Genomic DNA, 57,671 nt, shown 5'->3' on the forward strand with positions numbered 1-57,671 from the left:
ATGTTTTTTTGTTAAACCTCTTATGGAGATAAAGGGGCACGTTAATGAAAAAGGGTATAGATGATGGATTATCGAATATTTATATTAAATACTAATCTTTCTTAGGGGTGCTATGTTTGAGCAAACAAGATAAAATAGGGGAAATATCCATTATTTTAAAGAGGAAAATAGTAACGGCCGTTGTTAGTAGTTTAATATTTTCCCTTATCTTTTCAATACCAGCGGGTTTTGAAGGAGATTTATTTTATAATTTATATTATATGAATTTTATGATTGTTATTTCCTACGGGGTTATGACATCCATATTTAGTGACTGGGTTAGCAGGAAGCTTTCTAAAAAAGGTTTAATTTGTGAAATTGCTTCCTTTTTATTTCATGTTATTTTCGGATCAATGTTACAGGTTTTTGGTCTTATTTCTGCCATCTCATTCTTTATTGTTGACCGTTTATTAATAAGAGTGAAGATTGGGTGGATGTCAGTTATTATTGCATTATCGATTGTAGTACTAGCTTTTATATATCTGATTAATCGGTAGCTAAAATAAGCGAACAATACTTAATGGCTATAGATTCTAATAATTTGCTAGTAGCTTATTTTTGATAAAATTAAGGGAACTGCGATCTGTACTGAACCCCAGTTAGAGTCCAAATCTAACTTCTTGGGTTCACATCAGATCGCAGTTTCTTTTGTTATGGTCTATTGGTTAGCATAGTGATCGTTATTTAAAATGATTAATAAGATTTTTCAAGATTGATTTATCAAAGGCAAATACTTCGGGATTTTTATGATAAAATATTTTAATATAATAACAATATTCAGAACTGTAATGATGGAGGCCTATTCTTTATGGAACAATATCAAATTGTATATAATACCTTAACTAAAATGAATATTCCATTTGAAGTAGTTGAACACCCTCCCGTTTGGACAACAGCTGAAGCAGACAAATATATTGATGGGAAAGAAGGGGTGCGCACTAAAACGCTCTTTCTTACCAACAAAAAAAAGAATGCGTTTTATTTAGTTATAATGGATGGAGCAAAGCGTCTTGATATGGATCATCTTGCTACTATTCTCAATGAAAAACGGATAAGCTTTGGTTCTTCCGAAAGGTTAATGGAAAAAATGGGGTTATCTCCTGGTTTTGTTTCTATTTTTGGATTGCTAAATAATGATGAACACGACATAAAAGTCTATTTAGATAAAGAGATGCTTTCAGAAAGATTAATAACGTTCCACCCAAATGACAACACTAAAACTCTATTTATGTCTACAGAAGATATGTATAAATTTATAAATACAATCGGGTATGAGTACACGATTGTTGAACTTTAATAAAATCAGCCAAGTTTAGTGAATGATTAAACTTAAATACCGAGTTTGTTTTTAAATGCAAAAGCACTAAATAAAAAATCAACATAAATTAAAACTAGAATTGGACTAGTAGGTAGAAGAGAAAATGAAATCATGCGGGTTAAACAGTAGTGCTAGTGAAGTTGGATCCTCAATCCTGCATATGAAGCTATAGAGAAAGCTAGCTTTCACAGTAGTTGGTTAGCATTCTGATTATACAAAATCATATAATTATCGCCATTACTTAAACTAAATCTTAATGTATCTCTTTTAGAGAGTTTAAAAGTGTAATAATCAGCATACTCATCATTATAATTGTACCAGGCCTTATAATTAGTATTAAATTTAATAGGGTTTGCAGTTAAGAAGCTATCGTTAGCTTCTTTTTCATAGTTATCTCCTTTTGTAAAGGATAGCCTTACATATAGTCTGCAGCCGGTTCTAAACCAAAACTCCAATTATCAACTTTAATATAAACAATATCACCCTTTTTAAATCCGACAGAACGTTTTGTCTCGCCTATGATATTGGTTGGAGTAGAAAAACAACTGTAATTATTTTGTGCCCCATCCATGATGCTAACGTTAACCGAATTTTGCGTATTGGTCATCGCCGCGGTGAGCGCGCCATTTTCAGGTATTGTTACTTTATAATACATATATTCGGTGCGTTCTAAATTTCCTTTTAGAGCACTAGGCAATGGAACTGGTATTGCCGTATGAATTGTTTGGCCATCATTCGTGGCAGCATGCGCCAATCCCCACTAATTGATGGGATAGCAACCGATAAAAGCAAAACCAATGATAAAAACACCAATCTAATCTTCTTCATAACATTCCTCCTACAATTTTTATAAACACCACCAAATTTACCATATAAATTCATTATTTTTATAAGAATTTAAGTATATTAACCTATAAATTTTTCGACAAACGTAAATATTAATACAGTTAAAACGACCATCACGTAGGTAAAAAGACTAAAAGATTACCACCTATTTCCCGCAGTTATGATTTAAATTGCAGCGGCAATGGGTGATAGGTTGAAGAAATTCAGGTATTAAACAGCAGCATCATCTGGGTGCCCGACTTTGCACTAAAGTTAATATCCATTGATAAATATTACTCCTTTATCCTTGAATCTTCGCGATTCTTGAGAAAGGGGTGGGTAAGTGTTCATAGTCAGTAACCCTCAATTATCTAAATCCATATCCGCAAACATTCTCTTAGCATCCCCTAATGTCCCTTTCTTTAAGAATATGTATCTTAGTGTGGGTAAATAGAGCTGTGTTTCTTGTTAACTATAATAATTTTTTAAGCAATAAATACTAAAACGTGGTAATATATTCCTGCTATACAAATAAAAAAGACCTGAAAGGATGAAAAGTTTTGAAATTGAAAAAAAGTATTGTTATTTTAATTGTATTTGCGTTCCTATTTGGATTCGCACCATTATTAGAATCAAAAGATGTCTATGCGGCTGAGGAGTTCGTTGGAAAAGCGAAGGCGATTGCGGTAAACACTACCCTTACAGGACAGTTAAAGGAATATGCAGACTACTACAAAGTGACAGCTCCTGCAAATGGACAACTAACTTTTACTGCACCAAATTCAAAAGAAGAATTTCAATTTTATTTTAGCGATGAGAATGGGTATGAATATGATTCTTTTACAACAAACTCTACTGTCAAAGGTAATTCACAAACCGCTCTTGGTGTTAAAAAGGGACAAACGATTTATCTTAGAATCATCCAGGAGAGCGGAGTGGAAAATAGTAAATTTTCGCTAAATGTTTCTTTTAAAGCCGGAGAAAATTATGAAAAAGAATTCAATGACACATTATGGGATGCTACTCCGATAAAACTGAATACTACAATTTATAGTTCTTACAGTAGAGAAGAAATTGATTATTACACATTCACTCTAACTAAAGCAGGATTAGTTGAATTATCCCTACCGAACGGAACTCTTCCTGAAAAAGAATTGGTACTCATGGATAGTAATGGAAAAAAATTGAACACGTTACATACATATACGGATAAGATAGGCAAGGAAACCTTATCAGTTGGGTTAGCAGCAGGTACTTATTATATTTATGTAGACAGATACATTGTATCTTACTCAGACATTACAACACCATATACTATTGATTTGAAATTTAAAGAGGGTAATTATTACGATAAAGAATACAATGACACACTAGCTCGTGCTAATAGTATAAACCTCAATACGAATTATACCGGTTTTTATTCATATGATGATGTTGATTACTTTACATTCAAGCTGGCAAAAAAAGAAACCATAAAAATGAACCTAACCACGACAAAGTATGAAAAAGAGATGTATTTGCTAAATTCAAAGGGTGATTATATTGGAGATTCTATTAAAGTCGAGGGGAAAAATGCAACTGTAAGAAAAAATGTGACATTGGCTGCAGGTACTTATTACGTTCGTGTAGATACTGGATATTTAGACTCTTTTAGCGATAAATACACTCTAAATATCCAAACTCATTCTCCGATTTTGTCATCTAAACAAGTGAAGGTAACCAATAACAAAGGTAAAAACGATACATTAACGGTTACTGGAATTAAAACTGGCGATACTGTAAAAGTGTATGACAAGAGTAGTGGTGGAAAGTTATTAATTAGTAAAAAAGCTACAGGATCATCTGTAAGCCTATCTTATAAACAATTTGGTGAGAAGAGCGGGAAAGTATATATATCTCTAACCAGGTCAAATTTAGCTGAAAGTAATAGATTAGCAATGTCTTATAAAGCAGAACCTACTAAGGCGTTAACTTCTAAACAAGTCAAGATTCAGAATAACTACAATAAATCGGACACCGTATCATTTACTGGTCTGAAGAAAAATGACACGATTAAAATCTATGATAAGAGTAGCGGGGGTAAAGTCTTAAGCACAACGAAATCTAAGGGAACAAGCATGACAGCAACTATTAAACAGCTGGGCAAAAAAGCTGGCAAAGTTTATGTTTCAGTCACTAATTCTGGATTAGGTGAAAGTACCCGTCTGTTGGTCTCTTTTAAAGCAGAACCATCAGCTACATTAAAGTCCAGCCAAGTAAAAGTAACAAATAACAAAAGCAAAGACGATAAGGTAGTTATAAAGAACACCAAAAAGGGCGATACAATTAAAATTTATAATTCAAAAAACAAATTGTTATCAAGTAAAAAAGCTAGTTCATCTAGTGTCACTTTTACTTTCAAACAATTAGGTAAAAGTTCTGGAAACATATTAGTTACCACTACCAATAGCGGTCAATTAGAGAGTTCCAAATTGAAAGTTTCCTACTCCAAAGAGAAGTAGGACTTATTCTTCAGCATTACAGAAACTATGAAGGTCTGGAGTTCCTGTTATTGATTGATAAAATTTAAGAGTTATTAAGTATCCTTTTATGATATTAATCAGACATTAAACGAAGAGAGCGGGGATTATAGCCCGCTTTTTTGCTTTTTTGATGCTGATAAGAACGATAATGTTTGCTGCAAAATTCATTATAGCTAAGACAGGAACCGCAAATAATAATATTAGACTAAAAGAGTTAAATAAAAGCCACTAATTTTAACTAATTACTTGGAATCGTGCTACCTTATATAAAAAAGGTGAATCCCTTGGAACGTGCAGGGGCATGTGAGCTTCTGTGCAGTCTTTGAGAAATAGAAAAAAGGCTCAAACCCTTGATACACTTAGGTTTAAGCCTTCTCGAAAAGTATGATCCCGACTGGGTTCGAACCAGCGAACCCCACCCTGTCAAGAAGAGGGCTAAATAAAGGCGTGTTTGTTATCCCTGTGATAACTCGTTTTTAACGGTCATGATTTCGTCCTCGGTTGCAGGCTGTGCTGGTTTATAATAGCCTCTTTGCTTAGCTAATAAATAGACTTCATATTGTCTTTGTTCATCTTGATTTCTCATATCTTGAACCTTTTGTCTTAATTCCTGATTCTCCGTCTGCGCAATAATGGACGCATAACCTGTGAGACTGCTGTTTAATCCTGATAAATAATCATTGACCATTTCTTTTTCCTGCATGACTAAACCTCCGCTTATAAAAATTTCATTAAATCTTCTTTATGTTTCCTTGCGTCTTGAGCGTCTTTTTGCAGCTGTTGTATGATTTCTGGGTCTGTACATTGCTGTGCATAATAATCTAGCTTAGTGGCCAGGGTGCCATGCGACCCGATCATATGACGAAGATTCTGAAGTTCTAATTCATTTAAGTTTGGCATATTATCACTCCTCAAATAAAATTCATTCCTACTATCTGCTAAAATGTCATAAACTATGCATTTCAAAAAGGCTATTGATCTTCTGAGTAAATTCCTTCATAAAATTACTTTTACCTTAATAAGTATTCCTACAAATATTGACACCATATTAAAATTGTGAATAATTAAAAATAGATAGCAATTAGCACTCGTTATCAATGAGTGCTAATTGCCGAATAATTTTTCTTTACAGAACACGATGGAGGGGTAAAGACGAAAATGGAAAAACAACAATTTAAAGCGGAATCCAAACGATTATTGGAAATGATGATTAACTCAATTTATTCTCAGCGCGAGGTATTTTTGCGTGAGCTCATTTCAAATGCCAGTGATGCGATTGATAAACTATACTACAAGGCATTAACAGATGAGTCCTTAACATTTAATAAAGAAAGTTATTACATAAAAGTAAGTGCAGACAAAGAAAAGAGAACCTTATCCATCCTGGATACCGGTATTGGGATGACCAAGGAAGAGCTAGAAAATAATCTTGGTACGATAGCTAAAAGTGGATCTTTAGCTTTTAAAAGCGAAAATGAATCCAAAGATGGCCATGATATTATCGGACAATTCGGCGTTGGTTTTTATGCAGCGTTTATGGTAGCTGATAAAGTGACCGTAATCAGTAAAGCGCTTGATTCTGATACTGCGTATAAATGGGAATCAGAAGGTACGGAAGGATATACGATTGTTCCATCCGAAAAGGAGACAATCGGTACTGAAATCATTCTTACGATTAAAGAAAATTCAGAGGAAGAAGATTTCGATCAGTATTTGGATGAATATAAACTAAAATCCATAATCAAGAAATATTCAGATTTCATTCGCTATCCAATCAAAATGGATACCGTGGAGAAGCAGCTAATTGAAGGCAGCGAAGATGAATATGAAAATATTATTGAGGAACAAACCATCAATAGCATGGTTCCAATTTGGAAAAAGAATAAAAGTGAATTAACAGATGAAGATTATGAAAGCTTCTATCATGAGAAGCATTATGGCTTTGATAAGCCGCTTAAACACTTGCACATCAATGTTGATGGAACAATCCGCTATAATGCGATTCTTTATATCCCTGAAAATATTCCGTTCGATTATTATTCCAAGGAGTTTGAAAAAGGGCTGGAGCTGTATTCAAACGGTGTTCTGATCATGGAGAAATGTGCTGATTTACTTCCTGACCATTTCAGTTTTGTGAAAGGGATGGTCGATTCAGAGGATCTTTCATTGAATATTTCAAGGGAAATGCTGCAGCATGACCGACAATTAAAGCTTATTGCAAAAAATATTTCGAAAAAAATTAAGAGTGAGCTTCAATCATTATTAAAAAATAAACGTGAGAAATACGATTCATTCTACAAATCCTTCGGCCGTCAAATTAAATTTGGTGTGTATAGTGATTTTGGAGCAAACAAAGAAGCCTTACAGGATCTGCTTATGTTCTACTCATCTAAAGAGAAAAAAATGGTCACACTTGATGAGTATGTATCAAGAATGCCAGAGGATCAAAAATACATTTATTATGCAACCGGTGATTCCTATGAAAGAATAGAAAAGCTTCCTCAAACAGAGCTTGTTCTTGATGAAGGGTATGAAATCCTATACTTCACTGAAGATATTGATGAGTTCGCCGTTAAAATGATTATGAACTATAAAGAGAAGGAATTTAAGTCTGTCTCCAGCGGAGATCTTGGTATTGATCGTAATTCTTCAGACAAGCAAACAGATGAAAAAGAAGATGAATATACTGAAATATTCAATTATATGAAGGAATTGCTTGCAAACAAGGTGAAGGATGTCAGAGCTTCCAAGCGTTTAAAAACGCATCCTGTTTGTCTATCTGCTGATGGAGAAATCACGATTGAAATGGAAAAAATCCTGAATGCTATGCCTGATAATCAAAATGTGAAGGCAGATAAAGTATTGGAAATCAACACAAATCATGAAGTCTTCCAATCTTTAAAAGCAGCTTATGAACAGGATAAAGCCAAACTGGATTTATATACTGAGTTATTGTATAACCAGGCATTATTAATAGAAGGACTGCCAATCAATGACCCAGTAGAGTTTACAAATAATATTTGTAAAGTAATGGTTTAATCATAACTATAAACGCATCTGTTAACTGTTAAAGTCAGTAAACAGATGCTTTTTTTAGTGTTTTTTTCCTATTTATAAGCCGAAAAGCAGAAAATCTTGTGTATAATAATACGTATCGACAAAATTCTCCAAGAGAAAATAGGTTATTTTTTGATATAATCCTATAAGTAAGTTGAAGCAAGAAGAAGGTGGCAGTTATTAATAAGGTTGAAGTGAGAGTTAGACAGTTTATAGAAGATATACAGCATCCTCAGCAAAAGAAAAAATTAAATGTAAATGTATTGGAGAGCCAATTAAGAATACATATAGAAGACTATTTTGATATGGATGGGTATACATTGTTTCACGATGTTATCGAAAGACTCGTTGAAGAGAATATTCTTATACCGATACTAAATAAACAAACAAATGGCCGGCATCCAGCCTTGCCATTATTTTATTGGGTTAATATCAAAAAAGAAATCACTAAATGGGATCGTCTTGAGATGCTTAAGCTGAATGATCGATTTGATTTTTCTTATTATGAAAACCATCCGGAATGGCAAACGGAAGATGAATGGTTCAGGGTGAAAAACCTTTATTCGTTTCTAAAATCAAGTCAGGATAGACAAATTGTTTCGCTGGAAGAGCGGAGTCTTGAGCTTTTCGGTCATGAAAAATTTCTGACGGACTCTGATTTATTCCCTGAGGGAAAGGGATTTCTACAAAGAATCGGCGTATCGATGGAAGAATTAAAAAGTATGAAATTTGGAGAACCATTTGTTTTTTGGTTGAAGCCAGGTGCTCAGATAGCCGACATTAAACGTGTTTTAATAGTAGAAAATCTATCATTCTTCCATACTTGCGTTCAATTGCTGGAAGAAGAAATATTAGATTACGAACCGGAACTGATTATTTATGGTGAAGGTAAAAAGATTGAAAGGAGCTTCTCCTTCTTCTTTAAACTTTTCCCGAAGGATTCCTCCTATTTATTTTATTATGTAGGTGACTTAGATGCAGAGGGCTACAGCATTTGTATGAGATTGATAGATAAATATCAAGAATGCACCATTCAGCCTGCTTTAAAAATCTACCGCAAAATGCTTGACTGCATGGTTCAGGCAAATTCGGAGACAGGACAGGTACGTAATGAAATACACAGGGAACGATTCTTTTCCTGGTTCACGGAAGAGGAGCAAAACAGCTTGAATGAATTATGGGCTGCCAAAACCCGAATTCCGCAGGAGGTTTTAACGATTGAAACGTGGAGGAGATGGATGTGAACGAATCGTGGGAAGGCTTTTCTCAAAGGATGAAACGATTGAATCCTTTGTTCGAATTGGGAAAAGGAATGGAAATCGGTGAACTCAAGCCTTATATACAGACTATATTAATGCAAGTTCTACTGACCATGTTTTATCGTGAATTAAATGATGATGATGGCCGTAGAAAAACCGACATTTTACATATGGTTGAGGACAGCATTAAACAAATGAAGCTGACGGCTGATGAAAAGCAAATAGAAAGAATTACGAATGGTCTCTTATTTCAGGGGAAGGAAGAATACAGCAAGCCATTTGAATCCTTATATTTTGATGAAACGAAACAGGTATGGGATACTCAAACCTATCGTTATGTGATGATGGATGAACTGTATACAAACCTGGAGATGGGTGGATCCATCGTTTATAAATTAACCGATGTTGCACAAGAAATGATTTTTATGAGTCGGGAAATGGCGGAAGAGTTCTCCATTACGATTGAACAGCTATATAGTATGCAGCTGATTAAAAATGGCAACTTCAAAAAAGCGACACGGAATTTAGATCACCTCATTTCGAGAGTGAATCGTTTAATGACAAAGGAATATTCCTTTCAGAAAGAGATGATGAACAACCCGAAAATTCTTCTCCTGGAGCAAGAACACCAAAGAGAGGAAAACCGGTGGGAGATTGAAGAGCAATTCGAGGAGGAGAAAAATCATTTTCGTACCATCTCGTCTATGATTGAAAAAGCGAAACGTACTGAAGAAAATGGGTTGGTTCAAAAGGAATTAATTCTTCTCCATGAAAAAATTGAACATACCAGACAGCTTCATGACCGGTTTGCAAAGCTGGTTATTCAAAATATTTCATATGAGATGAAATTAAAAGCAGAAAATCCTTCTCTATTTTGGGAAAACAGCCTTGTTTCATTCCGAGAGCATATTTATGAAAATTGGTTAATGAAAGAGGGAATTAAAGACTTCGGTTTGATTGATCAAATTATTGGACCGCTATTTTCACCCAAAAATGAATTTATTCTCCCACTGGACTGGATTTGGATGGAGCAGGAATCGGCACATACACTCCAAATAGAAGATACGAATCAAGATGAGGATGAAGAAGAAGAATTAATCAAGCGAGTAACAGATTGGTCCTCTGTTATTAAAGCATGGAAATATGTATTTGAGTATATACAGCAATATGGAGAATTTTCATTAGCGGATTTAGCAGATATGCCTATGGAAATACAGGATCAATGGTTTGAGGAAAGCGAAACGATTGATTTATGGATGTTGTTTGATAAGAAACCTCTCCAAATCATGTCTCCGACAAGGAAATTGGAAACATTGACGGATGAACGTGAAATCCTCCTTCATCGATTAATGAATGAATATCCACAATTTTTATCATTGGAAGGTCGTCATATTTATACGGAGTTTGATCATCGATCAGATCCGATTTATTGGTATAGGACCAAAATGACACCATTTAAAATTTGTGTCCGGGAGGAACTCGAATAAATGAATAATGAGATTATAAAAAAGGCTTCGCAAGTGTACTTTACTTTACTAAAAGAAAAAGTAATTGATGAAACGAGCGAACATTTTCAAACCTACTATGAGCCGGAAGTCAGACAAACTGTCCTATTACTGGCAGATGAATCCGGAACCTATATTATAGAATCGCCTAAGCGTATCCATTTAGTAGTACAGCCGGCAGGGTCGGTCTTTGCAACTAATTTTACCCATATGAAGGATAAGCACAAACAAATAGAAAATAAGAAGTATTTTAATTTAATGAGTGTCATCCTAATGGCTTTTTTGGCTATGGTGGATAAGAATCAGGCAGCCAAAATTCGGACAAAGCGTGAAGGGATAACCTATTATGCATTGGAACGCCAGGTTAATGAATTGATTACAAACTGGAATCGAATGTTAAAGGAGGACCCTTCCTTTGGCGAGGAACAAGCCATTGATATGCCGGATATCGTGACTACATGGGTCCATATGGTCATAGAAACGGATGATTTCGGCACAAAGAAAGGGAACAGGCGCACTCGTATCGGACTGATTACGAGTGCTATGAGACTGCTCGAAACTGAAGGGCTGATTGTGATTTTGGACAAGGATGATATACCAAAAGCTGTTCCGAAAATGGAGTTATTTGAACGGATTGAATTCCTTTACCATGATTATGACCGTTATGAACAAATGAAGGAACTTATGAGAACGGAGGAACAGGAGCATGCCGAAAATCCATCGCATTAGAATCGTCGGACTGAAGTATGACGGGATGCAAAAGCAATATAAGGACACAACCTTTGATTTTCACAATGAACAAACATCAACAAACGGATTAATCGCGATGATGAATGGTGGCGGAAAAGGGGTTTTTCTGCAATCCATCTTTCAGGTGCTCAAACCGGGTACAGCATGGGGCAAACAAAATAATCGTTTTTATCAGCAATTTTTCTTTAATAAAAAGGAACAATTTGCACCGTATACTTTCCATATATTAATCGAGTGGGAACTGGATGGTTCCGATGGGCGGCATTTAGTGACCGGTGGTATGTTCTCTGCTGAGCAAAAGAAATTGTTGGATGAGGATCTCAATGAAGAAACAGGTTCAGATGAGCGTGAAGCTAAGATTGTTCCGAATATCACTTTTTATGCCAGAGAATTTGATCGTAAAGAGGATGTAGCATTAGAGCATATTCCTCTATACGAGAATGGACAGGTTGCTGATCCGGAAGAACTGAAAGATTATTTTAAATGGAATGGATTCGATGTATATCGAGACATAAAAAAACATTACCGCATTCTTGATACATATGGCATTAATCGAAAAGATTGGGACATTATGAAAGAGATTAACAGGGATGAAGGCGGAGTTGGTAAATATTTCGAAGGGGCAGAGGATGATCATTCCCTTTTTCAAAAGAGAATTATCCCAACAGTCAGCCAGGTATTAAATAAAGCTGAAGCGCAAAAGAATGACCTAATCGAAATCTTTAAAAGCCAGGCCAGTATCGCAAAGGATTTGCCGGTTTTACTTAAAAGAGAACAAGCCCACAAGGAATTTTTAGAGGATATTGTTCCTTTTGAAGATCATGTCAGAATCGGTGTAGAGCATGAAGAAATTGTACAAGCAAGTACGAAGGAAGGCCAGCAGCTCCTCGGTGCTTTGGACCATGTCATTAAGCAAGAAAAAGAAGAGTTAATCTCACTAGAAACAGAGATTGAACAATTAACGAAGCAACTGTCTGTCCTACGCTTTGAAAAGGATAATTTGGAGTATGCCAAGGCCCATCAGGATGTACGTAAGTGGGAAGAGCAGCTTCAGAAAAACAAAGAGAAACATGAACAGCTGAAGGAAGTTGTCGCTGAAAAACAAGCAATAAGGGACGAATTCACCTTCTCCTTGTTATTAAAGGAATGGAGTGAATTTGAAAATACGATTCTTAATCTGACTGACCAAATGAGTAAACTTGAACAAAATAGTGGATTAGAACAAGTGAATCAACGAATGGAAGAAATTAAAGCAGAGGTTACAGAGGAATGGGAAAAGGCGAATCTAGATATTGCCAAATCAAATAACCAGTACCATGCTTACAAAAAATACCTGACTAAACGGATTAAAGAATCAAGTGGTCATGATAAACAAAAGACGATTGAGATCGCTAAATTAAGTGCAGAAATTCTTTCTATTCAGGATGAGCTTCAAACTTTTGAAGTGAAATCAAAGGAAATGTCCACCCAATTTGGTGACCGTGTCACATATGATTTATCTGGGTTAATCAGTCATTTTAAACAAAATCTAATCCAGCTTCAGGAAGAGTTAAAACAACTGCAGGAGAAGGATCAACAAACACAGGAGTTTCAAAATGAACTGTCCGGTTCCTTAGGAACATTGCGTGAATCACTGAAACATCTGAACACCAAACGAGATAATTGGAAAGAGGCTTACCAAAAGCAGGATTTAAAAGAATCCTCTATTTTAGAACGGATGAAATTAGTTTTGGATGATGTCTCACCATCCCTGACCCATGCTCTATTATCCAAATACGCTGCCGGAATTGAAGGTCAATTAACGCAGAATCAGGAAGAGAGTGAACAGGTTAAAAAAGAACTATGGGAGAGTCAGCTAGACCATTATTTGAACGATGAGAATTTTTGGATTGCTAATCAGGATCTAAAAGAGTTTAAAGAGTGGATTGATGAAAAAACAGGCATAGATGTGTTCTATGGGACACAGTACCTGCAATCATTGGATGAAGATGAACGTCTTCATCACCTGGAGGCCTATCCTCTTTTACCGTTCGGGTTAGTCGTCAGCCAGACTCAATGGGAAAAGATCAATCATCATCTATTACAGGGAAGGCTATTCAAAAGCCCGGTACCTGTTTATTTGAGAGAAGAGATGAATGGTAATCCGGTATCTTCTTTTGTTGTTTTGCACGGTGAAGAACATGAACTTATCACAAACCGTAATGAATTTATGAAATGGAAGGTATCAATTTCAAAGAAAATTGAAGAAAAAAAAGATGTTTTAGATGAGCTTGGAAAATCAGAACGATCTCTTCGCCGTTTATATAACGAATTAAACAGAATGACGGATACAGATCTTTGTGTAGATATTGCCAAATTCATTGAACAGGAAGAAAAGGAAATATCCAAGGTTGATACGGAATTAAAACGAACTGTTCAAATCCTCGATAAAGAAAAAGAATTACATGCTCAATTACGTGAACAAATCAATCAAAAGCTAGTGAGAATCGAGGAATGCGGAAAACACGTAGATGTATTGGAAGCATTTATTCTGGAAAAAGAAAAATATGACGAACATAAACAATTACTTGAAGCTAAAGAAACGCATAAATCTACTCTTATTGCACAGCAGGCTGAGATTGCCAAGGATTTAGATGAGCTGAATGATAGAAGTGCTCAATGGAATCAAACTTATTTGGAATGGAAATTGGCTATCGACCAGAGTATTAAGGAAATCGCGCAATTTGTAAATACAGCTTCATTTCCACCTGCAGAAAAAATGGAGGGTAACGATGAAGTACCAAGCTTGTCCCTGCATATATTAGATAAAATCATGGGGCAATTGAATGAATTAAAACTCTTGCAGCGCTCCAAGGAAGAACAGGCACAGGAATTACTTACATTAAAAGCACAGAAAGAAGCTGAAATGTCTCAGAAGTCTAAATTGGAGAAGAAGCTATCCAAGCAACATGAAGACTGGAGAGAAAGGCCTGTACCTGATGAACCTATCAGTATATTAGAGGGTTTGCAGCAAACTGCTCAAAAAGAAGCAAAAGAAGCAGATAAAGAGGAGCGTAAGCAGGATAAGGAAGTAACCGTTGCAGAAACCTCTCTTAATCTGGCAAATGAACAAGCGAAAAAAGCACAGAAAAAGCTAAGCAAGCATGAACAAGAGCCGGAAAAATGGGAAGATCAGGATCTGGATGTTAAAGAGGTAGAAATTAAAGACCGAACTAAATTAACCAAAAAACAATTGGATCAGACTGAGAAGAAGCTGAAAGAGACAAACGAACGTATTAATGGATATGAGGGAGACCAATTAACATTATCCGTAATCCTCAAGGAAAACCCAGTGCCTTATACAGATGAGGTCGTGGCGAGAATCAAAAATCAGGGGAAATCATGTATATTAGCCTGGTGTGAAGCCCACCAAAACTTCATTGAAGAAAAACAGGTTAAACATGCCAAGCTTGAACAATCGCTTCGTAAGCTAAAGCTGACCATTGAGGATAAAGATTGGGAGCTTCGATTTAAAAATGAAGTTTTGACCTCATTAGATCATATGGATACGCGCCATTATGCGCATATTGAAACGATTATTTCGAATATGAAACGATTTTCAAGAAGCGGCTTGGAGCAATTGGACCGTGATAAAGTACGAGCTGAAAAGGCGCAGGATTTCTGGGCAAGCCGTGCGAGTATGAAGGTTATGAGTATGTCCGATGCTATACGTTCCATGATTGTGAAAATGAAAATCAAAAATGAGCGTGGAACATTCCCACTGGTTCAATTAAAGGAAGATCTATTGCCTAAAAATGCGGAAGAAGTGGAACCACTTTTAAAGCAGCATTTCGTTATGGCAATTGATAAAATCACGAAGCAATTCGAGACAATTGATGATCACAATAAAGCTCTGGAGGTTGAAATCAAACAATTAATCAGTGATGAACAAATACTGTTTGTATCTCTTCGCAATCGTTTCCCTGAGCTGCTTGTTTATAACATGCGTACGGATAACGCATTCATGTATGGACGGCCTCAGAAGGAACATTACTCAACCTGGAAAACTATTAACCAAGGTTCTAAGACGAAGTCAGACGGAAGCGGCGGCCAAAAATTATCTGCCCGGATGGTCATGATGATGATGCTTCTATCCGTTAAGAGTGAAGCAGATAACAGCTGGGTATCATTAGTATGTGATAATCCATTTGGCCAGGCGGCATCAGCACACGTTCTTGATCCAATTTTTGCGGTGGCAGAAAAACTGAAATTCCAGTTAATCGTTGTTACACCGCCAGAATTAGTGAAAACAGAGATCAGCCAGCGCTTTGACTCTTATTACAAACTTGATTTTGTCCGTGAAAATGGTAAAGAGATTGTGACTGATACGGTGGTACCTGCCTACCGAATTTATCAAGGTGAGGAAGTTTTACAATAGAATTGAAGGTAAAAATAGAGAAAAGGAGACTGTTAGAATTTCTAAGCAGTCTCCTTTTTTCACCATAACGGCTCTTCTTTATCAGTCAATTGTAAAAATAAAGGCATTGATAATAAAACAACAAGCATTAATACTAATTCGATGATGATTACAGAGGGTAAGGATAAATTAAATAGTACCGTAAAAGGAATGGTTACTAGTGGAAATAATACAACAATAGAAGTGAGTTTTCGTGAATACGTGCTTTGGTACTGGTTAGCTCCACAATTATTACATTTCATATTTTTGCGGAATGACGCTAATTTTTTAAGCGAATCACTCCATGACCATTTGCTGCCGCAGTTTTGACAAGTTGGCACCGTAATTCCTCCTTTATTGAAGATCCTTAATACTCTAATTGAATTTGAAAATAGAGTGGTGGGATGGAAATAAAGACATCCACCAAGCATCCTATTTGTAAGTTCATATCTTTCATATAAATACAGAACCTGTATCTTTTTTGTCGAACACTTGTACAAATATATTATAGTATTTAATTCCATTTTATATAAAATCATTAGTAAGGTATACTTTAAGTAATCAGAATCATAAAGGAGGATACATAGATGGGAATTTTAGATGGGTTAATGGGTAATTCTTCAACTGTAAGTAAGGATGAAGTATCCAAATCTCTAAAAGAAGTATTGTTTCCAGGTGAAGAAGTTCAACAAGCGTACAAGTTAATCAGGGATATGATTGTATTTACGGGCAACAGACTTATTCTTGTAGACATACAAGGAATGACGGGGAAAAAAGTTGAGTATCATTCCATTCCTTATAAAAGTATCACTCATTTCAGTACGGAAACAGCTGGAACATTCGATTTGGATGCCGAGCTTAAAATTTGGTTATCTGGAGCAAATATACCAATAACTAAGACATTCAAAAAAGGCAGTAGCATTGAAGATGTTCAAAAATTGCTTGCATATTATGTTTGTGGGTAAATAAAAAAACAAATCAATTAATAATGGGAGAGCGTTTTAAAACGCCCTCCCTTTTTATTGTTCCTCTTACCTAATACCATCATAAGAAATATAATCCGTAGTCTTTTTGCTTCATATAATCATAAAAATCCCTACTAATAAATAAACATTTTTGTATAAATTGGAAATGATGAAGGACATTATAAATTTGTGACGAATATTATAATATGTGTCTAAATTGTGAACGATATGAATACGTTTTATCAAAACGAACTATTTATTTTATGTCTAATTCTACTTATAAAGCGCTTTCATTATTATGAGAGGGAGGAATTATAATGAATGATCAACAAATTGTAAAATGCGGAAAATGCCAAGGAAATCAAGTGAAAAAACTAATTACTGTCTCTGATATGATGTTTTTGGCTATTTTGATTGCATGCTGCATCCCAATGCCAGGTTGGTATTTAATCCCGATATTTATGTTCATAGGCTTTTTGGATGTAAAAAAAGGGGGCTTCCGCTATAGCTGTACTGGATGCAAATCCAAGTTCAGAGTAACGAAGGAAATTAATGCAGCATTTACTGAGTTTTTTAGGGCTCAGAAGACACTAATTAAATAAGAAACAAATGAACGGGGACCAGTTAAATAGAAACTGGTCTCTTTTATTTATCTAACGAATACAGGAGTACTTGCGACTTAAGTTGTAGATCATATCATCCTTTGTCAGGACGTAAAAATTCTTGGTAATTAATATACTTAACACATAAACAACTGAACCAAATTAAAGGGATGGTGATATAAAAATGAGTACACTTTACATTTGTACAACTTGCGGGACACAAACGGACTGCTTAAATGACCCACCGGTGAAATGTTTAATTTGCAGTGAGGAAAGACAGTATATTAATCCTAATGGGCAGCAGTGGACAACAATGGAAGAGATGCTATCTTCAAAACAATTTAAAAATGAAATAAAGTATGAAGAAAAAGATTTGTACAGTATGAAAACAGAACCAGATGTTGGTATCGGTCAAACAGCATACATCGTTCAAAGCGATAATTTTACATTATTATGGGACTGTATTACTTATATTGACCAATTAACCGTCGATAAAATAAAAAAAATGGGTGGCTTAAATGCACTTGCATTGTCACATCCTCATTACTATTCCAGTCAGATAGAATGGGCTGAAGCCTTTGATATCCCAATCTATATACACGAAGACGACCAGGAGTGGGTATTAAGAAAAAGTGAAAAAATTGTATTTTGGTCAGGAGAATCTTTAAAGTTGTCTGAAGGATTAATCCTTCACAGATTAGGTGGCCATTTTAAAGGTGGCACTGTCCTTGAATGGAATAAAGGAAATCATCATAAAGGAATTTTGTTGACTGGAGATATTATTCAGGTGGTGGCTGATCGGAAATGGGTTAGTTTTATGTATAGTTATCCCAATTTGATTCCTTTGCCTGCTAAAAAAGTAATGGATATAGCCGACAAAGTAGCCAAAATGAACTTTGACCGGATTTACAACGCTTTTCATCGTATCATTCAGAAGGATGCCAAACTAGCCGTTCAAAAATCTGCTGAGCGATATATACAAGCGTTAAATGGGACTTTATTTGAAATTTAAGTAGGACACAAAGAGAATTTTTTTTAGGAAAACTGTTATTAAATAAAAAAACGCCTTTTAGTTATAGAACCCAAAAGGCTTGTAACAAACGTATAACCACCCTTCTTTAAGAACTGATACATGTCTTGTTGCCTATATACATTTTAGTCGAGATAATTGCAAGTAATCTCAATTGGCGAACCTGACTTTAAGTTTAGTACTTAGCACTAAGATGTAATTTCATCTTGACTTATCTTAGAACTTTTAGCATCTGCTCCCATTTGTAAATTATCAATTAAGGTTACCGTATTATAATGAAATAAATACGTTAATTGTATGATTTCACATCAATTCGGTACTGATGACGTTGACTTTTCATTTTAGCATTGTGCTTCAGGTAGTATTCAAATACTTCTCTTGTTGTATAAGTTGGAGTATATCCAAAAATGTTTTTCAGTTTAGTGTTATCTAGAACAGGTCGATAGCGAAGGAAGTTAACCTGTTCCTCTCCATATTGAGTTAGGGATAATCGTTTTAAGATATAAAGAGCCCATCTTACGACTAATGCAGGGATCCGTATGACTGGCTTGTATAATATATAGGCAAGTTCATCGATTGTTAGCTTACCATCACCAGCAACATTAAAGATTCCTGTCACATCACCTGTAACGGCCCGTTCGAGACAGCAAGCGACATCATGATCCCAGATAAAGACGAATGGGCTATCAGATCGAGAGATGCCAATTAAGGCTTTCTTTTCAAACAGAGCGGTAATCTGATTGTTCACTGTCTCGCCAAGGATGGTACCTATTCGGAAGATGACCTGTTCCAGCTCTGGGTGAGTTTGACGATATTGAGCTAATAACTGTTCAACCAACCTTTTGTGATAGGAATATGCAAACTCCTTGTTGCCCCGAATCGGCACATCTTCTGTAATCCAATCAGGATTGTCTGGATGATAGCCATATGCAGCACCGCTTGAGGAGACGATAAGACGTTTCACGCCATTGCTGACGCAAGCCTTTAGAATATTTTCTGTACCGAGAACATCAACGGAATATTCCAGTTCACGGTTGCTCTTTTTTCCTGGTGTAACGATAGAAGCCAGGTGGACGACCGTATCGATATGATATGTGGCCATAACCTTATGTACATCCTCTGAGCGGATATCGATCTGTACATATTCTATGGTAGTGTCGGAATAAAATATAGGCTTTTCTTGAATATCAGTAGCGATAATGTGAATAGGTTTCCCGTTTTTTTCTGCCACAGATAGTCGTTGGACAAGAAGGCTTCCTAAATAACCTGCCGCGCCTGTTATGAGTACATTCATGTTTTCACACTCCTGGCTGATTCTTGGACGGTTTCTTTATGAGGTGGCCGCTTTGACCAATAAGTAGCAATGGTAAGCCCAGATATAATATGCCAGATTGCCCACCAGGCAGCTACTATGGCCATACCACCTAGTCCGTCAAAGAAATTAAAGATCAAAACAAGTCCTAGTCCTGAGTTTTGGATCCCGACCTCAATCGAGATGGCCCGACGATCAGCAATCGGAAGCCTTAACAGCGAGGAAGTGGTGTAACCAATGACTATGGCAAGTAAATTATGAATAAATACAATGATCGCAACCATCCCAATGAACTCAATAAAATATTTAAAATTTGCTGCCAGTGAAACGATGACAAAGCCTAGGAAGAAAACAATGGAAGCTTTTTTCGCCCATTTGTTGATTTGCTGGGCTTTTTCCGGATATTTATGATTGATATACATCCCGATAGCAAGCGGTAACCCGAGCATTAGAAAGATTGTCACTAGCAAGTCTTGCGGACTGATAGTAAAGGATTTGAGCAAACTATCTGTTGGTCCATAAAGAGAACCCCAAAGCAAGGTGTTAAAGGGAGTCATAAAAATAGCCAGTACGGTTGAAATAGCCGACATGCTGATGGATAATGGGGTATTACCTTTAGCTAAGTAAGTCAAGAAGTTAGATAAATTGCCGCCCGGACAAGCAGCTACCAAAAATAATCCTAGAGCGATACTTGGTCTTGGCTGTATGATAAGAACGAGTAGATACGTAAATGCCGGAAGCAAGACGAATTGACAACACAGCCCGATTATAGCCGGTTTTGGGTTTTTAACACTTTGCTTAAAATCTGCCAATTTTAAGTCCAAAGCGACCCCAAACATGATAAACCCGATTAAGATATTCATAATTGTCAGTGAAGTTGCGTTGAAATTTAATTGGATATCATCGATATTCATGCTATTTACCCCTTGGTTCAGCATGCATTTCTTTAAAATATTTTAAGCCTGGTGCCCACATATGCTTGACTGGATCTACATCAGCATGAATAACCGAACAAATCCCGCTTCGGATTGATCGCTCAAGGGCCTCGCGGAATTCAGTTGGATTATTGGCATATTCCCCATGTGCACCCATGCTTTCAGCTAACTGTTGAAAATTGATATTGCCCAGGTCTGTATTAATGCTTTCTTCAGGGCTGAGGGTTTTCTTGATTAAGGTCTTAATTGGCTTCATGGCTATATGCTGATTAATTTTTACCATTCCCCATTGACGGTCGCAAAGAACGATATAGATAATATGCAAGCCATTCCGCACTGCTGTTTCAATCTCTTGTGGATGAAAGCCCATTGCTCCATCTCCAATGATGCAGCAGACAGGTACATCTGGCTTAGCAGCAGCTGCGCCGAGCGCCTGACCGACACCTGCCCCGAGCATCCCGAATTTAAATGTCGAAATGACTGTTCCCGGTTCTCTAACCTTATAATAGAAATTTGTCCAAATGGCTGTATTTCCGCCATCAATAACAAGTGGTGATTCTTTTGGAAATACCTCACTGCATATAGCAGGAATATGAGCTGAGTTCATCGGAGTGGCATGATCATTTAGATGTTCGTTAAGCTTATCCCTGTGCTTTTGCTTATCTTCAAGGTATTTGGATAGCAATGCTTCGCGCTGAAGGTAGTTCAATTGATCCTTGAAGGGAAGAAGTCGTTGATATAATTTTTCTAAAAAGATTTTTACATCTGAGAGTATGCTGACCTCAGTTGGCTTATTTGCACCGAGAATAGAAGGATCTAAATCGACTTGAATTACCTTTTGGTTATTGTTCCAGTAAGGTGCTTTTCCCCACCAATCTGTTTCTCCTATCCTTGAGCCTAGCACTAAAAGCACATCTGCTTCATTGCGAACCTTGTTATTAGCCTCAATATGAACCATTGGTAGCATAAGGCGGTTATTCTCTGAAATAGCGCCTCGTCCGGCCCAACTTGTTGTAATCATCGATTGTAATAATTCCGCAACCTTCTCAAGCTCATTGAAGGCGCGTGCATGAATGACTCCACTGCCAGCATGAATAACAGGAAATTTAGCTGATATAAGCAGTTCAACCGTTTCATCTAATTGTTGTTTATTTGGTTCAGGTGGCTGGGTTACACGATATTGGCTAGCCCTCCAAAATGAAAGGTCACATTTCACTTTCGTATTGAGAATATTTTCCGGTATATCAAGATGAACGACTCCTGGGCGTCCTTCGAAACATTTTCTTAAGGCGGTGCGGAGCATTTCTGGAATCCTATCGAATGAAGGAACTGCTTCGCTCCATTTCGCAATCTGGCCAATCACTGCTGTCTGATCAAAGCATTGATAGGTACCTCCACGGTCTGGGTACATGATGCCGGTCCGCCTGGCACTGGTAATCACAAGCACCCGGTTACCTTCTGCCTGCTCGACAACTAGTCCAGGAAGGATATTGGCTACTCCCGGCCCATTGCTGGCCATGCAAACTCCAAGCTTACCAGTCAATCTGGCATAGGCTCCAGCCATGTGGGCTGCGCTCGTCTCATGACGTGGAGAAATCAATTCAATACCATGGTTCTGTAAGTTTGAATAGAATCCAAAATAAGTTCCATCAATGATGCCAAATAATTTTTCAACATTCTCAAGGCTTAGCATTTTTGCGATGACTTCGCCGCCACTCATTTCAGCCATAATATTCCTCCTTAATCATTACGATTATATTGATGAATCAAATCAGGGTTCAATACTTGAAATAATTGATGAAAAATCTTTTCAATATCCTCTTGAGTTGGAATCCTGCGGTTTGTGTCAATACCATTGCCGCAAAGAGTGAGCGCCGTTAATTCCTTTATTTGTGAGGAACACATTTGTTCCGTTGGGATGTATGGTCTTCCTGTCTCCCAAATTTGAAACTGCTCATTATATTGATAGACCAGTTTAAGTATTTTTCTGGCCAGGGCTGATTTGCTTTCATTGGGGTTGTGTCCAATAGCAACGGCTAGTTCTGCATAACGATCTTCTGCATCTTCAATTCCGAAGTCAATTACAAATGGATGCAGGAGTGCAACACTTAAACCATGGGGGATTTTATATTTTGTCCCTAAGGCTCTGCCTGTGGCGTGTGCTAAGTTAGTTGATGAATTTGAGAATGCTATTCCAGCATATAAACTGCCGATCAGTATATCATCATAGGCTTGTTGTTCATTTGTTTTTATGTAAACGTTTGGAAGGGCGTTGGTGATTTTCTTGAAGGCTTGAAGAGCATAGAAGTCTGTTAATTCAGTTGCTTTTGTTGAAACATAAGCTTCCATTGCATGGGTAAGTGCGTCTAAGCCTGTATATGCGGAGATGGCCGGCGGTAATTTCTTGATCCAATAGGAATCTAATATGGCCGCATCCGGTACAAAACTTGGATGAGAGGGATTGCGTTTAATGCCAGTTTCATCGTCAGTAATGACCATAACTTTTGTTGCTTCTGATCCTGAACCGGCTGTGGTTGGTATGACAATCAAGGGAAGACGATTAATTTTGGATTCTTGCTGGGTGGTAAGTAAAGTATGCTCTGAATTAATGGCAAAGACGGAAACGGCCTTAGCGAGATCAATTACACTGCCACCACCGATTGCCACAACACCATCACAGCCTTCTGAGAGAGCTGTATGGGTGGTTTTTCTCACCTGACTGAAGGTTGGTTCACCTTTGTCGCAAATATAGAGTTGAAACGATATCCCTTGTTTTTCAAGCTTTGAGAAGAGATGCGTTTTCGCATCTTTGTAAAGCTTTCCTGAAATCATGATAAAAGCTTTCTTGATTTGCAGCTTTTGGATTGTCTCCATAAGCTGTATTCCACTAAACCCGCCTGTCAAAATTATGGCAGGTTTTAAAATAGATTCGATAAAGATCACTCCTTCAGTATGGTGTATACGCTTACATTAATGGATGCAGAAAAGTTTCTAATATTATATCTAAGGAAGATTATAAAGATTTGAAAGTTCAAAAGCAATATTAATTCAGAAAATTTAAAATATTAGATTTTAATAACAGGATAATATTTTTAGTCGAAATAAAAATTTCATGGTTTTTTCTATCCAAACTATTATTCTGTATTTAGATAAAGAGGTGATGATGGGTACTAAACAATGAGTTTATTCTAATAGATTACCAACCATTACATATTATTGAAGAAACTTTCATTTAAAGTTTTCCTCAATTTGATACAATATAATTTGATAACGTACTAGATAACGTTTATAGTAGTTATCTACTGCTTATCCTGACTTTCTTCCGGTTAAATGTCGAATTGTCAAAAGGAGAAAATCAAATGAAACCTTTAAAGTTAGTATTCTTCGCAATGATTGCGTTTATGATATTTGTTCTTTGGAAAATGTTCCCGACTGAGCAAAAGACTTTTATTACGAATGATCGAATGAAGGAAATTCAGTCAATAGTGGATGATGCAAGTAAAGGAAAAGTCCAGGCCAACTGGCAAAATGTCGCTGCTATTGCAGCTATTGAATATAATATAGACACTGCAGCGCCTTACAATATCGAACAAACAACTAATCTGTTTATCGAAAGAGAAGGAAACGAATATAAGCTTAAAAATATTGAAGAAGTAATGGATACGTTAAATTATACAGATGAACAGAAATCTCAGGTGAAATCCTATATAACCTACTTGGATTCATTTAAAAAAGGTAATAAAAGCAATCAATATGAATTTATTGCTAAAATAGAAAGTGCCGCTGTAGATAATTATAAGGAATATGGTATATTGCCATCCATTACAATTGCGCAGGCTATCCTGGAATCTGAATGGGGAAAATCAGGACTGTCTCAGAAGTATAATAACTTGTTTGGCATTAAAGGCCATAACTGGGATGGGGCCGTTGCAAGCATGGACACAACGGAATTTCATAATCAAAAAACGAAAAGTGATTTCAGAGCCTATAATTCGATTGATGAGTCCATCGATGACCATGGTGCATTTCTAAAAGAAAATCAACGTTATGAAAAGCATGGCCTTTTTGAGGCTAACACCTATATGGAACAGGCTCAAGCATTGGAGGATGCCGGCTACAGTACGGCTGAGAATGAAAAAGGCGAAAAAATATACAGTAAAATGTTAACCGATATAATTCAGCAATATCAGCTACAGCTAATTGATAGCAATGTCACTTCAGATAAATTATAAAAACAAGCGTATGTGTCATTTTGCACATACGCTTGTTTTTTATTCTTAATAGGTGATTTTTGGATTAACTGCATAGAATTAAAATCGACTCTCTTAATGGGAATCGGTCTTTTTTTTGACCGTAATCTCTCTATCTGCGAAGATTTACGACAAAAGGATGTTTACGCAATGCGGAATTATTGATAAAAGAGAGATAGGAGGTGGTAGTATGAGCAAAAAGTGGAAGTGGATTCTTTCAGTTGGTTCGTTCGGATTGGTCGCCATCATCATCTTTCAAACCATCGACGAAAACAAAGGTCCTGGAATCGAAGGTACTATTATTCTTGGTAATAACGGGTCAACCCATATTGTGCTGGATTCAAATTTTAAGGACGACGACGGGAATTAACCCTTCGCGAAATCCGCGCCAAATACAAGAACGTCCGCAGGCTTTCCATTCACCAAAGCACCTACACCGGCAAACTGAAACACGGACAAAAGGTCAGAGTTTGGATAAATCATGTGGACGAATCCTTCCCGCCGATTTATAGGGCGACAAAGATTGAATAATTGTAAGAATATTGTTGCATGAGGAAGTACTAACTAACTCAAAATTTCATTTAGAGATTCACCAATTACCTACATACGAAATCATTTGGAACGTTGAATCAATACTCGGAAAACTATATTCCACCTCTTTCGGTTCAAAACGATTTCTTGAAAATAATGTGGAAAAATTTGAACAGGAGCTTAGAGAAGCCCTGCTAGATGTTTGTCAGTCGGGAGAATATAAAGAAACAGTAACATTGTCTGTAATTTTAGGCATAAAGAATCAATAGATAAGGAAGTTATTTCTTTGATGTTCAGCCATAAAGGAGGAGGCAATAGAGTTCATAAAAAGGGCTGGTGTTTATGGTTTTTGTCTCAATCATTCAATGGATAAACCGAGAATCACATCTGGAATCCTCGGTTTACTTATCATTCAATCCTTTACTTTACTTGTATAAAGGATGTGCTTCCTGTGTTCTTGAGAGTTATAAAAAAGTAAAATAAACCGGGAACAAAAATGATCGTTCCGATTATTAGAAATACCGGCCTTACCCCTAAATCCCAAAATGGAGAGGAGGCAAACAGAATTCCTAATGGCATAGTGAGCCGGAGGAAAAATAATCGAACGGAGCTCAATTGTGCTAAACGTTCTTTTGCTACACCTTTTTGAAACATGGCGGCACTTTGTGCATTAAACAAAGGAAATAATATACCTCCACTTAGTTCACACAACCATGCATAAGGAATGGAATGTGTGAAAAATAATAATATAAAAGATAAGCCTCCACCCATTAAACCGATGTACATGAACAAAGGGGATTTAGGAAGTCTTATTAATACCCATGTGCCAATAACATACCCAACAGGAAAGGCTGCAGAAAAGATCGCATACTCCCAATATTCTCCGTCCAAGCTTCCTCTAATAAAAGGGACGCTTAAAACCATCGTGGCTCCCACGGCAAATTGAACGGTAGAAGAGAGAAGCGTCAATCGGAAAAGACCTGGATATTGAAAAAACATTTTATATCCTTCCTTCATCTCTTTCCACCAAAATCGCTTTGTCCAGGCAGATACGGTCTGTTTAGTATTCTCTGGCAGACGTTTAAGAGAAAGAAAGCTTATAAAGAACATAATTGCAGAAAAGACATAGATGAAGTGAATGGGGATGAACAATAAAAATAAGGAGGCAGCTCCCGGTGCGAGAAAGCTCATAAGACGAAGTGTGCCGTCCAATAATGCATTAGCATTTACCAGTTCCTTGTCCTCACAAAGCTCCGGAAGAAGGGAGAAAGAGAGACTTACATAAATAGGCTGCATTAAACCCAGTAAGCATTGCAATATGAATAAACCGATAATAGCGCCATTCTCTGAGAGAAAAATAAAACCCAATAAGGGAAGTAAATAAGCGAATGAGCGAATCAGCTGTATATTTCGCAAAAGCTTTTCTTTAACCATGTAATTTAAGAATGGAGAGCTGATGCATTGTAAAATTAACGAAGGGATAAAATAAATCAGCCAAAGTATACCCATCCATTCTTTCGAATCGGTCAATTCATATAGTAGCAATCCATTGACAATTCCACCAGCTGCTCCACCTAATTCAGAAACAATTTCTCCAATCCAAAGTGCTTTAAACGATTTTGAATAGTTTTTCATAAAGAGTTACCCAAATAATGAAATAGCTTAGTTGAAAAATCTTTAAGCTGAGTGGCATTAATTGAATAGATTCCTTTATCTGCACGAATAAATTTAGCCGATTTTAAAATGGAAAGCTGATGATGCAGAGTTGTCTTTGAAATTAAAAATTGGAAGCTTAATCCCTGCAGGGACATTGGACCTTTAATTAATTGATAAAGCAGCTTTAATCGAAGCTCATCCCCAAGTGCTTTATGGCCAGTAATTAATTCCTGTGAAGGGACATCTGATTGCCTAAAATAGTCTTCTTTCACTGGAAAGAAAATCAGTTTGGTATCTACTGTGCGAATTTCGAGTATCCATGGTCGGTAAGAAACATGAGGGACCATCTTAACAGTCCATACGGAAGGTTCCGGTATATAATTCGCTCTGCCGCTAATTTGCTCTATGATCTCAGTTGGATTCTTTGCTTCCAATGATTGATGCTGTTTTTCTTCAAATTCCAGTGCTTTTAGCCATTTACTCCATTCCTCGAAGCTGCTTACCCAATGATGCCACCCATCTATAATGGCTTGATAGAGGGCACATATCTCTTTGAATTTATATTTACCGAGATTAAGAACGTAGTCTTCCAAATAATCATGATCTGAAAAATGTTTACTATACTCTGTAAACAAATGCTTTTCCTTATAATTCGTCGCTGTTTTTATACGGGATTCTTCACAGACCCGATTTTTATAAGGTAGTACAGTTTCGTAAAAAGTATTTGGCGAAATTTCAGCCAAAGCATCTAGAAACTCGTGAATAGAGGATGAAGAAAATTTTGCTTGTAGCATTATAAGCCCATACCAAAGGTTTGTATTTTCGATTTCTTTTAAATCCTTAGCAAGAGATATTGGCAGTTTGTTTTCCCAAGAGGACCATATGGCTTCCTGCTCAAAGGTATGCCGCATCTTTTCATGAGTATAGCCAGCTATACCAAGGATGACTTCCCAAATAGGTGAAGATTCTACTTGTATAGATAACGTTTCTATCGATTCAAACGAATAAAGATCTTTCATTCCATCCCCTCCATTTTTTTGGAATATATATAAATTCTAAATTAGTTGAATTATATATTCAATATATTTTGAAAATTAATTCATTTCAATGTTGATTAATCGATTTAAATTTGTGTTTATTTAGACTTGCTAGTTTCATATACTGTTTTTTTATCTTCACTTTATTTCCATATTATGAAAAAATGATAGGGAGAATAAATTTTAAAAGGAGTAATTTTCTTGGGTCTAGCATAATGGCTGTTCTCTTCTTTTACAAAAAAACAAATGATGATTGGCATAAGTGTCATTCTTTTATTTACCTTATTGCATATAATCCTGATCGTTTATGATCAATCAAAAGTAAACACCATTCGGAGTCTTTCGCCTGACTCAACACATACATTATTAATGAAAGAGAATAAACTTACTGGAGAAACGCGCTATTTTAGAGTCTATTATCATCTTTTTGCTCGTGAAAAGGATACACTTCCTTATCAGACAAAAGGAGACTTTTCCGTCAAATGGCTGGCTGATGATGTTGCGGCAGTTACATATAAAGCGAAAGATAATAAAGTTCATCAGTATATTGGGACATATGGATACAGAGGAGATCGAAATTATAAAAATGTAGGTCCAACTCTATCAGGTAAATGGATAAGTTACCGAGGAGAAATCCTGGTAGATACACAAGGAATTCATATCAGGGTAGAAGAGGAATCTAGTGATTATACTTGGGAAGAAGTTGTCCAATTTGGAACCCTAGCCGTTGTATTAGTTAAAAATGATGAAGCAAAATGGACAATATCATTGGACAAAAACTTCCATGACAATTCAAACAGCTCTTTGCCGCCATCCGGAAATATTACTTTATATAAAGCTAATTTTTCTTTGCATGAACCAATACAGTTTCAGCATTCATTTTAAAAAATACAATGTAAAAAGCACTTCTTTAAAAATGTTGCATTTTTATTCTAAGACATAGACAGAGCCTATTCTATTAATAGGAAGAATAGAATAGGCTCTTAATTAATTATTCAATTATAATATCGTAGTCCGCAGTCCATTCCATCTTACTGACTTCCTTATCAGTTTGGAATTCTAGTTTGATTTTTTGATTTGGTTTCCATACATTAGAGTGATAAATTTGTGCTGTATCTACAACTACACCGTCCTTGTCCATTAAATCAATCTCTAATTCTAAGTAATCCATGGCTACTCCAGATGTATTTTCTACAACTGCACTATATTCATACCAATCATGCTCCTTAGTTGGAGCAAATTTTATGTTTTTAATCATTTCATCAATTTTAGTTTTGTATTCTTTTTCTGTATTTACAATTTGTGCATTCGTCTTTAAGTCAGCAAATCCATCTTCATCCAACTTAATATTATATTCTTCCTGGAGTTGTAATAGGACCGTACTACGTAAATCATACCCCTCAGACCAAAGAGTACTATATTTATCCAGATCTACATTTATATATTTCACTGCTTCTTTTTGTTTTTCCAACCCCTCTAAATATTTTTCAGCTAGGGCTTGTAATTTTACATCATTGAACTGTTTATCATTATATTTTGCTAATATGTCAGTTTCAGAACTAACAAGTTTTGTATAATGTTCTTTTTCATCAGTTTCTTCAGTTACTTCCTTATCAGCAAGCTTCCAACGTGCGGCAGTAGCTTTTTCTATATCCTTTAAGAACGCTTGATCAACGCTATCCTTTTTAGATTCTTTAGTATCTTCGTTCCCACACGCAGATAAAACAAGTAATAAAACGATAAAGGCAGAAAAAATAGATGTTAGTTTTTTCACTGTAAATCCTCCTTTATAATTATATTTATATAATTATTTTAAATCCTTTTATATACATTTGTCATCAGAATAAAATTAAAAATAAACTGTTGTCTGTGTAGTCACTTGAAAAAAGGTTTGTGAGGAAGGGGAAGGCTGTCAATGCTATAATGGGAGGATAATAATGATATAAGACAATATTATTTAACGATATCTTAAGGAAAATGATTTGGATGAAATAAGCAAATATGACAGCACAAAAACTTAGGTGTTTTCTATACCAAAAAAGGGCCAACGATTAAATATTTGAGAAGATTGTTTTTTACTAATGTGACATATTGACGGAAGCGGAATAGAAAAGACGGCTTTATTGTAATGGGGATAAATTTATAATTGCAGGTCAGAATACTAAATAAATAGCATTAAAGGAAGTTGGAATATGAAAAACTAATAAAGTTGTTTTTTTAGAGAGGAGTTAGTTGAAGCTGTTTGAGGCTGTGGTATCTTGATATATACAAAATGGTAATTCGTAAATCATAAACGGCTAGTCAAAATAGAGCCAGCGAGGATGATTGCAAATCAGAGTATTAGCTATTTTTATTATCGGAGCGATTGTGAAATAATAGTAGTTGGCTTAAGAAATAGCCTTATAAAAAGACAAAAAAAGGGGTATAAACCGCAGTTTATACCCCTTTCATCACTAAATTTTCATAACGCCTCCCGTACTGGCGGAAGTGACGAGTTTCGAATATCGTGCCAGATAGCCGGTCTTGACCTTTGGCTCAAAACCTTTCCAATTCGCTCGGCGGACTTCAAATTCCTCGTCTGAGATCTCCAGTTGAATGGTACGTTTATTCATATCGAGTTCAATGATATCGCCATTTTCAACAAAGGCAATGGGGCCGCCTTCAGCCGCTTCAGGTGATATGTGGCCAATGCTGATTCCTCTTGAGGCACCTGAAAAACGTCCGTCTGTAATTAAGCCTACTTTTGCGCCCAATCCTCTTCCGACAATTTGCGAGGTAGGAGCAAGCATTTCCGGCATACCGGGACCGCCTTTTGGGCCTTCATAACGAATGACGACTACATCTCCTTCTTTTACTTTACCGGTAATGATACCTGATAAAGCATCCTCCTGAGAATCGAAACAAATAGCAGGGCCTCTGTGATAGCCGCCAACTTCGGGATCGACCGCTCCAACTTTAATAATTGAACCATTTGGTGCAAGATTGCCAAACAGTACAGCCAAGCCGCCACGTTCAGAATGTGGATTGCTTAAAGGACGAATTACATCATAATCTAAAATCTCACAGCCCAGCACGTTTTCTCTCAATGTTTGGCCAGAGACAGTTATACATTCTCCGTTTAAAGCACCCGGCTTTTTCAGCAATTCATTAATAATAGCACTGACACCACCGGCATTATGTACATCCTCAATATGATAATCAGATGCCGGCGCTATTTTTGCCAAATGGGGGACTCGGCTGGCAATCTCATTAATACGCTCAATCGGGTATTCGAATCCAGCTTCATGAGCCAATGCGAGAGTATGAAGGACTGTATTCGTTGAACCACCCATGGCCATGTCAAGAGCAAATGCATTATCAATTGTATCGATGGTCACGATATCACGCGGTTTAATGTCTGTTTTGATGAGCTGCATCAGCTGTTTGGCTGATTGTCTGACAAAATCCTTTCTTTCCTCTGCAACGGCAAGGATTGTCCCGTTACCAGGTAAAGCTAAACCTAAGCCTTCCGCTAAGCAATTCATTGAGTTCGCGGTGAACATTCCGGAACATGAACCGCATGTTGGACAGGCGACCTGTTCAAGCTCCTGCAGTCGCTCTTCATCAATTTGTCCGGATTGATAGGCACCGACACCTTCAAAAACGGAAGTGAGGGAGAGGGAGTTGCCATCTTTATCTTTACCAGCTTTCATTGGTCCGCCACTGACGAAAATAGTTGGGATATTGACACGAAGAGCAGCCATCATCATACCAGGTGTGATTTTGTCACAGTTTGGAATACAAACCATTCCATCAAACCAATGCGCTGATACGACTGTTTCAATAGAATCCGCAATAATTTCACGACTCGGCAAAGAATAACGCATGCCGATATGGCCCATAGCAATCCCATCATCGACACCAATAGTATTGAATTCAAACGGAACCCCACCCGCTTCACGGATTGCTTCCTTTACAATCTTTCCGAATTCCTGCAGATGTACATGACCAGGAACGATGTCAATATAGGAATTGCAAACCGCGATGAATGGTTTTCCAAAATCCTCTTCACTTACACCAGCCGCTCTCAGTAAGCTTCTATGTGGAGCGCGATCTATTCCTTTTTTTATCATATTACTACGCATTTCAGTCATGACAATCATCTCCAATTAGGTAAATTTATCTGTATATTTAGAATTATTCAACATTTTAACATTAAATGAAGTAATATCCTATCATAATTGGAAAAGAATTATATTTTTTATATAAATATCGTAAATTGCTGATGTAACTTTCATACTTGTTGAAACTCTCTTCGTTTGAAGACACATTATTTTCATTTTATTGAAAATCAGGGTAAAATAATGCGTATTACTTACATGATGTTTCATAATATGGATAAAAATTCTGACTTGGTAGTAGAACTTCAATCAAGACAGAAAGGATTTGATCGTTTGTTAGATTACAAGTTAATGGTCACTTTATATGAAGGAGACTATGAGAAATGGGTTAACACTGGGATTGCATTAGGGATTGTTTTGCTATTCATCCTTTTTAGGAAGCTAGTTACGAAGTATGTCTTTCAGTTGATATTAAAATTGAGAGAGGATAAGCCAAATGATTTATTTATTCAAGTTTTTAAAAGCTTTGAAAAACCGATCAGTTGGCTGTTTATTATCATTGGTCTGTACATAGGGGTAAAGTACTTTCCATTCATCAATCAACATAATCCTTTTTTCTTAAAATTATTGCGTTCAATGATTATCTTTTTGATTACCTGGGGATTATTTAATTTGTCCTCACCTTCACAAGGTATTTTATTAAATATTAATGAGAAAATGAATCAAAAAATCGATTTGATCCTCATTCCCTTTATATCCAGAGCCATGAGAGTGATTATCGTAGCCATCAGCATTAGTATTATCGGTCAAGAATTTGATTATGACGTAAATGGATTGGTAGCCGGTCTTGGTTTGGGTGGTTTAGCTTTTGCCTTAGCAGCTAAAGACGCTGTTGGTAATTTAATTGGCGGAATTGTAATCGTCACAGAAAAACCTTTTTCTATCGGTGATTGGATTTTAACATCTAATGTTGAAGGAACTGTGGAGGATATAAACTTTAGAAGTACAAAGGTTCGTACATTCAGCCAGGCGTTAGTGACTGTACCCAATGCTACGCTGGCCAGCGATGCAATCACGAACTGGAGTCGAATGGGAAAACGAAAAATCGATTTTCATTTGGACGTCGCCTACCAAAGGGAGACAGATCAACTTGATAATCTAATAGAGGAAATTAAACATTTGCTGCGCTCACATCAAGGTGTTCATCAGGACACCATTGTCGTAGCCTTCGATCAATTTAAAGATCATTATATAAAAATACTAGTTTATTTCTTTACAAATACTACTGCTTGGGAAGAACATGTCCAAATTAAACATCAAATCAATTTAAGTATCATGCAGCTGTTAGAAAAAGAGGGGATATCTTTGGCAGTGCCTCTGCAAAAAGTTTCAGTTGATCCTGAGTTTTCATTAATAAAAGAAAGATCAAATTAAGTCATTTTGATATACCACTGTGAATTATACGATTCATAGTGGTATATTTTTTTATTAAGAGTATTCACTATAACAGTGCTGGGAAACCTTAGATATTAACCATAATTTAAAAAAGAGGGAATACATTCTTTGCCATACATGCCATCTCCAACTTCTCCAGTGTTTTACAATAATCAACTTCTACATTTTCAATAGTTTGATTCATACTTGGAACCATTTCCTTTACAATCATTGAATCCTTATACCATTCTGTATATTGAGGTGGCGAGTGCGAGACGTCTTTCCATACATATGAGAGTGAAGGGCTATAAAAGTGAGGAGACCCAGATAGCAGCCTGCATTCTCTTAATCGAACTTTATACTTTTTTCCTGGAAATTCTTCATTTATATCATTAAAAAGATGTGGCCAATAATCCTTTCTTGAGCCTGTATGCGGCGTATTTAATGCCCATTGTTCAATTTTTTTCAAACTACTATCATCAAATAAACACGTATACAAATCCTTTCCAATTTGAATTCGGCTATCGAGCTGTTCAAAGTGATGGATCGTTTTACCCACAAAACTGATCTTCGTATTATTTTTCAAATAAGGAAAGAGAATTTGATTCATCGATAAATGATCCTGTAGAGAAAATTCGGGTTTTACAAGTACCTGATTATGGATATTGGGTTCTTTTATGAGTGTTTCTTCTAAATGATTTTGTTCATTTATGATAAGCGCCACCGTTAGAAGAGCTGAATCTTTATATTGCCAAAAGTAAGTCCAAACCGTTTCCATATACGCTGAAACAAATAAATGAGGCAATAAGTAGGAGAGATTCCGACCGTATTTAAGTGATTCTTCATACATGAGTAATTGAGGATAGGCATCATTAAAAATCAACCAATTGCCCCGTTCTAAAAATAAAAAGAATGTTGCAGCTTCCTTTTTCTCCAGCAATCTTGATAAACAAGTACCCTTTAAGTCAGTCATATTCCATCCGGCATTTCTGGAAACCATATGGGCAAGAAATGGCCAGTGGATCTCTGGATGGTTTTGATAAAAAGAAAGATAGGCTTTAGTCCTGGTAATATTATTCTGATTGGCCAAGCTTGTTTTTTCACGTATCATTCTTAAAATCATTTCATCTTCATGCGTCATTTTGTGTATTACTTTCTTATTTTGATCAAGCATCTTTTTCATTTCAGTTAATGTTCCAGATAATTCTGTTTTTTTCTTCTTAAACCAGGGAAAGGACATAAATATATCTCCTTCTAATAAAAAATAAATTAAAGGTGCTCTATTTTATTCTTTGCAAATTCGGCTTATACATATGCATAGAGCGTTTAGATAGACGATTCCCGCTTGGGAGGAATAATCTAATTTAATGAGCAGCATGAATGGCTTGATGATTTGTTCAGTTTCCGCATGAGAGTGAACATATTAGTTTTGTTATAAATTGTTTGATCGAAAAGAAGTGAGGTTACGACATGAAACAACAAAAAGCATCAGCGGAATATACATTAGGGAAAATATTGTTATTCTTTATCCCATTGGCTTTGTCAGCTAGTTTGACTTCGGTATCTCACGTTATTATTAACGGGACACTTAGTCGAGCTGAAGCAGCGGAGGTCATTATATCCAACTATGCAATTGCTTTTTCACTGTTTAGTATTATGGAAAGACCGGCACTAGTATTCAGACAAACAAGCTCAGCGTTAGCAAAAGGGAAGTCGACCTTCCAGGCTATTTGCTCTTTTTTTATAAAAATCATTGTTGCTTTAATGCTTATTTGTATGTTAATTGCGTTTTCACCGCTTGGAGAATGGCTATTCACTCATTTATTTAATGCAGAACCTGAAAATTTGTCAGCTTTAATGAATACATTTAAGGTATTAGCAGTCGTAATTTTACTATCAGGTATCCGTACGTTATATCAAGGAATTATGATTAATCATCTTGAAACAAAATGGGTGACCTATGGTGTGATTATTCGCCTCATTGGTATGATTGCAATCGCATTGTATTTCATCCATTATTCGGATTTACTATCAAGCATAGCCGGAGCCATCATTTTTTTAACTGGTATGTTAATCGAATGTGTAATCAGTATTTGGAGAGGCCATCGTTTAATAAAGACAGACAAACTGGATGAAGAAGATGAACAACCATTGACCCAAAAAGAGATTGGAAAGTTTTATACGCCATTGGTCTTTTACTTATCCTTTCAAACACTTGTAACACCTATCATTTATGCTTGTTTAAGCTTTATTGACAATGTTAATCTCGGAATAGCTTCTTTTGCTCTTGCCTTTAGTGTAACGAATTTGATCATCAGCTTTTTTATGTACACCCATCAGGTCGTTCTTCAATTTCATGATACAAACAAAAAAGCGGTCTTTCAGTGTATTGTGATTTTTAGTATAGTTCCTACAACGTTATTGCTTATATTATGCTATACACCTGCAGGCTTCTGGTTTATGGATACCATCTTTGGCACAACCGGTACATTGGCTAAAGAGACATTGCAGGTGCTGCAATTCTTTATTATAAAAACCTTTGTTTTTCCTTGGGTGGATTACTTTGGCGGCATTTTAATGCTAAACAAGAAAACAGGGGCTATGTTAAAGCCACAACTTTATAATCTGATTACGGTTGTAATTATTTTAGTGACATTTGTTGTCCTGTTCCCTTCATTAAATGGAAGAGCGGGTGCCATAGCTGCTTCTCTTGGGGAATTGGTTGGCTTAGTATTCGTTTATATGGTGGTGCAAAAATATAATAAGGACATAGATAAGCAAGCTACTCAAATGGAATCCATGTAGAAGAAGGGAGGTTATTCAGATGAATAATCTCTTTTTTTGCAGCTAAAAGACTCATAACATGAGAAAGAGTGATGAGAGTAAATATTCTTTGTATCCAACTTATCTGTTATACATATTTCCCCTAAATCATTAGTACTTTTATTACTTTTCTTCCTGTTCTAATTTCTCTAATGCCAGTTTAATTTGTACATTGCCTGCCTCCAACAAAGGGGTAGTTTTTAATAGCTCTTCCTTATTGAACGACTCCAAACAATGTTTAATCAAATCAATGACTACTCTGATGGTTGTAATTCCTTCTTCGTAGGTGGTTATCGTTTTTGTATACTTGCTGATTAATTCATCACTCATTTTAGTAGTTTCGAGTGCATAATAGTTTGTGGCAAAGGACAAATTAGCTACTATTGATTGCAGTTCATTTTTCCACTGCGTATCTTTGAAGTCTATTTGATTTAACGTCATTTCCAATTCATGTGAGGAGGCTTTAATATCTGCGGCTGTATCGGTACAGATCCTAATGAAGTTGCTTTCTTCAATGTTGTGTAAAGGTAATCTTCCTACCTCAGGCTGTTTAATGTTTGGATAGTTACTGCATCCAGCAGATAATACAATCACTAAAGCAATTAAAATCCTCTTCATTCAACCTCTACTCCTTTCATAAAGATTCTTTCCACCATCAATAACTACTATTTTTCAGTTAATGGGTAATTCCTGTCTAGTTAGACCTCAATGTCCTGCTATTAATGTCTATCATAACGGCAATATACCACCATCATTTAGTTTTACTATATATATTCATTTATTGAATGTATATTGTTGCCGGTATGACGATATTTAGTACTTACTAAATTAGTAATCTTTATTTCCTGTAAATGAAGAGTCTAAATTGATGAAAAGCATCCAGGGAAAAGAAGAATAAAAGGTTATAACTGGAAGAGATAATAATACAAAACGCCTAAAAATTCGACAAATATAAAGTATCTCATGGAAATTAATATAAAAAGTTGTAAATGTAAGGTATTTTTAGTTATTATAGTAAATATATAGCGCTTTACTAGTTAATGAATTCATAAACTAGTAAATATTAACTAACGAAATTTATTGATTTATGTAAATATTCGTTGTTTCACCCATGGCTACTATACAGAAAATCCAAAATGAAAGAAGGAGAGAACGTTAATGGCTATAAGCTTACAAAAAGGACAACGAATTGACCTGACAAAAGGTAATGCGAATCTAAATACGATTATGGTTGGTTTAGGCTGGGATCCAGTAAAGAAAAAAGGCGGCTTCTTTAGCAGAAGTGCCGATGTAGACTGTGATGCATCAGTTATTATGCTGAGTGCAGATAAATTACAGAACAATAAAGATCTTGTATATTTTGGGAATAAAAAAAGTGCGTGTAGTTCTGTTATTCATTCAGGAGACAACTTAACTGGGGATGGCGATGGTGATGATGAAACCATTAAAATCAGCTTAAAATCCGTTCCTAATACATACAACAAATTAGTTTTTGTCGTAAACATTTATAACTGTGTTCAAAGAAAACAAGACTTCGGCATGATTGAGAATGCTTATATACGTGTTATGAATCACGATACAGGTGAAGAATTAGTTCGATTTAATTTATCCGATAATTATGCTGGATTAACAACATTGATTACAGGCGAAATTTATCGTCACAATTCAGAATGGAAGTTTGCTGCTATTGGTGATGGAACAAAAGATAGCAGTCTATCGGAGATTTGCAGCAAATATCAATAATAAATTTTAATTAAAATACTGGAGGGAATTAAAATGGCAATTTCATTATCAAAAGGACAAAAAGTAGATCTTACAAAAACAAATCCTGGTTTAACAAAAGTAATCGTAGGTTTAGGATGGGACGTAAATAAATATGATGGCGGACACGATTTTGACCTTGATGCATCCGTATTTCTTTTGAATGAAAGCGGAAAAGTATCCGGCGGAGAAGATTTTGTTTTCTATAATAATACAACAGGTGGTGCTGGTTCCGTAACTCACTCGGGTGACAACTTAACTGGAGAAGGTGACGGCGATGATGAACAGGTTAAAATCTCAATCCAAAGTATTCCTCAAAGTATACAAAAAGTTGCTTTTGCTGTAACCATCCATGATGCTGATTCCAGAAGTCAAAACTTTGGTATGGTTTCAAATGCATTCATTCGAATTGTGAACGAAGAAACGAATGAAGAACTGATCAGATATGATTTGGGAGAAGATTTTAGCATTGAAACTGCCGTTGTTGTAGGTGAATTATATCGCCATCAAGGAGAATGGAAATTTAGTGCGATCGGTTCCGGTTATCAAGGCGGTTTAGCTGCTCTATGCAATGACTATGGATTACAAATAGGATAATAACATTCGTTTATTAAATAGTAATTTACGAATTTGAGAGGTGTGATTTTGCACATGGCTATCCAACTAAGTAAAGGTCAACGTATTGATCTGACTAAAAATGATCCAACATTACAAAAAATCGTTGTAGGTTTAGGATGGGATGTTAAAAATTTTGATGGAGGTCAAGATTTTGACTTGGATGCCTCTGCATTCATCTTAAATGCTTCCGGCAAATGCCGTAACGATTTCGATTTCATTTTTTATAATAATCTTCAAAGTACGGACGGTTCCGTTACCCATACTGGAGATAACAGAACTGGAGAAGGGGATGGCGATGATGAACAAATCAAAATCGATCTTTCTAAAATCCCTGCTGATGTAAACAAAATTGCTATTACAGTAACGATTCATGATGCTGAAAATCGCCGTCAAAATTTTGGACAAGTTACCAACGCTTTTGTACGTCTAGTAAATGAAGATACGGGCGCTGAGGTTTTACGTTATGACCTTGGAGAAGATTTCAGTATTGAAACAGCTGTCGTATTTTGTGAGATTTATAGACATAATCTTGATTGGAAGTTCAATGCGGTTGGTTCCGGTTATCAAGGCGGGTTACACTCATTGGTTAAAGCATATGGCTTAAGCGTTTAAGAATTAGTGATTAGTTAGGGGGAATTATTTCTTTCCCCCATTATTTTTAAGATATACAACGGAGGGTTAACACTTTGGAAATTTTAGAACAAATCTTAAGTACGTATGCTTTATTCTTTGACTTGGACATGTGGGCGGACGTATTAACTGATCCTGTAGCATGGGGACTAATTGGTTCCTTAGTAATAATAGAAGGATTATTATCCGCTGATAATGCCCTTGTTCTGGCTGTTTTAGTAAAGCATCTTCCTGAAAAACAACGTAAAAGAGCACTTATGTATGGGATGTTCGGTGCCTACTTCTTCCGTTTCATATTTATTGGAATAGGCGTATACCTCGTTAAATTTTGGTTCATTAAAGTTTTAGGTGCTGCGTACTTAGCATGGATCGTAATCCAGCATTTCAGGTCAAAAGCCGGAGATGGCGAAGACGGCGTGAAACAATTTAATAAGAATTCATGGCTTACACGTACAATCGGAGTATTTTGGAGCACGGTTGTTTCAGTAGAATTAATGGATATTGCGTTCTCAGTGGATTCTATTTTAGCTGCGTTTGCGATATCTGATCAAGTATGGGTGCTTTTGGTTGGCGGTATGTTAGGAATCCTAATGATGCGTACGGTTGCCGGTGTATTCTTAACATTAATTGAACGGGTACCTGAACTCGAAACTACTGCATTTATACTTATTGGGATTATTTCAGCAAAAATGTTTGCAAGTGTTTTTGGGTTTCATGTATCTCATTATGTATTTTTTGCGATTATCATTGTCGCTTTTCTCGCAACTTTTATCATTCATTATATCAATAAAGGTAAAAATGTTGATAAAAACACGGAAATCGCTGCATCTAAAGATAAATAATAAGATCTGGCTTAAATTAAAGACGGCTACTGTGTTCGTAAACAGTAGTCTTTATTTTTATATGAAAGGAGCATAAGAATGCAACATTTCAGCTATGAATCATCCATAAAAATGAAAGAGATTTTTTATATGGAACCGGAGCCTTTTACGAAATACACAGATAAAGAGGTTCTTGCTTATGCCCTTGGGGCCACTCTTTATATGCCTGCTATAAAAGAAAATATTGCAATGGATATCATTAATAAAAAGTATCAAGAGCTTACTTCATTAGTGATTGATTTGGAAGACTCAGTGGCTGATTGTATAGTTGTGGATGCTGAAAACAAATTATTGGAACATCTCTGTATACTATCTGAGCATCTTGAGGAAAACAAAATAAGTATGGATGAACTGCCGCTTATTTTTATAAGAGTGCGGGATCCAATCCAAATGAGACGAATAACTAAACTAATTAACGATTATTTGTACATTCTGACAGGATTTGTTTTCCCAAAATTCAATTTTGAAAATGGGAAAGAATTTTTAGCAATCCTGGATGAACTCAATAAAAACAATAGCTTACTATATGGTATGCCTATATTGGAGTCAGCTGAAATTATTTATAAAGAAACCAGAATGGTTGCTCTATTAAAAATAAAAGAATTACTGGATTCATATAAGAAATATATATTAAACATCCGGATAGGAGCTACTGATTTTTCTGGTTTATTTGGTATACGGAGAAAAGTAGACACCACTATTTATGATGTGTCGGTGATTAGAGATTGTATCACGGATATTATCAATCTCTTTACCAGACAAGGTGATGAATATGTAGTTTCCGGGCCAGTTTGGGAGTTCTTCTCAAAAGATAACCGTATCTTAAAACCAACACTGCGTGTATCCCCTTTTCAAAGAAGATATGGCAGCTCCGGTCTAGTAAAGCGGACTGAATTAATCAATGAATATTTAGATGGATTAATTAACGAAGTCCTCCTCGATAAATTGAATGGAATTAACGGAAAAACCATTATACATCCTACGCATATTAAAGCAGTGCATTCTTTGTATACCATTACACATGAAGAATATATAGATGCGATAAGCATCCTAGCAAACCGCGAAGGGGAAGCAGGGGTTTTAAAAAGCATGTATGAAAATAAAATGAATGAAATAAAACCCCATTATTATTGGGCGAAAAAAATCTTACTCCGTGCCAAGGTATTCGGTGTATATAATGTTGATCAAGATTTTACTAGTTTACTCCTAAATCAAGGACATGATGAACAAATTCTAGAGGTGAAATGAAATGACAGCAACGAGAGTGAATATAAAAGAAGTAACGCACCCAATACTGGATGATTTAACAGTTGGAATTGAAGTGTTTCATAATCCATATGATTTCGAAACACATCATTTATTTAAAATGGCGACTCGCATCAATAAGAAGCGAAATTTTTTGTTCGTAAGTACGGTTTTAGGCAAACATCTAGCTGTTAACCCTAAAATCCCTCTACTGATTGGTCATTTATTATCCCTACGATATTTAGAAGTCGTTTACGGCAAAAAAGATATGCGTGCAGCAAAAATAGCTGAAGCTATAAAAACTGGTGAATGCATTGAGGATACCTTGCTTTTAGTAAAAGAGAATCCAATCAAACTACCAAAGCCACTAACCATAATTGGTTTTGCTGAGACGGCTACAGCATTGGGTCATGCGGTTTTTAGTTCCTTTGATAAACATGCAAAATACATACACACAACCAGAGAAAAAATAGCTGAAATTCCATCAATCATTAATTTCGAAGAAGAACATTCTCATGCCAGCAGCCATTATGTCTATTCAAGTGACCCTGCTTTTTTTGATAACGATCAAGAAATTGTATTAGTGGATGATGAAATAACGACGGGTAAAACAGCAATCAACATTATCCGAAAAATCAATTCTGTTTATCCATCTAAAAAGGTATTTACTTTGATATCAATTTTGGATTGGCGCACAGCTGAGCATCGTGCTCAATATCAACAATTAGAAAAAGAATTAGGGATTACCATACATCCAGTGTCTTTAATGGATGGAACAATATCGATTAATGGTCAACCTGATTTAAAGCTGGAGGACCAGCTTGCTGCTCCTAATCAAACTTCTGAGCAACACATTTCATATATACCTATCCATCATTATTTTAAAGACCAGCACTTTAATCAATTTACTTCTATTAATACAGATGAGTCTCTAAATGCTTCTCCTTATTCACAGGCTACAGGGCGATTTGGTTTGGATATAGAAGAAGAAAGAAGTTTTTCTCCTATTTTTGAAGAGATAGGCGGTATTTTGAAACAGCATCGCAAAGGTAAGAGAACCTTGGCTATAGGTACCGGGGAATTTATGTATATACCTATGATGATTGCTTCGTCCATGGGGAGTGACGTTTATTTTCAATCTACTACTCGAAGTCCAATATACTCTTTAAAAAAGAGTGATTACTTAATTCATAATAAATTCACTTTCGATAGTCCTGAAAATAAAGGGGTCGTAAATTACTTATATAATATTGAAATCAACCGCTATGACGAGATATTTATATTTATTGAAAGAAACTCATCTCATGAATCATTAAATTCCATACTATCGGCATTAAAACAAACTGGGATTAATCTTATTACAATCATCACTATGACGGAAATGAATCAGTAAGGAATTCATATCAACCATTTTCTTTCTAATTGGACTAGAACTGTTAGATATCAAATATATTTTCATACTTTTATAGTTAAATACTGCTCCACTATACAACCAGGAGGGATTTTATGCTTAAACCAAAACTCATACCGGATCAAATGGGAAGCTACAACGAAGATGATGCCATTTTTTTATTAAGAGATATTAGTGATTACGTTTTTGAAACCAAAACGGAAGAAAGAGAAAGTTTAATCCAATCCGGTATACACTATTCGGAAATGCTCCCTATCGAATATCATCCTCCAAAAGAATATATAAATTTATTTCATGATACTTTAAAAAAATATTCTGAGCGTCTAGCTGTGGCTATTGGAACAGTGGCCGAACAAATTATTGAACGTAAAGGAATGGAAAACTTAGTTTTAGTCAGCTTAGCAAGAGCTGGAACACCAATTGGAGTGTTGATTAAACGTTATTACGCTTTTAAATATCAAATCAATGTTCCTCATTATTCTATATCTATCATTCGTGGCAGAGGCATTGATGAAGCAGCTATTGATTATATTTTTGATCAGCATTCTCTTGCGAACATTCAGGTAATAGACGGCTGGACAGGAAAAGGAGCTATTACGTTTGAATTAGCTGAAGCATGCGAGAAATATAATTCAACTCACTCGAATTATATTGATCCTTCATTGGCCGTGTTAGCCGATCCAGGGCATTGTGTAGATATATATGGAACAAGAGATGACTTTTTAATCCCATCCGCTTGTCTAAACTCTACGGTATCAGGCTTAGTAAGTCGTACTGTATTAAACTATGAATTCATGAGTAAGGATGACTTTCATGGTGCAAAGTTTTATAAAGAATTAGCGGATGCAGATTTATCGAATTTTTATGTGGATACAATCAGCGAGGATTTTGGAAAAGTAGAAGAGCAAGTGAAACAATCCTTAGAACAATTACGTCAAGAAGATAAAACACCAACGTGGCTCGGGATGGATTCTATTGAAAGAATTCAAAATATCTACAATATTAGCAATACACATTTTATCAAACCAGGTGTTGGAGAAACAACACGTGTTTTATTGCGAAGGATACCCTGGAAAATCCTAATCAATCCTAATCATTCAAATGATTTATCACATATTTTGTTCTTGGCTAAAGAGCGAAATGTACCGGTTGAGGAATTCAGGGATATGTCCTATACATGCTGCGGAATTATAAAAGAGGTATAAGGAAGGGATTACTATTATTTTATTTACATCCGATTTAGACAGAACCTTAATCTATTCAAAAAATATGATGGACAAACACCCCATCGATAATCAAATTACTCCAGTCGAATTTAAAGATGATCAGGTTATCACCTATATGTCTCAAACTTCAATTGACCTTTTACAACAATTTAATCAACAACATCTATTTGTACCAGTAACGACAAGAGCGCTTTATCAGTATGAAAGAATTGAAGTATTTCAACAGAAAATAAAGCCTAAATATGCGATTGTGAGCAATGGCGGAACTATTTTAGTAGATGGAAAGCCTGACTCTGAGTGGGACGATTTTATAAAAAACCATCTTTCTGTTACGTCACTTCCACATCATGACATGCTAAATACTTTCGCAAAGATCCGTCATGATTCCTGGGTTGAGCGTGAGTTTTATATCGATTCCTTGTTCTATATGTACCATGTAAATAAAGATACCCTACCACATCATGAACTGCTATCCTTTGAAGATGAATTAAACAAAATTGGATGGAGAACATTTTTGCATGGAAGAAAACTCTATATACTGCCAAGTAATTTAAATAAAGTTTTTGCAGTAGAGCATTTAAAAAAGCGGCTGGATTATGATATTCACACTGCTGCCGGGGATTCACTTATGGACTATGACATGATCGCAATCGCTGATAAAGGATATAGTCTAAAACATGGAGAGCTTTATGATGTCAAACCGAACGATCCAAAAATAAACTGGTTAAAAGGTAAAGGAGCAGCTTCCACAGAGGATTTAATTAAAAATCTCCTGAGCCTGTAAGAAAGCTGTAACACGGTGGGAGTAAGAGTATAAAGTACAATCCCATTGGGTTACAGCTCATTCTTTCAATTGTTTTTAGCCATTTTATTTCTAACTGAATAGCGATTCCTAAAAAAAATCTATGTAATTGACCAAAAATATCATAGATTTTTTAGTTTATAGAAAAATGGACTAATTACGAGTGTATAATAATCTGCAAAAGTTATATTTTTTGTAAAAAAAGAGCAGATTTCCCAAAACTCTTAGCGCAACTGTAAAAAAATAGATATATAATATTAATGTACGATCATCTTAGAGAAAGGAGATTAAATATTGAATTACATAAAAATAGAACCCTTATTAAACAAATCTACAACGGAATGGTTAGAGTTATTTCTTTCTTCTATTCGTACAAGACCATCCTTTCATTTAGATGAATCAACTTTTCGTTTTCAAAGAATCAGTCTCCGAGTATTAGGTATTCCGCTCGACGAGGATGAATACTTTAACTCTTTATACGACATGCACCAAAAACCTTATATACATGTGTTAAGTGAAGAATTGGATAAAACGATCGATAATCAGGTGTTCCAAACTATACAGGATGTTTTAACCTTACACCGTACAGAAAATAAAGGATTATCAATTAAACGATTGATAGCCATTTTTTATGGTAAAAACTTAATACCTAAGCATACGGATTCTACCATTAACAGGCATGTACAAATATCAATCATTAAAGTGGTTGAACATTTTAATGATAAACAGAAGAGCGGCTTGCTCTCACCTGAATTCCGCAGATTTATCATCGATATGATCAAATGGCTTAAAAACCATTGGGAAAAATGGTCTAAAGACCTCCAAATAGGTTCAGATTTTCCGAAAGTCGTTTGGTACGGAGACCTATCCCTAAGTCAGCAATATTTTTTATTACTGCTCATGGAATTTGGGTGTGATGTTTTAATTTTGCATCCTGCCGGCACAGACTTTTTTAGCGATCTTGATCGGGAAAATGAATTTTCACTACCCTATGTGTATACGAATAAAGGGAAGCTGGAACCATTCCCTGTGAAAGAAAGAGAGCGGCAAACGACTGTAGCGTATCGGGCCAACAAACAGCTTGAAATCATGTTAAATGATCATGAGTCTGGTATTTATAAACCTTGGCAATTTAGAAATTTCAAACCTTCATCTACAACATTAAGAATGACCTATGATGATGTATTTATATACGCAAAAGAAAAAGCAATGATTAGGCCGCAATTTAAAATTGATAAGGATCGAGTAATCATTCCTGTCATATTCACAAAAATCAATGGCGTTTCACGAGATCGAGAAGATTATTGGTCTAAAATGAAGGGACTCAAGGATTCTCCGCTCTCGAAAAACATTCGCGAATTTCCTTTCACGACAAAGACAAAAGCCAATTATCATTTTCATTTTCAGCATTCCTTAGATAAAGATGGCACACTGTCACCCGAAAAAATGCTTTCAGGAAATTGGTGGAGATATGGACATTTGCCGATTGAGCTCCAAAGGGCCATCGCCTGGACGATTAAAGATTATTGTGAACATCCTAAATTACTAAAGCTGAATCATGAAACAGAGTATGATTTGCAATTATTTTTATTTAAACAAGCGAGCTTAATTCCTGAAGACTTTCTGAAACAATTACAACAATTTGATTATTCTCAGGATGTGCCAAGAATCGTTTTATACAATATGGGAACTAACAGTACATTTACCCGTGAGGATGCGGCACTGCTGCTTTTTTTAAATGAATTTGGTGTGGATATTGTGTTATACAATCCAGCAGGACAAACCGATATAGAGAATTTTGTAGAACCATCTCATTACGATACCCATTGGCTAGAAGATATTGTTTTTGAACAAGAAATTCCAGACTTTCAGCAAGAAGAAAAATCATTCATTAAAAAGATTATTAAAAGAATATTTTAAAGGATATCTCAAAAGACAAATTAACAAATATTCCAATGATTGGGGAAATAAATAATGGTAAATGAATTACAGATAAAACAAAATACAGATCTGACAGAACAGTCTGCTAATGAAGTTAGAATGCAGCTGCGCAATGAAGCACAGGTCCTTCAAATTGTAGAAAATATGGATTTGCGCAATCAGAATGAATTATTATCACTAGGCAGAGCACCGGCAGAACGACTTTCTCAGTTTTCAGATAGAATATTGAACACGATGGCTCTTTCTAAAATTGATGAATCCGGGGAATTATTAATTCAATTAGAGAAATTAATGAAACGGTTTGATAAAAATGAAATCATGAAAGAACCTAATTTCATCGCAAAATTGTTTAAAAAAGCGAAGGCGACAACGGAAGCTCTCTTTAAAAAATATCAAACATTAGGTGGAGAGCTTGATAAAATTCATAGAGAATTTGCGATGATTGAGGATGAATTAAAGCGGACAAATCAAAATCTCGAAGGCTTATATGAAGAAGATATTGAATATTATTTCGAATTAGAAAAATATGTGGTAGCTGCTGAAATGAAATTAGAGGAAGTAAATCAGACGTTAATCCCTGAATGCGAACAACAAGTAAATTCAGGCAACCAAATGGCTCGGATGGAGCTGGAAAATCTTCGTACAGTCAAAGAATTACTAGAACGAAAAATTGATGATTTAGAAAAAGCCCGAATGGTAGCTGTCATCGCCGCTCCACAAATTAAAACCATGCAACGCGGTAATAATGATTTGGTTGCAAAGATTAATAGTGCCTTTGTTACAACGATTCCAATTTTTAAAATGGGCATTATTAATACGGTCAGTGCGAAACGTCAAAAAGTACATTCAGATTCATTGAATGCATTTGAAGATCGCACGAATCAAATGTTAAAGGATGTCACTAGCGATATTATGAATCAAAGCATTGAGATTGCTCAGCGTTCCGGTAGCTCCAGTATTAAAATGGATACCATTGAAAATATGTGGGATACGATTGTTAAAGGAATAGACGAATATAAAAAGGTTAAAGAAGAACAGTCCATGCAACGGATCGAAGATAAAAAACGTTTGGAAACGATTAGAGAGGATGCGAAACGCGTCCTATCCCAATCCTAACCGATTACCCCTATCTATAGTGTAGATAGGGGTTTTTTATATTCTATATCACCAATTGGCAGGTAATTCGAGTGAATATTAGCTTTTTTATCGATTCATTTGAAATATCGACTTAATATGAGTCTTATTCTATCTAAAATCTGTAAATTAAAATATAATTAATTTATGTAAATAAAATACAAATAAGGAAGGTGTCATACAATGGTTAACTTAAATAAAATTGAATTAAAGAAAAAAGGACAAAATATCAATCTAACAAAAAGTACGAATCAATCACTCGGAGAACTGCTCGTAAACCTCAATTGGAATCAAAAAAGTGCGCCTAAAACCGGTGGATTCATGTCTGCTTTATTCGGTAAGTCTAATAATGTCGACCTTGATCTTGGTTGTTTATTTGAAATGAAAAATGGAGAAAAAGGCTGCGTACAGGCTCTTGGCAATGCTTTTGGGAATTTTAACGCAAGACCTTTTATAAAACTGGATGCTGATGACCGTACGGGAAGTGCCGTAGGCGGAGAAAATCTTCGGATTAACGGAGATAAAGTCACCGAAATTAAACGAATTTTAGTATATGCGTTTATTTACCAAGGAGTAGCTAATTGGTCTCAGGCAGACGGTGTTGTAACTCTGAAGTATCCTGGAGGCTCCGATGTAGAAGTAAAACTGGACGAACATCTGAACGGCAAAAATATGTGTGCAATTGCAATGATAGAGAATGTTAACAATGAAACATTCAAGGTGGAAAGACTAGTAGAGTACTTTAAGGGCCATCAGGATATGGATCGTGCTTTTAATTGGGGCATGAACTGGGTAAGAGGTTCAAAATAATGCTGTTGTACAGATAGAAAAAATAACAAGGGAGAGTTACGTATGCAGCCGATTTTATTAAAAAAGAATATTGCTAAGGTTGTTTTAGAGAAGAAGAAATTACAGGGCGTTGTAGCCAGAGTTGGACTTGTGTTAGATATATCAGGTTCCATGCGAGCTTTATACCGTGATGGGGTTGTCCAGGAAGCAGTAGAGAGAATCCTGGCCGTAGCCAGCCAATTTGATGATAACGGTTCATTGGATGTATGGGTTTATGACAATGAATTTTCCAGGCTGCCTGCTGTTTCAGAAAAGGATTTCGTCAATTATGTCAACGACAAGATAGTAAATGATCAATCTATACATAAATTTGGAAGAAATGACGAACCACAAGTTATGAAAGATGTTATCCATAAATATATGAAAGAAGAACCAGCAGATGAGCCCGTCTTTTTAGTATTTATGAATGATGGCGGATGTAAATCAGGTATTAAAAAAATCATCGCAAATTCTTCGAAAATGCCGATTTTCTGGCAGTTTGTAGGTATAGGAGATTCTAATTTTGATGTGTTAAGAAAGCTGGATACAATGGAAGGCCGATATGTGGATAATGCAAATTTCTTTCATTTAAATAATTTAGAAGATGTGTCCGATGAAGAATTGTACGATCAATTATTAAACGAATTTCCACAATGGTTAGAGGAAGCAAAGCAAAAGGGGATCTTGAGATAATTCACTTAAAAGCTTTATATTTCCTTAACAAGGATTAATATCATTAATAATTTTTAATTGATTCCACATAAAAAACACAAACTTTATTTATTTTTAATAAAGTTTCATTCGTGTTTAGAGAAGATAAGTGCGGTTGCTTCACCGAGCGGACACTCATAAAATGATGAAAAACACGAACATTGGCAGTTTTCTATACAAAAGCTCGTAAAATTAGAGATTATGACTGTATTTTTTACAATATGCTATTTTTTTATAAAAAGAACATATGTTTGCACCTTGTTTTGCAGTCTGTTCAATCCGATGAATAGAATCGTATAGTTCGTGGTATTAACCTGTATAGTCAGATATAAAATTATATAGGGGTGATCTACATTGACAAAACAGACAAGTGACGATTGCAGAGTAGGTAATTTTGAAAAAGAATATGAGCTCCCACCCGGAACTATTCGAAACCGTAATGGCAGGGATACACACAGTGATAAGAAAATCGGGACGATACGAAAAGAGTCGGAGCACCACAAAAAGAAATAAAACGAAAAGCATAATCTACAAACGTATCATTTTAACGAAGCAGCTACTTGAGAGAACCAAATTCATTTTCATATATTACGTGTAAAAGGAGATTGATGATGGCAAAAACGACACTGAAATCAAAAGCAACTTTAATTAAAAATGTACAGGTCGAGGTCGAAGCTAGGGGACATAAGGTGACAATTGATGAACCGGAAAGAGCGGGAGGAACGGATCTTGGCATGAACCCATTGGAGCTCCTTCTTTCATCACTCGGTGCGTGTCAAACCATTATGGCTCAAAGCTATGCGGATAAAATGGGAATACAGTATGATCGTTTGGTGATCGAGCTTGAAGGTGATTTAGACACGGGCGGTTACCAGGGGAAACCAGGTGTAAAAGTTGGTTTAGAGGAAATTCGTTATATCGTCCATATGGAATCTAATGAGCCTCAAGAAAAAATCGAGGAATTTATCCATTATATAGAGGCTCATTGCCCAGCACTTGATACCTTAATCAATCCAACCAAAGTTGTATCAAAAGGCGTAAAAGTCTCGCAAACTAAATAAATTTTTACACCGTCGCTGTATTTAGTGGCGGTTTTTATTTATATAGAGACAAAAAAAACCCAACTTATTTAAAAGTCGGGTCAATATTTTTCAGTCTTTGCTTAGTTCCATCTCTCTTAATTGTACATGTCGAATCTTTCCTGATGTGGTTTTAGGCAATGTCTCTGTAAATTCAATGCTCCTAGGATATTTATAAGGAGCGGTTAACGTTTTTACAAAACTCTGAAGCTCTGCAATCAGTTCTTTTTCTGAATGCTGTTTATAAGATTCTGTTAAGACTATAAAGGCTTTAACAATATTTCCTCTAATCGCATCAGGACTTCCTATAACTGCACATTCCTTCACGGCAGGATGCTTGATTAAAGCATCTTCCACCTCAAACGGTCCAATTGTATATCCAGAGCTAATAATAATATCGTCGCTTCTACCCTCAAACCAAAAGAAACCTTCTTCATCTTTTAAAGCTCGGTCACCTGTAATAAAGTATTCACCTTTTCTTTGCGAAAGTGTACGTTCCTGATCTTTATAATATTCTTTAAAGAGAGCAGGTGTACTAAGATGAACACCTATATTACCAACTTCACCTGCTTGGCACAGCTGCCCATTTTCATCGACAATTTCTACTATATTTCCCGGTGTAGCTTTACCCATGGAACCAGGCTTATTTGGGATATCTTTTAATTGGCCGATTAATAATGTACTCTCAGTTTGTCCATAACCATTGCGAATCGTTACATTAAACTGATTGTAAAAAGCATTTATTACCTCTGTATTTAGTGCTTCACCAGCGGAAATCGCGCTATGGAGATAAGGTAATTTGTACGTATTTAGATTTTCACTTTTTACAATTAACCGATACTCAGTAGGTGTACAGCAGAAAACATTTATTTGATACTTATCCAGCAAAGCTAAAAAGGTATCCGCATTGAATTTTCCATTATACACGAAGCCGGTTGCTCCTGTTCCAAGTACGGATAGGAAGGGACTCCACACCCATTTTTGCCATCCAGGAGCGGCTGTTGCCCACACTAGGTCATTTTCATTGATAGACATCCAATTCTTTGCAGCTGTTTTTAAATGAGCATAGCCCCAGGCATGAGTATGTACAACTGCTTTTGGATTGCCTGTTGTGCCGGAAGTATAGGATAACAAAGCAATATCATCCCTGGTAGTGTTGGCTGCTTCAAATTGAGAGGAAGCTGTTTTCACTTTTTCATCTAGGGAAATCCATTGATCTTTACCTTCACCAACACAGAATTTAATCAGCTTATCTGAGTCAGGAACCGCATCAATTTCAGCTGTGAATTTTTCATAACAGACTACCGCTCGAGCTTCAGCATGCTGAATTCTAAAAGCCAAATCTTTTGCACGGAGCATCTCTGAGCATGGGATAAGTACGATGCCAGATTTTAATGCAGCTATATAGATGGCATAAGCCTCGATTATACGGGGAACAATCACCAGTATTTTATCACCCATTTGTAATCCCGCTTCAGCAAATACATTTCCTATTTTATTAGCTTCTTCGACTAATTGTTTATATGTAATTGATCTAGTCAGACCATCCTGATTCTCCCACTTTAAAGCCAATTTCTCAGAATCATTGGCATAACGCTCAATTTCCGTTGTTAAATTATAGACATGAGGAGCTATTAATTCTTCTCTTTTCATTAAAAAAATCCTCCCAAAATATGAATCAATTATGTGATACCTGTTATCATATGTAACTTTTAGTACTAGGTATTAAAATCAATTTTAGCTATTTTTTGCTGACAAGTAAAGGAAAGAGAATAGGAATTATTTTTGTAACGGCTTACAAGATTGGTATAGAAGAATAAAATTTAACAAAGTTTAATAGGAGAGGACATAAATGCACCATCTTTATTTTATTTCTAATAGATTGTTAGAAATAAAATTAGACTATCCATCCGAAAGAATCGAAAGTATTACGGCGGAATAGTAGGTTTTAACTTAGGAAGATGATTCGTGTAAAGGCATGTAGAATTCTATATACGTAAAAAAGGGGAACTATATCAAATTTAAATTTAACGACTATAAATCGACAATATAATGATTCCAAGCTCGCTATACTTATACTAGTTAATAAGTAAAGGGGGATGTTAGAGTGTTTATTTTTGAACAATTACGTGAACATGCGCATACTAAACCCAGTAGCGTGATTACTTCATTTAAGGGGAATGAGACAACCTACTCAGACTTTTATCAAAAAGCAAAAAACCTAGCAGGATTCTTTCAACAAAAAGGATATCAAAAAGAAGATATCATAGCTCTTTACTTATTTAATTCGGACACCTTTTTAATTGCATATTACGCTTGTCAACTAGGTGGATTTTCTGTATTGCCGATCAACACAAAACTGGCGGCTCCAGAAGTGGAGTATATTATGCGCCATTCTGAAGCAAAGGCCCTTATCTATGATGCTCGTTTAAATCCAATACTAGAGAAAATAAGTTCTACTGTGGAACAGTTTAAGGATATTCTTGAAACTGGCGAAAAAAACACCATAGAGGCAGTTTTAGAGGATGATTCTATCCCTTTCCAGCAAGAACACATTGATAAGGAAGATACTGCAGTTATTTTCTATACATCAGGAACTACAGGTAAACCTAAGGGTGTATGTCTATCAGCGGAGAATGTAAGGGCTATTGCTGAAATCTGGGCACATTCTTTAGAAACAACTTCACAGGATCGTACACTAATTGTCACCCCTTTATTTCACTGTGCAGCCAGTCATTGCTTTTCTATTCCAACAATCGTAAACGGCGGTACAGTCATTATTGAAGAAACTTTTATAATCGAACAAACTTTGAAAGCAATGGAGAGGGAAAAAGTCACGATCTTTTTTGGAGTTCCCGCCATTTATAGTACGTTATTAAATGCACCCCAAATGAAAGAGACTGATTTATCTCATCTACGGTTATTTACATACGGAGCGGCCCCTATGCCATATGAGCTCGTTAAACGATTAAAGACCTATTATCCAAATGTAAAGGTTCAGAACCTATATGGGCAAACAGAAAACTCTCCAGGGGCAACAACCCTAAAAGATCATTATGCACTAGAAAAAATCGGTTCAGTTGGAGAGCCTTTGCCCTATACACAGGTTCGCGTCGTGAGTGAAGATGGAGCGGATGTTCCTCCTTTTGCTGTCGGAGAAATCATTGTTAAAGGTCCACAAGTAATGAAAGGGTATTTAAAAAATGAAGAAGCAACTCGCATGACACTCAGAGACGGATGGTTGTACAGCGGAGACTTGGGTCGGTTAGATGAGAATGGATTGTTATATATTGTTGATCGAAAAAAAGATTTGCTCATTCGTGGAGGGGAAAATGTCTATCCAGTTGAAATTGAAGAGGTTTTATATCAATTGGATGAAATTTTGGAAGCAGCTGTAGTGGGTATTCCTCATCCTGTTTATGGAGAAGTTCCTAAGGCATTTATTGTGCTAAAAGAGGGACGACATCTATCAGCAGAGCATATCCAAACCTACTGTCAAAAAAATCTCGCAAAATATAAAGCTCCTGAGACAATTGTCTTTGTGGAAGAATTACCACGAAATGCGAGCGGGAAAGTGCTAAAACACACTTTGCGAGATTATCATGTGAGGGCATAGGGAAGATTCATTTAAATTAGGTGATAAATGGTTGCTCAGCAATTCAAAAAGATCTCTCAGTCAAAGTGCTGTGAGATTTTTTGCTATTAAATTTAAATTATACATCGTACACTTAACAACTTTTCTTAATTAACGTTACTTGCCATTATCATATAAGAAAGCTTTATCGATAAGTATTTGTAGAATATTTCTGAATTTTTAGATATAAATAAGATTGATTAATCATTATAGGAAATTTAATATTATAATGTAGAAAGACAATCTGTGACAGAATACGTGAATATCTTTTAAAAATAATTTATATCCAGGGGAGGAAATATGAGTAACCAAAATGTTTTGCAGGCATTTTTGAAGGAAAAAGGTGTTCATTGCCCGTATCAAATTTGGTTATCAAGTCCTGAAACTTCAGATTCTATTTTAATTGAGGGCGAGGAACATTTAAGCGATTTCGAACGATTGCATATGGACATAATGGATGTTATATCTATCCAGGAAGTTAAGGGCCATAAAACATATCTTTATTTTAAATACCCTACTCAATACATAGTATCCATCTGCTTATCTGAACCGACAAAGTTTGAAGAAAAAGAAATGGAATTAATCTATTATTTTCTTTATCCTATATACAGCGAATATGCTTTAAACTCAAACCGATATAAGATTGATAAAATCATAGAGAGTATCTGTCAAACCACTTCTTTGTTAGATATTGAAGAAATATTTTCTGCGATATTAAAAAATACGATGGAAGTTATACCAACCGCTGACTTAGGTACCTTGTGGTTATATGACCGGCAATTAAATCGTATCGTTTGTAAGACTTCTGTTGGCCATGTTATGGACGGACTTTGGAAAATGAAGTATAGAATAGGCGAAGGATCTATTGGACAAATGTTCATGAATGGAACTCCTGAGCTTGTGAAGGATACTTCTAAGCTTTTATTAAAGATGGCTACTGTTTCTCCAGAAAATAATCAATATTGGGATTCTACCTACGACTTTCCCCGGCACGTCAAATCGTTAATTTCAGCACCTATAGCTGTTGATGGTGAAATTGAGTGTGCTATGATCCTTGGCCAGGTTAAATCTAGTAAGAGTCTTACAGAACAAGATTTACACTTGATGCAAGGCTTTTCTTCTCAAATTGGTGTAGCGCTTAAAAATGCAAAGTTATTTACCGATATCAAAAATCAAAATCAGCTTCTTCTCAAACGAGATGACATTCATTCCACACTAACCAATTTGTCCTTGCAGAATTTGGGGGCAAAAAAGGTAATTCGTGAGCTAAACAGAATAATAGGAAAAAAAATAATATTTGTAGACCTAATCGAAAATAGCTGTATACCTGAAAGAAAAAAACTGCCCTATTCTTATACGTACCAAAATCTTTATCGTACGATTACAAACATGGAAGATGGTTTACCATACAAAATTATTACATCTGAGCAAGATTCCCATTGTCTATATCCAATTCGTACGGAAAATTTAATTCTTGGCTGTCTTATTATTGAGATAAAGGAACCCTTAAGTCAGCTGGACCATATCGCATTAGAACAGGGATATTCTGTCCTTGCACTTGAACTGGTTAAGAAAAAGAATTTAGTCGGGTTTTATTACAAAAATCGTCGAGAGTTATATTATCAATTGCTGCAGAGCAAAGATTCTACCACGTTATTGTCAAAGGCAACCGAATTAGGAATTAAGGAACAGGAGGAGTTTTTTTCAGTAATCATTCAATATATAGGAAATCAGGACGAGGAAGTGCTAGACACCTATATACACCGTTTAGTGGCTCAGTTAAAAAAAGAATTACCGTTTTATATTCAAACCATTTTCGGTGACCATAATAAGGTAATCGTTCTCTTCTCCCTTCCCGATACCAAATCATACACTTTCATTCTGCAGGTTTTAGAACAAACCATTGTGATGTGGAATGAGGAGGAAAAGGGCAGATTACTCTGCGGAGGAATCAGTTCAATTTATAGCGATTTATCCCTGATTGCTAAATCTCATAATGAGGCGGAGATGGCTCTCTCTTATCTTGTTTCAAAGGAAGCTCCTGATATAATAGAGTACTCCAAAATTGGACTAAACAGGCTATTTATCAATCAAGACAAAGAAGAAATTAACCGTTTTCTGCAGGAGGTATTTGAGCCCTTACAGACACCTCATCATGAAGCCAGCAAACTCGAAGAAACATTGATTACTTACTTTGAATTGAATCGATCTGCTTCACAAACGGCTACTAAATTGTATATCCATATAAATACACTTTACCAAAGATTAAAGAAGATTGAAGATTGTCTCTGTATCTCGTTTGAAGACGCAGAGGACATTTTACGCCTTCAACTAGCCTGTTATCTTAAGAAATCACTGAACCAAGCTTCCTAGCGTCAAAACACAACATATTTTCCATCATTATTATGGATGTTTAAAATAAAATCCTCATATTTTCATATACGGGAAGGCATTGCCTTCTCTTTGTTTTATAACTTTCTTCTACATTACCTCCTTCTCCAGCAATAACAAGTATATAATCTTCAATTCATTACAAAGAAATTATGTAAAAACCTACATTGTATTAAAAAACCTATGTTACTAAAATACAAATTATAGTTGTTATGTTTGTGAGGAGCTTGATGATTGCCGAAGGAGGATGATGAAATGGATTTTTCTTTTACAAAAAAAGAGGAAGAATACCGTCGAACATTAAGGATATGGTTAGAGGAAAATCTACCTGATGGTTGGATCGAAGGTAAACGAAATTTGCCAGAAGATGAAGAAGAACAAGCTCAATTTTTGAGGAATTGGCAGAAGAAAATGAATGATGGCGGCTGGGTTGCCATCGCTTGGCCAGAAAAATATGGCGGTCGAAGTGCCTCTGTTATAGAAGAGATCATCTATCATCAGGAAATGGTTAGAGCAGGGGCTCCACATCTTATTAATTATATTGGAATCCATATGGTTGGCCCGACTTTAATGGATATTGGAACGGAAGAGCAAAGAGAGAAATTTATCCCCAAAATACTTAACGCTGAAGAAGTATGGTGTCAGGGTTATTCTGAACCAAATGCCGGGTCTGATTTATCTGCATTGAAAACGAGTGCTGTAAAACAGGGCGACAAATGGATTATAAATGGACAAAAAGTTTGGACGAGTTATGGGCATTTGGCAGACCGGTGTTTTCTACTTGCGAGAACCTCGAATTTTGAAAAGAAACATAAAGGAATTACGGTATTCCTAGTAGATATGAAACAACCAGGTGTTGAAGTACGTCCCATTATTCAAATGAATGGAAAGCATGATTTTAATGAGGTCTATTTTAATGATGCTGTTGCTTATGATGAAGAAATTGTTGGCGAAATTGATGAGGGCTGGAAGGTAATGATTAATTTAATGCTCC

49 protein-coding genes and 1 pseudogene (1 of these 50 only partly in view) are annotated in these 57,671 nt (G+C 35.9%); 34 read left to right on the plus strand and 16 right to left on the minus strand.

Going from position 1 to position 57,671, the window contains the following annotated elements; genetic code table 11:
- Positions 1–116: 116 nt before the first annotated feature.
- Complete coding sequence (locus tag AC4D4B_RS09190) at positions 117–536, plus strand: hypothetical protein (RefSeq protein ID WP_490999751.1); 420 nt, start codon at positions 117–119, stop codon at positions 534–536.
- A gap of 311 nt (positions 537–847) precedes the next feature.
- Positions 848–1,336, plus strand: a complete 489-nt coding sequence (locus AC4D4B_RS09195; RefSeq protein WP_490999752.1) for a prolyl-tRNA synthetase associated domain-containing protein — start codon at positions 848–850, stop codon at positions 1,334–1,336.
- A gap of 436 nt (positions 1,337–1,772) precedes the next feature.
- Here AC4D4B_RS09195 and AC4D4B_RS09200 read toward each other — a convergent pair whose 3' ends face one another.
- Both AC4D4B_RS09200 and AC4D4B_RS09205 read right to left on the minus strand, forming a co-directional pair.
- Positions 1,773–2,012 (minus strand): hypothetical protein, encoded by a 240-nt coding sequence (locus AC4D4B_RS09200; RefSeq protein WP_490999753.1) that lies wholly within the window; start codon positions 2,010–2,012, stop codon positions 1,773–1,775.
- 26 nt (positions 2,013–2,038) lie between these two features.
- Positions 2,039–2,185 (minus strand): hypothetical protein, encoded by a 147-nt coding sequence (locus AC4D4B_RS09205; RefSeq protein WP_490999754.1) that lies wholly within the window; start codon positions 2,183–2,185, stop codon positions 2,039–2,041.
- Between the two features lie 557 nt (positions 2,186–2,742).
- Here AC4D4B_RS09205 and AC4D4B_RS09210 point away from each other — a divergent pair.
- Positions 2,743–4,683, plus strand: a complete 1,941-nt coding sequence (locus tag AC4D4B_RS09210) for a PPC domain-containing protein (RefSeq protein WP_490999755.1) — start codon at positions 2,743–2,745, stop codon at positions 4,681–4,683.
- Positions 4,684–5,158: 475 nt separating this feature from the next.
- On the opposite strand, the gene AC4D4B_RS09215 is transcribed toward AC4D4B_RS09210, so the two are convergent.
- A complete protein-coding gene (locus AC4D4B_RS09215; RefSeq protein WP_490999756.1) occupies positions 5,159–5,407 on the minus strand; it encodes a spore coat protein in 249 nt (82 codons plus the stop codon).
- Positions 5,408–5,421: 14 nt separating this feature from the next.
- Complete coding sequence (locus AC4D4B_RS09220) at positions 5,422–5,604, minus strand: hypothetical protein (protein WP_490999757.1); 183 nt, start codon at positions 5,602–5,604, stop codon at positions 5,422–5,424.
- A 258-nt stretch (positions 5,605–5,862) separates the two neighbouring features.
- On the opposite strand from AC4D4B_RS09220, the gene htpG reads away from it, so the two are divergent.
- The 5 genes from htpG to AC4D4B_RS09245 all read left to right on the plus strand — a co-directional run bounded on the left by htpG (position 5,863) and on the right by AC4D4B_RS09245 (position 15,692).
- A complete protein-coding gene (gene htpG / locus AC4D4B_RS09225) occupies positions 5,863–7,743 on the plus strand; it encodes a molecular chaperone HtpG (RefSeq protein ID WP_490999758.1) in 1,881 nt (626 codons plus the stop codon).
- Between the two features lie 188 nt (positions 7,744–7,931).
- Positions 7,932–9,005 carry a Wadjet anti-phage system protein JetD domain-containing protein gene (locus AC4D4B_RS09230; protein ID WP_490994489.1) on the plus strand — a complete coding sequence of 358 codons (1,074 nt, stop codon included), beginning with the start codon at positions 7,932–7,934 and terminating at the stop codon, positions 9,003–9,005.
- The gene (locus AC4D4B_RS09235) at positions 8,996–10,507 is read left to right on the plus strand and encodes a hypothetical protein (protein WP_490994490.1); all 1,512 of its coding nucleotides are present in this window, start codon (positions 8,996–8,998) and stop codon (positions 10,505–10,507) included. Before AC4D4B_RS09230 ends, AC4D4B_RS09235 begins: the two co-directional genes overlap by 10 nt.
- Positions 10,508–11,254, plus strand: coding sequence for a DUF6063 family protein (locus AC4D4B_RS09240; protein ID WP_490999759.1), 747 nt, complete (start codon positions 10,508–10,510; stop codon positions 11,252–11,254). It begins immediately after the preceding gene.
- A complete protein-coding gene (locus tag AC4D4B_RS09245; protein ID WP_490999760.1) occupies positions 11,232–15,692 on the plus strand; it encodes a coiled-coil domain-containing protein in 4,461 nt (1,486 codons plus the stop codon). Before AC4D4B_RS09240 ends, AC4D4B_RS09245 begins: the two co-directional genes overlap by 23 nt.
- 59 nt (positions 15,693–15,751) lie before the next feature.
- Here the strand turns inward: AC4D4B_RS09245 and AC4D4B_RS09250 are convergent, their stop codons facing one another.
- Entirely contained in the window at positions 15,752–16,051 is a 300-nt protein-coding gene (locus AC4D4B_RS09250; RefSeq protein WP_490994493.1) for a TIGR04104 family putative zinc finger protein, read from the minus strand.
- 246 nt (positions 16,052–16,297) lie between these two features.
- Here AC4D4B_RS09250 and AC4D4B_RS09255 point away from each other — a divergent pair, with 246 nt between their 5' ends.
- The 3 genes from AC4D4B_RS09255 to AC4D4B_RS09265 all read left to right on the plus strand — a co-directional run bounded on the left by AC4D4B_RS09255 (position 16,298) and on the right by AC4D4B_RS09265 (position 18,289).
- The gene (locus AC4D4B_RS09255; protein ID WP_490994494.1) at positions 16,298–16,675 is read left to right on the plus strand and encodes a PH domain-containing protein; all 378 of its coding nucleotides are present in this window, start codon (positions 16,298–16,300) and stop codon (positions 16,673–16,675) included.
- Positions 16,676–16,992: 317 nt separating this feature from the next.
- The gene (locus AC4D4B_RS09260) at positions 16,993–17,277 is read left to right on the plus strand and encodes a hypothetical protein (protein ID WP_139891914.1); all 285 of its coding nucleotides are present in this window, start codon (positions 16,993–16,995) and stop codon (positions 17,275–17,277) included.
- Positions 17,278–17,461: 184 nt separating this feature from the next.
- Positions 17,462–18,289 carry an MBL fold metallo-hydrolase gene (locus AC4D4B_RS09265; protein ID WP_490999761.1) on the plus strand — a complete coding sequence of 276 codons (828 nt, stop codon included), beginning with the start codon at positions 17,462–17,464 and terminating at the stop codon, positions 18,287–18,289.
- Between the two features lie 307 nt (positions 18,290–18,596).
- Here the strand turns inward: AC4D4B_RS09265 and AC4D4B_RS09270 are convergent, their stop codons facing one another.
- Genes AC4D4B_RS09270 through AC4D4B_RS09285 form a run of 4 tightly spaced genes read right to left on the minus strand, consistent with a single transcriptional unit; the run spans position 18,597 to position 23,497 of the window.
- Complete coding sequence (locus AC4D4B_RS09270) at positions 18,597–19,601, minus strand: SDR family oxidoreductase (protein ID WP_490999762.1); 1,005 nt, start codon at positions 19,599–19,601, stop codon at positions 18,597–18,599.
- A complete protein-coding gene (locus AC4D4B_RS09275) occupies positions 19,598–20,533 on the minus strand; it encodes a bile acid:sodium symporter family protein (protein ID WP_140461476.1) in 936 nt (311 codons plus the stop codon). Before AC4D4B_RS09275 ends, AC4D4B_RS09270 begins: the two co-directional genes overlap by 4 nt.
- Position 20,534: 1 nt before the next feature.
- The gene (locus AC4D4B_RS09280; RefSeq protein WP_066103749.1) at positions 20,535–22,283 is read right to left on the minus strand and encodes a thiamine pyrophosphate-binding protein; all 1,749 of its coding nucleotides are present in this window, start codon (positions 22,281–22,283) and stop codon (positions 20,535–20,537) included.
- Between the two features lie 11 nt (positions 22,284–22,294).
- Positions 22,295–23,497: an iron-containing alcohol dehydrogenase gene (locus tag AC4D4B_RS09285; RefSeq protein ID WP_490999763.1), complete on the minus strand. Its 1,203-nt coding sequence runs from the start codon at positions 23,495–23,497 to the stop codon at positions 22,295–22,297.
- Between the two features lie 416 nt (positions 23,498–23,913).
- On the opposite strand from AC4D4B_RS09285, the gene AC4D4B_RS09290 reads away from it, so the two are divergent.
- From AC4D4B_RS09290 to AC4D4B_RS09300, 3 genes are all read left to right on the plus strand, one after another.
- Positions 23,914–24,786: a glycoside hydrolase family 73 protein gene (locus AC4D4B_RS09290; protein ID WP_490994499.1), complete on the plus strand. Its 873-nt coding sequence runs from the start codon at positions 23,914–23,916 to the stop codon at positions 24,784–24,786.
- A 208-nt stretch (positions 24,787–24,994) separates the two neighbouring features.
- Positions 24,995–25,174, plus strand: coding sequence for a hypothetical protein (locus AC4D4B_RS09295; protein ID WP_490999764.1), 180 nt, complete (start codon positions 24,995–24,997; stop codon positions 25,172–25,174).
- Positions 25,175–25,221: 47 nt separating this feature from the next.
- A complete protein-coding gene (locus AC4D4B_RS09300; RefSeq protein ID WP_490999842.1) occupies positions 25,222–25,335 on the plus strand; it encodes a DUF3221 domain-containing protein in 114 nt (37 codons plus the stop codon).
- A 420-nt stretch (positions 25,336–25,755) separates the two neighbouring features.
- Here AC4D4B_RS09300 and AC4D4B_RS09305 read toward each other — a convergent pair whose 3' ends face one another.
- Both AC4D4B_RS09305 and AC4D4B_RS09310 read right to left on the minus strand, forming a co-directional pair.
- The gene (locus AC4D4B_RS09305; protein WP_490999765.1) at positions 25,756–26,970 is read right to left on the minus strand and encodes an MFS transporter; all 1,215 of its coding nucleotides are present in this window, start codon (positions 26,968–26,970) and stop codon (positions 25,756–25,758) included.
- Complete coding sequence (locus tag AC4D4B_RS09310; RefSeq protein WP_490999766.1) at positions 26,967–28,010, minus strand: ArsR/SmtB family transcription factor; 1,044 nt, start codon at positions 28,008–28,010, stop codon at positions 26,967–26,969. The genes AC4D4B_RS09305 and AC4D4B_RS09310 overlap by 4 nt, the downstream gene beginning before the upstream one ends.
- A gap of 264 nt (positions 28,011–28,274) precedes the next feature.
- Between AC4D4B_RS09310 and AC4D4B_RS09315 the strand changes: the two genes are divergently transcribed.
- Positions 28,275–28,913 (plus strand): hypothetical protein, encoded by a 639-nt coding sequence (locus AC4D4B_RS09315; RefSeq protein ID WP_490999767.1) that lies wholly within the window; start codon positions 28,275–28,277, stop codon positions 28,911–28,913.
- Between the two features lie 106 nt (positions 28,914–29,019).
- Here AC4D4B_RS09315 and AC4D4B_RS09320 read toward each other — a convergent pair whose 3' ends face one another.
- Together AC4D4B_RS09320 and ilvD are read right to left on the minus strand one after the other, a co-directional pair.
- Positions 29,020–29,802, minus strand: coding sequence for an FxLYD domain-containing protein (locus AC4D4B_RS09320; RefSeq protein ID WP_490994504.1), 783 nt, complete (start codon positions 29,800–29,802; stop codon positions 29,020–29,022).
- A gap of 679 nt (positions 29,803–30,481) precedes the next feature.
- The gene (ilvD, locus tag AC4D4B_RS09325; protein ID WP_490999843.1) at positions 30,482–32,170 is read right to left on the minus strand and encodes a dihydroxy-acid dehydratase; all 1,689 of its coding nucleotides are present in this window, start codon (positions 32,168–32,170) and stop codon (positions 30,482–30,484) included.
- Positions 32,171–32,401: 231 nt separating this feature from the next.
- On the opposite strand from ilvD, the gene AC4D4B_RS09330 reads away from it, so the two are divergent.
- A complete protein-coding gene (locus tag AC4D4B_RS09330) occupies positions 32,402–33,562 on the plus strand; it encodes a mechanosensitive ion channel family protein (protein WP_490994505.1) in 1,161 nt (386 codons plus the stop codon).
- A gap of 106 nt (positions 33,563–33,668) precedes the next feature.
- Here AC4D4B_RS09330 and AC4D4B_RS09335 read toward each other — a convergent pair whose 3' ends face one another.
- Positions 33,669–34,802, minus strand: a complete 1,134-nt coding sequence (locus AC4D4B_RS09335; protein WP_490999768.1) for a DUF2515 family protein — start codon at positions 34,800–34,802, stop codon at positions 33,669–33,671.
- Positions 34,803–35,032: 230 nt separating this feature from the next.
- On the opposite strand from AC4D4B_RS09335, the gene AC4D4B_RS09340 reads away from it, so the two are divergent.
- A complete protein-coding gene (locus AC4D4B_RS09340; protein WP_490999769.1) occupies positions 35,033–36,367 on the plus strand; it encodes a multi antimicrobial extrusion protein MatE in 1,335 nt (444 codons plus the stop codon).
- Between the two features lie 141 nt (positions 36,368–36,508).
- Here AC4D4B_RS09340 and AC4D4B_RS09345 read toward each other — a convergent pair whose 3' ends face one another.
- Positions 36,509–37,003 carry a hypothetical protein gene (locus AC4D4B_RS09345; protein WP_490999770.1) on the minus strand — a complete coding sequence of 165 codons (495 nt, stop codon included), beginning with the start codon at positions 37,001–37,003 and terminating at the stop codon, positions 36,509–36,511.
- Positions 37,004–37,543: 540 nt separating this feature from the next.
- On the opposite strand from AC4D4B_RS09345, the gene AC4D4B_RS09350 reads away from it, so the two are divergent.
- From AC4D4B_RS09350 to AC4D4B_RS09415, 14 genes and pseudogenes are all read left to right on the plus strand, one after another.
- Positions 37,544–38,128 (plus strand): TerD family protein, encoded by a 585-nt coding sequence (locus AC4D4B_RS09350; RefSeq protein ID WP_490999771.1) that lies wholly within the window; start codon positions 37,544–37,546, stop codon positions 38,126–38,128.
- Between the two features lie 33 nt (positions 38,129–38,161).
- Positions 38,162–38,743, plus strand: coding sequence for a TerD family protein (locus AC4D4B_RS09355; protein WP_066103765.1), 582 nt, complete (start codon positions 38,162–38,164; stop codon positions 38,741–38,743).
- A 54-nt stretch (positions 38,744–38,797) separates the two neighbouring features.
- Complete coding sequence (locus AC4D4B_RS09360) at positions 38,798–39,376, plus strand: TerD family protein (RefSeq protein ID WP_490994510.1); 579 nt, start codon at positions 38,798–38,800, stop codon at positions 39,374–39,376.
- A 74-nt stretch (positions 39,377–39,450) separates the two neighbouring features.
- The gene (locus tag AC4D4B_RS09365; RefSeq protein WP_490999772.1) at positions 39,451–40,236 is read left to right on the plus strand and encodes a TerC family protein; all 786 of its coding nucleotides are present in this window, start codon (positions 39,451–39,453) and stop codon (positions 40,234–40,236) included.
- 78 nt (positions 40,237–40,314) lie between these two features.
- A complete protein-coding gene (locus tag AC4D4B_RS09370) occupies positions 40,315–41,523 on the plus strand; it encodes an HpcH/HpaI aldolase/citrate lyase family protein (RefSeq protein ID WP_490999773.1) in 1,209 nt (402 codons plus the stop codon).
- 1 nt (position 41,524) lies between these two features.
- Entirely contained in the window at positions 41,525–42,913 is a 1,389-nt protein-coding gene (locus tag AC4D4B_RS09375) for a phosphoribosyltransferase family protein (RefSeq protein WP_490999774.1), read from the plus strand.
- Between the two features lie 113 nt (positions 42,914–43,026).
- Positions 43,027–44,136 (plus strand): cysteine protease StiP family protein, encoded by a 1,110-nt coding sequence (locus tag AC4D4B_RS09380; RefSeq protein WP_490999775.1) that lies wholly within the window; start codon positions 43,027–43,029, stop codon positions 44,134–44,136.
- 16 nt (positions 44,137–44,152) lie between these two features.
- Entirely contained in the window at positions 44,153–44,941 is a 789-nt protein-coding gene (locus AC4D4B_RS09385; protein WP_490999844.1) for an HAD family hydrolase, read from the plus strand.
- A gap of 312 nt (positions 44,942–45,253) precedes the next feature.
- Positions 45,254–46,879 (plus strand): YceG family protein, encoded by a 1,626-nt coding sequence (locus tag AC4D4B_RS09390; protein ID WP_490999776.1) that lies wholly within the window; start codon positions 45,254–45,256, stop codon positions 46,877–46,879.
- Positions 46,880–46,933: 54 nt separating this feature from the next.
- A complete protein-coding gene (locus AC4D4B_RS09395) occupies positions 46,934–48,016 on the plus strand; it encodes a toxic anion resistance protein (RefSeq protein ID WP_490999777.1) in 1,083 nt (360 codons plus the stop codon).
- A 204-nt stretch (positions 48,017–48,220) separates the two neighbouring features.
- Positions 48,221–48,844, plus strand: a pseudogene (locus AC4D4B_RS09400) (TerD family protein); the annotation flags it as partial.
- A gap of 42 nt (positions 48,845–48,886) precedes the next feature.
- Positions 48,887–49,555 (plus strand): vWA domain-containing protein, encoded by a 669-nt coding sequence (locus AC4D4B_RS09405; RefSeq protein ID WP_490994516.1) that lies wholly within the window; start codon positions 48,887–48,889, stop codon positions 49,553–49,555.
- Positions 49,556–49,927: 372 nt separating this feature from the next.
- Complete coding sequence (locus AC4D4B_RS09410) at positions 49,928–50,086, plus strand: hypothetical protein (protein WP_490994517.1); 159 nt, start codon at positions 49,928–49,930, stop codon at positions 50,084–50,086.
- 98 nt (positions 50,087–50,184) lie between these two features.
- On the plus strand, positions 50,185–50,634 hold the full coding sequence (locus AC4D4B_RS09415; protein WP_490999778.1) for an OsmC family protein: 450 nt from the start codon (positions 50,185–50,187) through the stop codon (positions 50,632–50,634).
- 90 nt (positions 50,635–50,724) lie between these two features.
- On the opposite strand, the gene mbcS is transcribed toward AC4D4B_RS09415, so the two are convergent.
- On the minus strand, positions 50,725–52,305 hold the full coding sequence (gene mbcS / locus AC4D4B_RS09420) for an acyl-CoA synthetase MbcS (protein ID WP_490999779.1): 1,581 nt from the start codon (positions 52,303–52,305) through the stop codon (positions 50,725–50,727).
- A gap of 454 nt (positions 52,306–52,759) precedes the next feature.
- On the opposite strand from mbcS, the gene AC4D4B_RS09425 reads away from it, so the two are divergent.
- From AC4D4B_RS09425 to AC4D4B_RS09435, 3 genes are all read left to right on the plus strand, one after another.
- Positions 52,760–54,268: a class I adenylate-forming enzyme family protein gene (locus tag AC4D4B_RS09425; RefSeq protein ID WP_490999780.1), complete on the plus strand. Its 1,509-nt coding sequence runs from the start codon at positions 52,760–52,762 to the stop codon at positions 54,266–54,268.
- A gap of 318 nt (positions 54,269–54,586) precedes the next feature.
- Positions 54,587–56,659 (plus strand): helix-turn-helix domain-containing protein, encoded by a 2,073-nt coding sequence (locus AC4D4B_RS09430; RefSeq protein ID WP_490999781.1) that lies wholly within the window; start codon positions 54,587–54,589, stop codon positions 56,657–56,659.
- Between the two features lie 273 nt (positions 56,660–56,932).
- Positions 56,933–57,671, plus strand: partial view of an acyl-CoA dehydrogenase family protein gene (locus AC4D4B_RS09435; RefSeq protein WP_490999782.1) — the 5' portion only. 452 nt of this gene lie beyond the right edge of the window; only the first 739 of its 1,191 coding nucleotides appear in the window; it begins with the start codon at positions 56,933–56,935; its stop codon lies beyond the right edge, outside the window.

The sequence above is a fragment of the Pradoshia sp. Z6_59 genome (assembly GCF_058267515.1).

Coding starts and splice junctions, on each gene's coding strand:
- AC4D4B_RS09280 (WP_066103749.1), bottom strand. CDS start 22,283: ATGGCTGAAATGAGTGGCGGCGAAGTCATCGCAAAAATGCTAAGCCTT.
- AC4D4B_RS09375 (WP_490999774.1), top strand. CDS start 41,525: ATGACAGCAACGAGAGTGAATATAAAAGAAGTAACGCACCCAATACTG.
- AC4D4B_RS09360 (WP_490994510.1), top strand. CDS start 38,798: ATGGCTATCCAACTAAGTAAAGGTCAACGTATTGATCTGACTAAAAAT.
- AC4D4B_RS09330 (WP_490994505.1), top strand. CDS start 32,402: ATGGATAAAAATTCTGACTTGGTAGTAGAACTTCAATCAAGACAGAAA.
- AC4D4B_RS09345 (WP_490999770.1), bottom strand. CDS start 37,003: ATGAAGAGGATTTTAATTGCTTTAGTGATTGTATTATCTGCTGGATGC.
- AC4D4B_RS09235 (WP_490994490.1), top strand. CDS start 8,996: ATGGATGTGAACGAATCGTGGGAAGGCTTTTCTCAAAGGATGAAACGA.
- AC4D4B_RS09205 (WP_490999754.1), bottom strand. CDS start 2,185: ATGAAGAAGATTAGATTGGTGTTTTTATCATTGGTTTTGCTTTTATCG.
- AC4D4B_RS09430 (WP_490999781.1), top strand. CDS start 54,587: ATGAGTAACCAAAATGTTTTGCAGGCATTTTTGAAGGAAAAAGGTGTT.
- AC4D4B_RS09275 (WP_140461476.1), bottom strand. CDS start 20,533: ATGAATATCGATGATATCCAATTAAATTTCAACGCAACTTCACTGACA.
- AC4D4B_RS09370 (WP_490999773.1), top strand. CDS start 40,315: ATGCAACATTTCAGCTATGAATCATCCATAAAAATGAAAGAGATTTTT.
- AC4D4B_RS09335 (WP_490999768.1), bottom strand. CDS start 34,802: ATGTCCTTTCCCTGGTTTAAGAAGAAAAAAACAGAATTATCTGGAACA.
- AC4D4B_RS09215 (WP_490999756.1), bottom strand. CDS start 5,407: ATGCAGGAAAAAGAAATGGTCAATGATTATTTATCAGGATTAAACAGC.
- AC4D4B_RS09240 (WP_490999759.1), top strand. CDS start 10,508: ATGAATAATGAGATTATAAAAAAGGCTTCGCAAGTGTACTTTACTTTA.
- AC4D4B_RS09355 (WP_066103765.1), top strand. CDS start 38,162: ATGGCAATTTCATTATCAAAAGGACAAAAAGTAGATCTTACAAAAACA.
- AC4D4B_RS09295 (WP_490999764.1), top strand. CDS start 24,995: ATGAGCAAAAAGTGGAAGTGGATTCTTTCAGTTGGTTCGTTCGGATTG.
- mbcS (WP_490999779.1), bottom strand. CDS start 52,305: ATGAAAAGAGAAGAATTAATAGCTCCTCATGTCTATAATTTAACAACG.
- AC4D4B_RS09260 (WP_139891914.1), top strand. CDS start 16,993: ATGAATGATCAACAAATTGTAAAATGCGGAAAATGCCAAGGAAATCAA.
- AC4D4B_RS09310 (WP_490999766.1), bottom strand. CDS start 28,010: ATGAAAGATCTTTATTCGTTTGAATCGATAGAAACGTTATCTATACAA.
- AC4D4B_RS09415 (WP_490999778.1), top strand. CDS start 50,185: ATGGCAAAAACGACACTGAAATCAAAAGCAACTTTAATTAAAAATGTA.
- ilvD (WP_490999843.1), bottom strand. CDS start 32,170: ATGATTGTCATGACTGAAATGCGTAGTAATATGATAAAAAAAGGAATA.
- AC4D4B_RS09255 (WP_490994494.1), top strand. CDS start 16,298: ATGGGAATTTTAGATGGGTTAATGGGTAATTCTTCAACTGTAAGTAAG.
- AC4D4B_RS09195 (WP_490999752.1), top strand. CDS start 848: ATGGAACAATATCAAATTGTATATAATACCTTAACTAAAATGAATATT.
- AC4D4B_RS09220 (WP_490999757.1), bottom strand. CDS start 5,604: ATGCCAAACTTAAATGAATTAGAACTTCAGAATCTTCGTCATATGATC.
- AC4D4B_RS09200 (WP_490999753.1), bottom strand. CDS start 2,012: ATGTATTATAAAGTAACAATACCTGAAAATGGCGCGCTCACCGCGGCG.
- AC4D4B_RS09395 (WP_490999777.1), top strand. CDS start 46,934: ATGGTAAATGAATTACAGATAAAACAAAATACAGATCTGACAGAACAG.
- AC4D4B_RS09380 (WP_490999775.1), top strand. CDS start 43,027: ATGCTTAAACCAAAACTCATACCGGATCAAATGGGAAGCTACAACGAA.
- htpG (WP_490999758.1), top strand. CDS start 5,863: ATGGAAAAACAACAATTTAAAGCGGAATCCAAACGATTATTGGAAATG.
- AC4D4B_RS09305 (WP_490999765.1), bottom strand. CDS start 26,970: ATGAAAAACTATTCAAAATCGTTTAAAGCACTTTGGATTGGAGAAATT.
- AC4D4B_RS09290 (WP_490994499.1), top strand. CDS start 23,914: ATGAAACCTTTAAAGTTAGTATTCTTCGCAATGATTGCGTTTATGATA.
- AC4D4B_RS09340 (WP_490999769.1), top strand. CDS start 35,033: ATGAAACAACAAAAAGCATCAGCGGAATATACATTAGGGAAAATATTG.
- AC4D4B_RS09265 (WP_490999761.1), top strand. CDS start 17,462: ATGAGTACACTTTACATTTGTACAACTTGCGGGACACAAACGGACTGC.
- AC4D4B_RS09315 (WP_490999767.1), top strand. CDS start 28,275: ATGATGATTGGCATAAGTGTCATTCTTTTATTTACCTTATTGCATATA.
- AC4D4B_RS09245 (WP_490999760.1), top strand. CDS start 11,232: ATGCCGAAAATCCATCGCATTAGAATCGTCGGACTGAAGTATGACGGG.
- AC4D4B_RS09405 (WP_490994516.1), top strand. CDS start 48,887: ATGCAGCCGATTTTATTAAAAAAGAATATTGCTAAGGTTGTTTTAGAG.
- AC4D4B_RS09350 (WP_490999771.1), top strand. CDS start 37,544: ATGGCTATAAGCTTACAAAAAGGACAACGAATTGACCTGACAAAAGGT.
- AC4D4B_RS09270 (WP_490999762.1), bottom strand. CDS start 19,601: ATGAATGTACTCATAACAGGCGCGGCAGGTTATTTAGGAAGCCTTCTT.